This window comes from Phenylobacterium sp., from assembly GCF_030651185.1.
In the GTDB taxonomy this organism is placed as follows: domain Bacteria; phylum Pseudomonadota; class Alphaproteobacteria; order Caulobacterales; family Caulobacteraceae; genus Phenylobacterium.
Genome location: NZ_JAUSCJ010000001.1, coordinates 1 through 56,851, shown reverse-complemented (window position 1 = coordinate 56,851; position 56,851 = coordinate 1). Strand labels below are relative to the sequence as shown.

General features: G+C 68.3%; 48 protein-coding genes and 3 tRNA genes (1 of these 51 cut by a window edge). 30 read left to right on the top strand and 21 right to left on the bottom strand.

Annotation, left to right across the window (positions count from 1 at the left end; all coding sequences use genetic code 11):
• The 6 genes from glpX to Q7J39_RS00230 all read left to right on the top strand — a co-directional run.
• On the top strand, positions 1-885 hold the 3' portion of the coding sequence (gene glpX, locus Q7J39_RS00255; protein ID WP_304819272.1) for a class II fructose-bisphosphatase. 69 nt of this gene lie to the left of the window's left edge; 885 of the gene's 954 nt are visible here — the last part of the coding sequence; its start codon lies beyond the left edge, outside the window; it ends in the stop codon at positions 883-885.
• Positions 885-2,690 (top strand): single-stranded-DNA-specific exonuclease RecJ, encoded by a 1,806-nt coding sequence (gene recJ / locus Q7J39_RS00250; RefSeq protein ID WP_304819270.1) that lies wholly within the window; start codon positions 885-887, stop codon positions 2,688-2,690. Before glpX ends, recJ begins: the two co-directional genes overlap by 1 nt.
• Before the next feature lie 92 nt (positions 2,691-2,782).
• A tRNA-Glu gene (locus Q7J39_RS00245) sits at positions 2,783-2,857 on the top strand.
• 185 nt (positions 2,858-3,042) lie between these two features.
• Complete coding sequence (locus tag Q7J39_RS00240) at positions 3,043-3,684, top strand: cold-shock protein (protein WP_304819268.1); 642 nt, start codon at positions 3,043-3,045, stop codon at positions 3,682-3,684.
• A 66-nt stretch (positions 3,685-3,750) separates the two neighbouring features.
• Positions 3,751-4,542, top strand: coding sequence for a glutaminyl-peptide cyclotransferase (locus tag Q7J39_RS00235; protein ID WP_304819266.1), 792 nt, complete (start codon positions 3,751-3,753; stop codon positions 4,540-4,542).
• The gene (locus Q7J39_RS00230) at positions 4,539-4,994 is read left to right on the top strand and encodes a PaaI family thioesterase (protein WP_304819264.1); all 456 of its coding nucleotides are present in this window, start codon (positions 4,539-4,541) and stop codon (positions 4,992-4,994) included. Before Q7J39_RS00235 ends, Q7J39_RS00230 begins: the two co-directional genes overlap by 4 nt.
• Here the strand turns inward: Q7J39_RS00230 and Q7J39_RS00225 are convergent.
• Complete coding sequence (locus Q7J39_RS00225) at positions 4,986-5,144, bottom strand: hypothetical protein (RefSeq protein WP_304819262.1); 159 nt, start codon at positions 5,142-5,144, stop codon at positions 4,986-4,988. The two genes, Q7J39_RS00230 and Q7J39_RS00225, sit on opposite strands and share 9 nt — an antisense overlap.
• Before the next feature lie 124 nt (positions 5,145-5,268).
• Between Q7J39_RS00225 and Q7J39_RS00220 the strand changes: the two genes are divergently transcribed.
• Positions 5,269-5,345: transfer RNA gene (locus Q7J39_RS00220), tRNA-Pro, on the top strand.
• 36 nt (positions 5,346-5,381) lie between these two features.
• Positions 5,382-5,687, top strand: coding sequence for an ETC complex I subunit (locus Q7J39_RS00215; protein ID WP_304819260.1), 306 nt, complete (start codon positions 5,382-5,384; stop codon positions 5,685-5,687).
• Between the two features lie 16 nt (positions 5,688-5,703).
• Here Q7J39_RS00215 and Q7J39_RS00210 read toward each other — a convergent pair whose 3' ends face one another.
• Entirely contained in the window at positions 5,704-6,201 is a 498-nt protein-coding gene (locus Q7J39_RS00210; protein ID WP_304819258.1) for a hypothetical protein, read from the bottom strand.
• A gap of 274 nt (positions 6,202-6,475) precedes the next feature.
• Between Q7J39_RS00210 and Q7J39_RS00205 the strand changes: the two genes are divergently transcribed.
• A tRNA-Arg gene (locus Q7J39_RS00205) sits at positions 6,476-6,552 on the top strand.
• 75 nt (positions 6,553-6,627) lie between these two features.
• Here the strand turns inward: Q7J39_RS00205 and Q7J39_RS00200 are convergent.
• Both Q7J39_RS00200 and metC read right to left on the bottom strand, forming a co-directional pair.
• On the bottom strand, positions 6,628-7,218 hold the full coding sequence (locus Q7J39_RS00200; protein ID WP_370689968.1) for a hypothetical protein: 591 nt from the start codon (positions 7,216-7,218) through the stop codon (positions 6,628-6,630).
• A 207-nt stretch (positions 7,219-7,425) separates the two neighbouring features.
• A complete protein-coding gene (gene metC, locus Q7J39_RS00195; RefSeq protein ID WP_304819256.1) occupies positions 7,426-8,589 on the bottom strand; it encodes a cystathionine beta-lyase in 1,164 nt (387 codons plus the stop codon).
• 59 nt (positions 8,590-8,648) lie between these two features.
• Between metC and Q7J39_RS00190 the strand changes: the two genes are divergently transcribed.
• Both Q7J39_RS00190 and Q7J39_RS00185 read left to right on the top strand, forming a co-directional pair.
• Entirely contained in the window at positions 8,649-9,758 is a 1,110-nt protein-coding gene (locus Q7J39_RS00190; RefSeq protein ID WP_304819254.1) for an amino acid ABC transporter substrate-binding protein, read from the top strand.
• Between the two features lie 105 nt (positions 9,759-9,863).
• Complete coding sequence (locus tag Q7J39_RS00185; protein WP_304819252.1) at positions 9,864-11,138, top strand: cytochrome P450; 1,275 nt, start codon at positions 9,864-9,866, stop codon at positions 11,136-11,138.
• Here Q7J39_RS00185 and Q7J39_RS00180 read toward each other — a convergent pair.
• Genes Q7J39_RS00180 through Q7J39_RS00165 form a run of 4 tightly spaced genes read right to left on the bottom strand, consistent with a single transcriptional unit; the run spans position 11,135 to position 14,760 of the window.
• Positions 11,135-11,635, bottom strand: a complete 501-nt coding sequence (locus Q7J39_RS00180) for a GNAT family N-acetyltransferase (RefSeq protein ID WP_304819250.1) — start codon at positions 11,633-11,635, stop codon at positions 11,135-11,137. The two genes, Q7J39_RS00185 and Q7J39_RS00180, sit on opposite strands and share 4 nt — an antisense overlap.
• Positions 11,632-12,468, bottom strand: a complete 837-nt coding sequence (sseA, locus tag Q7J39_RS00175) for a 3-mercaptopyruvate sulfurtransferase (protein ID WP_304819247.1) — start codon at positions 12,466-12,468, stop codon at positions 11,632-11,634. The genes Q7J39_RS00180 and sseA overlap by 4 nt, the downstream gene beginning before the upstream one ends.
• Complete coding sequence (locus Q7J39_RS00170; RefSeq protein WP_304819245.1) at positions 12,465-13,463, bottom strand: cysteine synthase A; 999 nt, start codon at positions 13,461-13,463, stop codon at positions 12,465-12,467. The genes sseA and Q7J39_RS00170 overlap by 4 nt, the downstream gene beginning before the upstream one ends.
• Before the next feature lie 43 nt (positions 13,464-13,506).
• A complete protein-coding gene (locus Q7J39_RS00165) occupies positions 13,507-14,760 on the bottom strand; it encodes a cyclopropane-fatty-acyl-phospholipid synthase family protein (RefSeq protein ID WP_304819243.1) in 1,254 nt (417 codons plus the stop codon).
• 187 nt (positions 14,761-14,947) lie between these two features.
• Here Q7J39_RS00165 and kdsA point away from each other — a divergent pair, with 187 nt between their 5' ends.
• The 4 genes from kdsA to Q7J39_RS00145 are packed head-to-tail and all read left to right on the top strand — an operon-like array spanning position 14,948 to position 19,455.
• Positions 14,948-15,799 carry a 3-deoxy-8-phosphooctulonate synthase gene (gene kdsA, locus Q7J39_RS00160; RefSeq protein WP_304819241.1) on the top strand — a complete coding sequence of 284 codons (852 nt, stop codon included), beginning with the start codon at positions 14,948-14,950 and terminating at the stop codon, positions 15,797-15,799.
• A 15-nt stretch (positions 15,800-15,814) separates the two neighbouring features.
• A complete protein-coding gene (gene rfaE2, locus Q7J39_RS00155; protein ID WP_304819239.1) occupies positions 15,815-17,275 on the top strand; it encodes a D-glycero-beta-D-manno-heptose 1-phosphate adenylyltransferase in 1,461 nt (486 codons plus the stop codon).
• On the top strand, positions 17,272-18,270 hold the full coding sequence (gene rfaD, locus Q7J39_RS00150; protein WP_304819237.1) for an ADP-glyceromanno-heptose 6-epimerase: 999 nt from the start codon (positions 17,272-17,274) through the stop codon (positions 18,268-18,270). The genes rfaE2 and rfaD overlap by 4 nt, the downstream gene beginning before the upstream one ends.
• A gap of 3 nt (positions 18,271-18,273) precedes the next feature.
• Positions 18,274-19,455: a DUF3089 domain-containing protein gene (locus tag Q7J39_RS00145; protein WP_304819236.1), complete on the top strand. Its 1,182-nt coding sequence runs from the start codon at positions 18,274-18,276 to the stop codon at positions 19,453-19,455.
• A gap of 1 nt (position 19,456) precedes the next feature.
• Here the strand turns inward: Q7J39_RS00145 and recG are convergent, their stop codons facing one another.
• Entirely contained in the window at positions 19,457-21,532 is a 2,076-nt protein-coding gene (recG, locus tag Q7J39_RS00140) for an ATP-dependent DNA helicase RecG (RefSeq protein WP_304819234.1), read from the bottom strand.
• Positions 21,533-21,609: 77 nt separating this feature from the next.
• Between recG and Q7J39_RS00135 the strand changes: the two genes are divergently transcribed.
• From Q7J39_RS00135 to mfd, 3 genes are read left to right on the top strand one after another with little or no spacing between them, the layout of a single operon-like run.
• Complete coding sequence (locus Q7J39_RS00135; RefSeq protein ID WP_304819232.1) at positions 21,610-22,230, top strand: hypothetical protein; 621 nt, start codon at positions 21,610-21,612, stop codon at positions 22,228-22,230.
• Positions 22,231-22,281: 51 nt separating this feature from the next.
• Complete coding sequence (locus tag Q7J39_RS00130; RefSeq protein ID WP_304819230.1) at positions 22,282-22,572, top strand: succinate dehydrogenase assembly factor 2; 291 nt, start codon at positions 22,282-22,284, stop codon at positions 22,570-22,572.
• Positions 22,562-26,068 (top strand): transcription-repair coupling factor, encoded by a 3,507-nt coding sequence (mfd, locus tag Q7J39_RS00125; RefSeq protein ID WP_304819228.1) that lies wholly within the window; start codon positions 22,562-22,564, stop codon positions 26,066-26,068. The genes Q7J39_RS00130 and mfd overlap by 11 nt, the downstream gene beginning before the upstream one ends.
• A 148-nt stretch (positions 26,069-26,216) precedes the next feature.
• On the opposite strand, the gene Q7J39_RS00120 is transcribed toward mfd, so the two are convergent.
• On the bottom strand, positions 26,217-27,539 hold the full coding sequence (locus Q7J39_RS00120; protein WP_304819334.1) for a diguanylate cyclase domain-containing protein: 1,323 nt from the start codon (positions 27,537-27,539) through the stop codon (positions 26,217-26,219).
• A gap of 135 nt (positions 27,540-27,674) precedes the next feature.
• Between Q7J39_RS00120 and Q7J39_RS00115 the strand changes: the two genes are divergently transcribed.
• Both Q7J39_RS00115 and Q7J39_RS00110 read left to right on the top strand, forming a co-directional pair.
• Positions 27,675-28,451: an SDR family NAD(P)-dependent oxidoreductase gene (locus Q7J39_RS00115; protein ID WP_304819226.1), complete on the top strand. Its 777-nt coding sequence runs from the start codon at positions 27,675-27,677 to the stop codon at positions 28,449-28,451.
• A 253-nt stretch (positions 28,452-28,704) separates the two neighbouring features.
• On the top strand, positions 28,705-29,838 hold the full coding sequence (locus Q7J39_RS00110; RefSeq protein ID WP_304819223.1) for a CaiB/BaiF CoA-transferase family protein: 1,134 nt from the start codon (positions 28,705-28,707) through the stop codon (positions 29,836-29,838).
• 57 nt (positions 29,839-29,895) lie between these two features.
• On the opposite strand, the gene Q7J39_RS00105 is transcribed toward Q7J39_RS00110, so the two are convergent.
• Positions 29,896-30,966 (bottom strand): substrate-binding domain-containing protein, encoded by a 1,071-nt coding sequence (locus Q7J39_RS00105; RefSeq protein WP_304819221.1) that lies wholly within the window; start codon positions 30,964-30,966, stop codon positions 29,896-29,898.
• A 345-nt stretch (positions 30,967-31,311) separates the two neighbouring features.
• Here Q7J39_RS00105 and Q7J39_RS00100 point away from each other — a divergent pair, with 345 nt between their 5' ends.
• The gene (locus tag Q7J39_RS00100; protein WP_304819332.1) at positions 31,312-32,274 is read left to right on the top strand and encodes a YihY/virulence factor BrkB family protein; all 963 of its coding nucleotides are present in this window, start codon (positions 31,312-31,314) and stop codon (positions 32,272-32,274) included.
• Here the strand turns inward: Q7J39_RS00100 and Q7J39_RS00095 are convergent.
• Positions 32,246-32,476, bottom strand: coding sequence for a sulfurtransferase TusA family protein (locus Q7J39_RS00095; protein WP_304819218.1), 231 nt, complete (start codon positions 32,474-32,476; stop codon positions 32,246-32,248). The genes Q7J39_RS00100 and Q7J39_RS00095 overlap by 29 nt on opposite strands.
• A 348-nt stretch (positions 32,477-32,824) precedes the next feature.
• On the opposite strand from Q7J39_RS00095, the gene Q7J39_RS00090 reads away from it, so the two are divergent.
• The 4 genes from Q7J39_RS00090 (at position 32,825) to Q7J39_RS00075 (ending at position 38,468) form a co-directional block, all read left to right on the top strand.
• Positions 32,825-33,139 (top strand): MFS transporter, encoded by a 315-nt coding sequence (locus tag Q7J39_RS00090; RefSeq protein ID WP_304819216.1) that lies wholly within the window; start codon positions 32,825-32,827, stop codon positions 33,137-33,139.
• A 110-nt stretch (positions 33,140-33,249) separates the two neighbouring features.
• Complete coding sequence (locus Q7J39_RS00085) at positions 33,250-33,753, top strand: hypothetical protein (protein ID WP_304819214.1); 504 nt, start codon at positions 33,250-33,252, stop codon at positions 33,751-33,753.
• Between the two features lie 252 nt (positions 33,754-34,005).
• Entirely contained in the window at positions 34,006-36,435 is a 2,430-nt protein-coding gene (locus Q7J39_RS00080; RefSeq protein WP_304819212.1) for an ATP-binding protein, read from the top strand.
• A gap of 125 nt (positions 36,436-36,560) precedes the next feature.
• Positions 36,561-38,468 (top strand): potassium transporter Kup, encoded by a 1,908-nt coding sequence (locus tag Q7J39_RS00075; RefSeq protein ID WP_304819209.1) that lies wholly within the window; start codon positions 36,561-36,563, stop codon positions 38,466-38,468.
• Here Q7J39_RS00075 and Q7J39_RS00070 read toward each other — a convergent pair.
• Positions 38,465-39,154: a winged helix-turn-helix domain-containing protein gene (locus Q7J39_RS00070; protein WP_304819207.1), complete on the bottom strand. Its 690-nt coding sequence runs from the start codon at positions 39,152-39,154 to the stop codon at positions 38,465-38,467. The two genes, Q7J39_RS00075 and Q7J39_RS00070, sit on opposite strands and share 4 nt — an antisense overlap.
• Positions 39,151-40,695: a DUF4118 domain-containing protein gene (locus Q7J39_RS00065; RefSeq protein WP_304819205.1), complete on the bottom strand. Its 1,545-nt coding sequence runs from the start codon at positions 40,693-40,695 to the stop codon at positions 39,151-39,153. The genes Q7J39_RS00070 and Q7J39_RS00065 overlap by 4 nt, the downstream gene beginning before the upstream one ends.
• Before the next feature lie 181 nt (positions 40,696-40,876).
• Here Q7J39_RS00065 and Q7J39_RS00060 point away from each other — a divergent pair, with 181 nt between their 5' ends.
• Complete coding sequence (locus tag Q7J39_RS00060) at positions 40,877-42,454, top strand: metallophosphoesterase (protein ID WP_304819203.1); 1,578 nt, start codon at positions 40,877-40,879, stop codon at positions 42,452-42,454.
• A 13-nt stretch (positions 42,455-42,467) separates the two neighbouring features.
• Here Q7J39_RS00060 and Q7J39_RS00055 read toward each other — a convergent pair whose 3' ends face one another.
• From Q7J39_RS00055 to Q7J39_RS00045, 3 genes are all read right to left on the bottom strand, one after another.
• A complete protein-coding gene (locus tag Q7J39_RS00055) occupies positions 42,468-43,199 on the bottom strand; it encodes a GNAT family N-acetyltransferase (protein WP_304819201.1) in 732 nt (243 codons plus the stop codon).
• A 2-nt stretch (positions 43,200-43,201) separates the two neighbouring features.
• Complete coding sequence (locus Q7J39_RS00050; protein ID WP_304819199.1) at positions 43,202-45,127, bottom strand: M61 family metallopeptidase; 1,926 nt, start codon at positions 45,125-45,127, stop codon at positions 43,202-43,204.
• A 78-nt stretch (positions 45,128-45,205) separates the two neighbouring features.
• Positions 45,206-45,568 (bottom strand): hypothetical protein, encoded by a 363-nt coding sequence (locus tag Q7J39_RS00045; protein ID WP_304819197.1) that lies wholly within the window; start codon positions 45,566-45,568, stop codon positions 45,206-45,208.
• A 179-nt stretch (positions 45,569-45,747) separates the two neighbouring features.
• On the opposite strand from Q7J39_RS00045, the gene Q7J39_RS00040 reads away from it, so the two are divergent.
• The 3 genes from Q7J39_RS00040 to Q7J39_RS00030 all read left to right on the top strand — a co-directional run bounded on the left by Q7J39_RS00040 (position 45,748) and on the right by Q7J39_RS00030 (position 48,625).
• Positions 45,748-46,719 (top strand): SDR family oxidoreductase, encoded by a 972-nt coding sequence (locus tag Q7J39_RS00040; RefSeq protein ID WP_304819195.1) that lies wholly within the window; start codon positions 45,748-45,750, stop codon positions 46,717-46,719.
• 336 nt (positions 46,720-47,055) lie between these two features.
• Positions 47,056-48,117 carry a histidinol-phosphate transaminase gene (gene hisC / locus Q7J39_RS00035; RefSeq protein ID WP_304819192.1) on the top strand — a complete coding sequence of 354 codons (1,062 nt, stop codon included), beginning with the start codon at positions 47,056-47,058 and terminating at the stop codon, positions 48,115-48,117.
• A 100-nt stretch (positions 48,118-48,217) separates the two neighbouring features.
• The gene (locus tag Q7J39_RS00030) at positions 48,218-48,625 is read left to right on the top strand and encodes a hypothetical protein (RefSeq protein WP_304819190.1); all 408 of its coding nucleotides are present in this window, start codon (positions 48,218-48,220) and stop codon (positions 48,623-48,625) included.
• Positions 48,626-48,630: 5 nt separating this feature from the next.
• On the opposite strand, the gene Q7J39_RS00025 is transcribed toward Q7J39_RS00030, so the two are convergent.
• Positions 48,631-49,788 (bottom strand): Gfo/Idh/MocA family protein, encoded by a 1,158-nt coding sequence (locus tag Q7J39_RS00025; RefSeq protein ID WP_304819188.1) that lies wholly within the window; start codon positions 49,786-49,788, stop codon positions 48,631-48,633.
• Between the two features lie 92 nt (positions 49,789-49,880).
• On the opposite strand from Q7J39_RS00025, the gene Q7J39_RS00020 reads away from it, so the two are divergent.
• Entirely contained in the window at positions 49,881-51,581 is a 1,701-nt protein-coding gene (locus tag Q7J39_RS00020) for a class I adenylate-forming enzyme family protein (protein WP_304819185.1), read from the top strand.
• A 257-nt stretch (positions 51,582-51,838) separates the two neighbouring features.
• Here Q7J39_RS00020 and Q7J39_RS00015 read toward each other — a convergent pair whose 3' ends face one another.
• The 3 genes from Q7J39_RS00015 to Q7J39_RS00005 form a co-directional block, all read right to left on the bottom strand.
• A complete protein-coding gene (locus Q7J39_RS00015) occupies positions 51,839-54,976 on the bottom strand; it encodes an efflux RND transporter permease subunit (protein WP_304819330.1) in 3,138 nt (1,045 codons plus the stop codon).
• Positions 54,977-55,001: 25 nt separating this feature from the next.
• On the bottom strand, positions 55,002-56,252 hold the full coding sequence (locus Q7J39_RS00010; protein WP_304819183.1) for an efflux RND transporter periplasmic adaptor subunit: 1,251 nt from the start codon (positions 56,250-56,252) through the stop codon (positions 55,002-55,004).
• The coding region (locus tag Q7J39_RS00005; protein WP_304819180.1) for a TolC family protein at positions 56,252-56,851 on the bottom strand (600 nt) is incomplete at its 5' end. The genes Q7J39_RS00010 and Q7J39_RS00005, both read right to left, overlap by 1 nt.

Genomic DNA, 56,851 nt, shown 5'->3' with positions numbered 1-56,851 from the left:
GCCGCCTGGAAACTGGTGGGCCGGGGTGACGAGATGGCGGCGGACCAGGCGGCTGTGGACGCCATGCGCACGGCCCTCAACGACCTGGACATCGACGGCGAGATCGTGATCGGCGAGGGCGAGCGCGACGAAGCGCCCATGCTCTACATCGGCGAGAAGGTCGGCCGCGGCAAAGGCCCGAAGATCGACATCGCCCTCGACCCGCTCGAGGGCACGACCCTCACCGCCAAGGCGATGGCCAATGCGCTGGCCGTCATGGCCTGGGCGCCCAAGGGCACGCTGCTGAACGCCCCTGACACCTATATGGACAAGATCGCCTGCGGCCCCGGCTATCCCCCCGGCATCATCGACCTGGACAAGACCCCGGCCCAGAACGTCGAGGACCTGGCGCAGGCCAAGGGGGTCGACCCCAGCGAGATCACCGTCTGCATCCTCGACCGTCCCCGGCATGCCGAGATCATCGCCAGCGTCCGCTCGGTGGGCGCGCGCATCTACCTGATCACCGACGGCGACGTGGCGGGCGTGATGAACACCGCCGACCCCTCCACCGGCGTCGATCTCTATCTCGGCCAGGGCGGGGCGCCAGAGGGCGTGCTGGCCTGTGCGGCGCTGAAGTGCGTCGGCGGCCAGTTCCAGGGCCGCCTGGTGTTCCGCAACGCCGACGAGAAGGCCCGCGCCAAGCGGATCGGCATCACCGACTTCGACCGCAAGTACGACCTGCACGAGATGGTCCGCGCCGACGCGATCTTCGCCGCCACCGGTGTCACCAACGGGGCCCTCCTGGACGGCGTCCACTATGAGGACGGCTTTGTTCACACCCACACCATCGTCATGAACTCCGCCACCCAGACGGTGCGCGAAGTGCGGATGAAACGGCCGGTGTGATGGCTGACGGCGCCACCCCGGCGGGCTATCTGGGCGTCACCAAGTCGCTCAGCGGCCGGCTGTGGCGCCAGCGGGCCGCTGACCCTGAGACCGTTCGCCGCCACGAGATGACGCTGGGCCTGCCCGAGCCCCTGGCCCGGGCCCTGGCCTCGCGGGGCGTCGAGGACGGCCAGGGCGAGCACTATCTGAACCCGACGCTGAAGGCCCTGTTCCCCGATCCGTCCAGCTTCATGGACATGGACAAGGCCGCCCAGATCCTGGTGGACGCCGTGGCCAAGGGCCGGCCCATGGCGGTGTTCGCCGACTATGACGTGGACGGCGCCTCCAGCGCCGCCCAGTTGGTGCGCTGGACCCGGGCCATGGGCGCGCCGCTGCGCATCTACGTCCCCGACCGCATCACCGAGGGCTATGGCCCGTCTCCGGCCGCCTTCCGCCGCCTGAAGGACGAGGGCGTCGAGCTGGTGATCACCGTCGACTGCGGCGCCGCGGCCATGGAAGCGGTCACCTATGCCGTCGAGATCGGGCTGGAGGTGGTGGTGATCGACCACCACCTGATGCGCGGTGACGAGGTTCCGCCCGCCACCGCCCTGGTGAACCCCAACCGCCCCGGCTGCGGGTCGGGGCAGGGGGTGCTGGCCGCCGCCGGGGTCACCTTCGTCCTGCTGGCGGCCCTGAACCGTGAGGCGCGTAAGCAGGGCCTGTTCACGGAGGAACGCCCCGAGCCCGATATCCGCCAATGGCTGGACCTGGCCTGCATGGGCGCCATCTGCGATGTGACCCAGCTGGTGGGCTTCAATCGCGCCCTGGCGTCCCAGGGCCTGAAGGTGATGTCCGGCTGGCGCAATCCGGGCCTGAAGGCCCTGCTGGACGTCGCCAAGAGCCAGGGACCGGCCACCGCCTTCCATGTGGGCTTCGTGCTGGGCCCGCGCATCAACGCCGGCGGTCGCATCGGCCGGGCCGATCTGGGCGCGCGCCTGCTTTCCACTGACGATCCCCGCGAGGCCGCCGACCTGGCCGCCGAGCTCGACGCCCTCAACGCGTCGCGCAAGGAGGTGGAGCGCGAGGTGCTGGAGCAGGCCGTGCAGATCATCGAGCGGGAGAGCAACCAGGGCGACCTGCCTGTGCTGCTGGTGGCCGCCGATGACTGGCATCCCGGGGTGATCGGCATCGTGGCCGGCCGGCTGCGGGAGCGCTACCGCAAGCCGGTGATGGTGATCGGCGTCGATCGCGCGGCCAACATCGGCAAGGGCTCGGGCCGCTCCCAGCCGGGAGTGAACCTCGGCCGCGCCGTGCAGGCCGCCTACGAGGCGGGCCTGCTGATCGCCGGCGGCGGCCACGCCATGGCCGCGGGCCTGAGCGTCAAGCCCGACACCATTCCCGAATTGCGCGCCTTTCTCTGCGAGCGCCTGGCCGACGAGAGTGAAGTCGCCGCGGCCGAGGACGGCCTGGACATCGACGCCCTGATCACCACCGGCGGCGCCGACCGCGCGCTGTACGACAGCTTCCAGCGGATGGCGCCCTTCGGACCGGGCAACCCCGAGCCGGTCTTCGCGCTTTCCGACGTCCGCGTGGAGCGGGCCATGGCGCTCAAGGGCGGCCATGTGCGGGTCACCTTGACCGATCGCACCGGCGGCAAGCTGAAGGCCGTGGCGTGGCGTTCGGAGGGTACGGAGACCGGCGCCCGCCTGCTGGCCGAGGGCGGCGGATTGCATATCGTCGGTCGCCTGAAGCCCGATGACTGGCAGGGCCGATCCAGTGTCGAGTTGGAGATCGAGGACGTCGCCGACCTCCGCCGGGTCGGCTGAACCGCGAGCTTTGCAGGGAAGTGCGACATGTGGTGGTGAGTGCGCTTGCACACCCCCAGGAACGCAGATATAGAGCCGCCCTTCGCCGCTGCGGTCCCTTCGTCTATCGGTTAGGACGCCAGGTTTTCAACCTGGAGAGAGGGGTTCGACTCCCCTAGGGACTGCCACGCGAATCCGCCCTTAGGCGGGCAGCCGACATAGGTTCGGCGCCAATCAATCGCGCAAAGCGCGAGAAACACACCAGATGCGTGCATTTGGGTGAAAAACCCCCATTGACGGCTCTCCTGTTACGAGAACAGTGTTATGACTGGCCAGTATCCGTAGGGATTTGGAGATCGGGCCAGAGGGGCAAATGTCTGGTTACGAATTTGAGGGTGTAGATTCGCACGAAGATGCTGTGCGGATCAGTGGGCGGATCAAGTGGTTCGACGCGGGCAAGGGCTATGGCTTCATTGTCCCAGACGATCCGGGCCAGACCGACCTGAAAGATGTTCTGCTGCATGTGACGTCGTTGAGGAACTCCGGGCGCGAGAACGCCCTGGAGGGGGCCATCATCGTGTGTGATGTGATCCGCCGGCCCAAGGGCTGGCAGGTCTCCGAGGTGGTGGACCTGGACGAAAGCTCAGCGCCCCCTCCGGCCGAGCGGCGCAGCCGTGATGAGGGCCATTTCCGTCGAGATCGGGACGGCTTTGATCGCAACGGCGGCGGCTTCGACCGGCAGGCCGGGGCCGGCGGCTTCCCCGCCCGCGCCGCCCGGCCGGCCCCCCAGGCGCGCGGACCGCTGGAACGGGCCAAGGTGAAGTGGTTCAACCGCGCGAAGGGCTACGGCTTCGTGGTCCGCGATGGCGAGCCGGGCGACATCTTCGTCCATATCGAGACGCTGCGCCGGTCGGGAATCGAGGATCTGCAGCCCGGCGACGACGTCATGGTCCGCTTCGCCGAAGGGCCCAAGGGCCTGGTGGTGGCGGAACTCGAATCCATCGGGATGGCCTGACAGCTCCGCCTTGCCTCCGCCGCAACCCTCCCGCAAAGGATAGGCTCTCGTCCGGGGAGCTTGGGCTTGCTGATCTCCATTTTCCGCGCCGCACGCCTGGCCTTGATGGCCGCAGTCCTGGTGGCCTGCGGGCCGGTCCAGGCCGAACTGCCGGTCCAGGGCTTTGAGGTCCAGGCGGCCTATCCGCACGACACCAGCGCCTTCACCCAGGGACTGTTCTATCTCGACGGCGTGATCTTCGAGAGCACCGGGCTGGAGGGCGCCTCTTCGATCCGCAAGGTTCGTCTGGCCGATGGCGTCGTCCTGCAGTCGCGGGCCACCGACCCCACCATGTTCGGCGAGGGCATCGTCAACTGGGACGGCGACCTGCTCAGCCTGACCTGGCGCGACAGGGTGGGCTTCCGCTGGGACCTGAAGACCTTCGCCCCCAAGGGCTCGTTCCAGTACGACGGGGAGGGCTGGGCCCTTACCCAGGACGGTCGGTCGATCATCATGAGCGACGGCACCCCCAGCCTGCGCTTCCTGGATCCCAAGACCCTGAAGGTGACACGCACCGTGACGGTCACCGCCGACGGCCGGCCGGTGCGCAATCTCAACGAGATCGAATGGGTGAAGGGCGAAATCCTGGCCAATATCTGGATGACCAGCCGCATCGCCCGCATCGACCCGAGGACCGGCGCCGTGAAGGGCTGGATCGACCTGACCGGCCTGCCCGAAACCCTGTCGCAGCGGGACCCTGACGCCGTGCTGAATGGAATCGCCTATGACAGGGCTGGCGACCGCCTCTTCGTCACCGGCAAGCGCTGGCCGCAGATCTACGAGATCACCCTCAAACCCGCGAAGAACCCCGTCCCATGACGCCTGCCGCCACGCCCGAGATCATCGCGCCGGAGGGCTTCATCAAGTCCCAGGGCCGCGGTGACTTCTCCACGATCAACGGGCCCTACTATCACCGCGCCGAGCAGCGCGAGGGGATGACCGAGCAGGCCTTCTTCGCCGAGCAGCGTCACGCCAATGGCCTGGGGCTGGTGCACGGCGGCATGCTTACCGCCTTCCTCGACGGCCTTCTGGCGGCGGCGGTGTGGCGCGAGACCCAGACGCGATCGGTGACCATCCACCTGTCGGTGGACTTCCTGCACATGGCCCGGATCGGAGAATGGGTGATGGGGGACGCCCGCGTCACCCGCGCCACCCGTGACGTCGCCTTTGTGGAAGGCCGCGCCTATGTCGGCGGCCACGACGTGGTGCGCGCCTCCGGTGTGTTCAAGTTGATGCACCGCCGGGCGCCGGCCACGGCGGGCTCAGCCTAGAGCGATCTTCGCCACGAGACTGGCCACGAGGATCGCCCCGCCGCCGATCAGGGCAAGCCGGATGTGTTCGGCGTGGCGGTCGAGGAACTGGGCGCGCCGGCGTTTCTCCATTCGGCGCGTGCGCTTGGACTTCGATTTTAACGGCTGCATTCTTCGCTCCCCCGCTGAAGACCTACCAGACGGGGGCCGCAAAGGTCGAGGGAACGCGCCCTGCGGCCTCCTATCGTTTGCGGGAACGGCCAAAGCCTTATATCCCACGCCCGCCGGTGCTTCTCGGGGTGTAGCGCAGCCTGGTAGCGCATCTGGTTTGGGACCAGAGGGTCGGAGGTTCGAATCCTCTCGCCCCGACCAGCACCGGCCAAAACGACTTACCGCCAGGGATCCGTTATGCTCGCGCGCATCTATCGTCCGGCCAAGAACGCCATGCAGTCCGGCAAGGCCAAGACCAAGGACTGGTTGCTGGAATTCGCGCCGCAGGACGCCAGGGCGTCGGACCCCCTGATGGGCTGGACCCAGACCCGCGACACCGACGGCCAGATCCGCCTGTCCTTTGACACCCCTGGGGACGCGGTGGCCTACGCAGAGGCCCACGCCATCCCGTTCCAGCTCTTCGACCCCAAGCCGGCCAAGCGAATCGTCAAGGCCTATGCCGACAACTTCGCGTTCAATCGCAAGCAGCCCTGGACCCACTAGCCCAGGGCGCTCGAGGTCAGGAATTCGCGTCGAGCCGCTGGGCTTCGGCATCTGATATGCGACCGGTTCGCGTCCCGACCGTCGCCGAAGCAGGTGTGCCGGCCTCTTCAGCGGACCGCGGCGTCGCGATGGCGCGCCGAACCGCATAGCTTTTTTGGATCAGGTCGAGGCGGGCTTTCGCTTCATCCGCCACATTGAACCGGCGGAGAGGCGCGCTGGGGCCAGCCAGGATCGATCGGCCGTTCAGGTAAGCGTACTGCCCGTCCTGCGCGAGGCCACGATAAATCTCCGCGGCTTCCTGACGACGGAACGTCCTCTCATAAGCCACGGCGAGGTTGAACCGATTTCGCATAGAGGGGCGGGCGTCGACCGCCCGTTCAAAGAGATTTGTCGCGGTGTAACGGTCGCCGTGTTCAAGCGAGGTCAAGCCGGTAATCATGCTGGCGTTCTGCGGGACATTCGGCGCGGCGGACAACGTTTCCGTAGCATCGATGCGCGCAGTTTGCTTGGTCACGCACCCGGTCGCCAGTGTACCAAGCCCGAGGATCGCAATTAGATGAATAGAGATTCTCACGTCATAGCTCCACATTTTAAGAGGTAGTGAGTTTCCACGGCGTGTGGCGATGTGAGAGCTACAATCGCAACGTCTTGTACTCACGCTAATTTCTTAATACGGATTAGCCATGTTTGGTTCCTGAGTTTTGATCGTTTTGCCTGAAAAACGTTGGCCGCAAGGTTGCCTGCCCCGCTTGCGAAGCCCCGCGCAACACCCTATCCGCATCAGCGAAGCGCCCTTAGCTCAACTGGATAGAGCACCTGCCTTCTAAGCAGGCGGTTGCAGGTTCGAGTCCTGCAGGGCGCGCCAGCGCCGCGCGCGCAGCAAAAACCCCCGCATGCCAGGGCCCACGGGGGTTCTTTTCAACGCAATGGTTCGAGGCGCCTAGAACTGCAGGTTGGCGGCCAGGAAGATCGTGCGGCCGCTGGTGGTGTAGTTCCACAGGCGGGTGGCGCCGGTCCTGCCGAAGCCGTTGTTGAAGCTGTTGGTCTGCTCCTCACGCTCGTCGGAGAGATTGACGGCGTCGAGCGACAGCCGGATCCTCGGCGTGATCTGATAGAAGGCCGCGGCGTCGATGTACTGGGTGGCGTTGAAGCCGCCTGTGTCGATCAGATAGTCCGAGCGGTAGTTCGAAGAAATTCGCGCGCCCCACTTCTCCGTCTCATAGTAGAGGGTGACGTTGTGGTTCAGGTCCGACATCCCATAGATCTGGGATTGCACGACCTGGCCGTTGACCTGGACGTTCTGACCATTGACCACCTTCGGCGTCTCGGAGTCGATGAAGGTGACATTGGCCACCATGCCCATGTTGTTGAACGGCGCCGGCAGGAAGAAGAAATCGCTCTGCGCGCTGTGCTCGAATCCGGACAGCTTGGCCTCGTTGAGATTGACCGAGCGCGTATATTCGCTGACGTTCGTCGTGGCCGTGACGCCGGGATACAGGCCCTCCTCAAGGCCGGTGCTCGAATAGGGCACGTTGATGAATTTCTGGCTGCTGATCTACTCCAACCGCCGCTGGGGGAGGAATCTGAGGAGGCGTCCGGCGGGCTGGAGTGGGCGTTAGGCAGGGTTTGTGAAACCGGCTTGCCGGTTCGGTAAAGGCTCGATGACAACCCCAGGTGGTCTATCCGAGCCGGCCGTATTTATGGTCAAGCTTGTATTCTGGCCACAGCCTCCCCTGGGTTAGCCGCCGGCGGTGCGGAAGGCTCCGAGACCCTTCTTGAGGTCCCCCACGAGATCATCGGCGTTCTCCAGGCCGATGTGCAGACGCATCAGCGGGCCGCCGTAGTCGGGGCGGAACTTCCGCGTGCCGAGCTGGGGATCGCAGGAGATGGCCAAGCTCTCGAAGCCGCCCCAGGAGAAGCCCAGGCCAAACAGGTCGAGGGCGTCCAGGAAGGCGTTCACGGCCACCTCGGAAGCTGGCCTGAACACAAAGCCGAACAGGCCGCAGGAGCCTGTGTAGTCGCGGGCCCATAGCTCGTGGTCGGGGCAGCCGGGCAGGGCGGGGTGCAGGACGCTCGCCACCTCCGGCTGGTCGCGCAGCCAGGCGGCGATGGCGAGACTGCTGACGCCTTGCCGGGCCAGCCGGGTGGGCAGGGTGCGCAGGCCCCGCAGCATCTGGTAGGCGTCCTCTGGGGCGACGGCCCACCCCAGGTGGGTGACGCCGTTCTCCAGCTGCCCGACCAGGGTTGGGTCGGTCGCCGCCGCCGACCCCATGAAGACGTCGGAGTGGCCGCCGACATACTTGGTCAGGGCCTGGACGCTGATGTCCACGCCCTGGGCCAGGGGCTTGATCAGGTAGCCGGCGCCCCAGGTGTTGTCCGCCAGGGTCAGGATGCCTCGGGGGCGGGCCAGCCGGGCGATGGCAGCCAGGTCCTGCATTTCGAAGGACAGGGAGCCGGGGCTTTCCAGGACGATCAACCGGACCGCCTCACCGGCCGCGCCCACCAGGTCTCCCGGACTCTGGCGGGGATCGAAATAGCGAACGCCGACGCCGAAACGTTTCAGGACGTGGTCACAGAACCGCCTTGTGGGTTTGTAGATATTGTCGACGACCAGCACGTCGTCGCCGGCCTTCAGGACGGCCAGCATGGCGCCGGTCAGGGCAGCGAGGCCCGAGGGGTAGAGGCAGACCCCCTTGGCGCCCTCCATCTCGCACAGGGCGTCGCGCAGGGCGTCGTGGGCCGCCAAGCCTTGGCGGCCATAGGTGATGAAGTTGTCGTCGTCGTAAAGCGACTCGGCGCTGGGCAGGAGGACGGTGGAGCCCTTCTGGATCGGCGGCCCCACAGTCTTGGCCAGCGACTTTGGCGTGGCGCCGGCGCGGATCAATCGGGTTTCTTCGGCCATGCGGCTTGACGGCTCGGAACGAACAGGGGCGACAATGCCCGCACCCCCTTAGAGCTCTGGTGAGGTCTGTGATCAAGGCGCTACGCCGAACCGCCGCTGTTGGATTTCTGCTGTTGCTGGCCGCCTGTGGCCGTGGCGAGCAGACACCCGCGCCACCTGCCGGAGAGACGGCGGCATCCGACCCCGCCACCCAGGTGCTGCAGGCCAAGGCCAGCCCGACGCTCGCCGCCGTGCGGGCGCGCGGCTACCTGTCCTGCGGCGTCCACCCCGGCCTCGCGGGCTTCGCGTTCCCCGACGACAAGGGCGGCTGGCGCGGCTTTGATGTCGACATGTGTCGCGCCGTGGCCGCCGCCGTCCTGGGGGACGCCAAGGCTGTTCGGTTCACCGCCACACAGGCTCAGGACCGGTTCGCGGCGCTGTCGGGCGGCAAGATCGACCTCCTGTCACGCAACACCTCCTGGACCTTCGCCCGCGACGCCGGCAGCCTGGACTTTCCGGCGGTGGCCTATTTCGACGGCCAGGGCTTCCTGGCCACCCGGGCGCTGGCGCTGGCGACCGCCGACGAGCTGAACGGCGCGCGGATCTGCGTCCAGGCGGGGACCGACAGCGAGGACAATCTGGCCGCCTACTTCAAGAGCCGGGGTTTGAAGTACAGCGCCGTGGTCTCAGGCTCGGAGGCGGAGGCGCGCGAAACCTACCAGAGCGGCGGCTGCGACGCCTTCACCGCCGACGTCTCGGCCCTGGCCTCGGCCCGGTCGCTGATGAACAACCCCAACGCCCACGTGATCCTGCCCACGGTGATCTCCAAGGAGCCGCTGGGGCCTGTGGTGCGTCAGGACGATCCGGCCTGGACTGACATCGTCCGCTGGAGCGTCTACGCACTTATGCTGGGGGAGGAGCTCAAACTGACCTCGGAGACTGTCGCCAAGGCTCGCGACGACTCGCAGGATCCCCGGGTGCGCCGCCTGCTCGGCGTCGAGGGGAATCTGGGGCCGCTGCTGGGGCTGAAGGCCGACTGGGGATTTCAGGTGATCCGCCAGGTGGGCGCCTATGACGAGGTGTTCCGCCGCAATCTGGGGCAAGGCTCCCCGCTGAAGCTGGAGCGGGGCCTCAACGCTCTGTGGAGCGCGCCGCAACCAGGCCTGCACTATCCGCCGCCGGTGCGCTGAGCCAGCGGAAGATGGCCCTTGCAATACAGCGTTCGGTTCGGCGTCATTGACGCCACGACATTTGAGCGAGCTCTGCAGAAGCCCGCCCGTCAGGGAGAGACGACCATGAGCGACGGTTCCGTCGATATCCGCCACGAAGCCCGTCAGCAGGCCAACGCCCTGCCGCTGGACAAGCTCAATCCAGCCCAGGCTGAACTGTTCACTCAAGATGTGATGTGGGCCCAGTTCGAGCGCCTGCGCCGCGAAAGCCCCGTCCACTACACCGCCGAGAGCGACTACGGCCCCTACTGGTCGGTCACCAAGTACAACGACATCATGGCCATCGACACCAATCATCAGGTGTTTTCCTCGGCCGACGGCATCGTCCTGCAGAGCCTGGAATCCAAGGCCGAATCAGCCGGCCGTCCGACCCGTCCCAGCTTCATCGGTATGGACCCGCCCAAACACGACGTGCAGCGCAAGGCGGTCAGCCCGGCCGTGGCGCCGCACAACCTGGCCCAGATGGCGCCGGTGATCCGCGAGCGGGCTGGCAAGATTCTGGACAACCTGCCGATCGGCGAGACCTTCGACTGGGTGGACCTGGTGTCCAAGGAGCTGACGGCCATGACCCTGGCCACCCTCTTTGACTTCCCCTTCGAGCGGCGGCGCGACCTGACCTACTGGTCGGACATGATGACCAACCCGCCCGGCCACGGCGTCTGCGACAGCTGGGAGCAGAAGCGCGAAGTGCTTGGCCAGTGCTTCGACGCCTTCGATGACATGTGGAACGCGCGCAAGAGCGCCGCCGATCCGCAGTTCGACATGATCTCCATGCTGGCCCACAACCCGGCCACCCGGGACATGGACGCCCACGAATACCACGGCAACGTCACCCTGCTGATCATCGGCGGCAACGACACGACCCGGAACACCATCTCCGGCTCGATCTACGCCCTGAACCAGAACCCGGCCCAGTACCGCAAGCTGCGGGAGAACCCGTCGCTGATCCCGTCCATGGTGTCGGAGACCATCCGCTGGCAGACTCCGTTGGCCCACATGGCCCGGACCGCCACCGAGGACTACGAGATCGGCGGCAAGACCATCCGCAAGGGCGACCGGGTCGCCATGTGGTATGTTTCGGGCAACCGGGACGACGAGGTCATCGCCAATCCCGACAACTACATCATCGACCGCGAACGGCCCCGGCAGCACCTGTCCTTCGGCTTCGGCGTCCACCGCTGCGTGGGCAACCGCCTGGCCGAGCTGCAGCTGCAGATCATCTGGGAGGAAATCCTGGCCCGCTTCCCCACCGTCGAGGTGGTCGGCGAACCCCAGCGGACCCACTCGGTCTTTGTGAAGGGCTACGAGACCCTGCCGGTGATCATCCCGACGCGGAACTAGAGGGCGAGGCGCATGGCGCAGCGTTCCTCGAGGTTGCGCGCTCGCTCGGCCTTGAGGGTCTCGGCCAGATGCGGGGGCATGTCGGCGTCGGAGATTTCGGCGAAGCCCAGCTTGGCGTAGAAGGGGCCGTTCCAGGCGATGCTGCGGAACGTCGTCAGGGTCAGCTCCGACAGGCCTTCGGCGCGCGCCCAGGCGATGACGTGGTTCAGTAGCAGACGGCCTAGCCCCTTGCCCTGATGGCCGGCTTCGACGTCGAACTCCAGGATATGCAGCTCGCCGCCGTCCCGGTGCGCGCCCAGGAAGCCGATCGGCGTCCATTGTTCATCATCGACCACCCAGAGCGTCCCGTGCTCGAGGGCGTCGCGCCATCCCTCGGCGGGAGTCGCCGTGGACAACGGCCCTGGCGGGATCGAGGTGTTCAGGAAGGCGTCCACGGCCGAGAGTTCGATCTCGGGTAGCCGGGGCAGGTCCGCCTCTATGGCCAGCCGAACCCTCAAGGACCGGTGACCACGGCTGTGTCGCTGCGGCCGCCCCACTCGGTCCAGGAGCCGTCATAGACCGCGACATCCTCGCGCCCCAGGCGGGCCAGGGCCAGGGCCACCACGGAGGCTGTGACGCCCGAGCCGCAGGTGGTGACGATGGGCGCGCCGAGATCGACCCTGGCGGCAGCGAATATCGGCCGCATCTCGCCGGCGGACTTCATCGTGCCGTCGGCGTTCAGCAGGCCGTCGAAGGGCGTGTTGCGGGCGCCGGGCATGTGGCCCGAGCGCAGACCCGCGCGGGGTTCTGGAACCTCACCTCGGAAACGGGCCGCGCCGCGGGCGTCCACCAGCTGGGCGGCCTTGGAGTCCAGCAGATTGCGCACCGCGCCGATGTCGCGCACCAGCTTGGCGTCCAGGCTGGGGGTCAGCTTTGTCGGGGGCAGGGCGCCTTGACCCGCCTCGGTCTCACGGTCCTCGGCCAGCCACTTCTTGAATCCGCCATCCAGCACGAAGACCTTGGCGAACCCCATCACCCGAAGGGTCCACCAGACCCGCGCCGCCGAACGGATGCCGAAGCTGTCATAGGTCACGATCGTGGCGTCCCGCGACAGGCCGAGCTGGCCAGCCGCCTCGACGAAGGCCTCAGCCGTCGGCAGCATGTGCGGCAGGTCGATGGTCTTGTCGGCGATGGCGTCGATGTCAAAGAAGACCGCGCCGGGGATGTGGGCGGCCAGGTAGTCGGCGTGGCCCTCGCGACCCTCATTGGGCATGAACCAGGTGGCATCCACTATCTGGACCTCGCCCAGATGCGCGGCCAGCCACTCTGTGGAAACCAGGGGATCGGTCATAGCCAGCCCGGGACAGGCAAGCCCCGCTCTCTCAGGAAGTCCGGATTGTAGATCTTGCTCTGATAGCGCGAGCCCTGGTCGCAGAGGATGGTCACGATGGTGTGCCCAGGGCCCAGGTCCTTGGCCATGCGGATGGCGCCGGCCACGTTGATGCCGGTGGAGCCGCCCATCACCAGGCCCTCGTGCTCGACCATGTCATAGATGGCCAGCAGCATCTCCTCGTCGCCAATGCGATAGGCGTGGTCGATCTTCAGCCCCTCGAGGTTGGCGGTGATGCGCCCCTGGCCGATGCCCTCGCTGATAGAGGTCCCCTCGGCCTTCAGCTCGCCGCCGGTGAAGTAGCTGTAGAGCGAGGCGCCGTGTGGGTCGGCCAGGCCGATGGCGACCTTGGGGTTGCGGGCGCGCAGGGCCTCGGCGATGCCGGCCAGCGTGCCGCCGGAGCCCACGGCGCAGATGAAACCGTCCACCTTGCCGTCTGTCTGGTTCCAGATCTCCGGGCCCGTGGTCTCGATGTGGGCCTGGCGGTTGGCGACGTTGTCGAACTGGTTGGCCCAGACCGCGCCGGCCGGCTCCTTGGCATTGAGTTCTTCGGCTAGGCGGCCGGAAAAGCGAACATAATTCTCCGGATTGGAATAGGGGACGGCGTCCACCTCCACCAGCTCGGCGCCCAGCAGGCGGATGGCGTCCTTCTTTTCCTGGCTCTGGGTGCGCGGGATGACGATGGTGGTCTTGTAGCCGCTGGCCGAGGCGACCATGGCCAAGCCAATGCCGGTATTACCGGCCGTACCCTCGACGATCCGTCCACCGGGTTTCAGCAGGCCCCGCCGTTCGGCGTCGCGCATGATGTAGAGCGCCGCCCGATCCTTCACGGACTGGCCGGGGTTCATGAACTCGGCCTTGCCGAGAATTTCGCAGCCCGTGGCCTCGCTGGCGCGGGCCAGGCGGATGAGCGGCGTGTTTCCGATGGCGTCCAGGACGCTGTGTGCGACGGTCATCCTCGCTACTTAAGGGGCGTTGGCGCCTCCGAACAGGGGGCGATCAGGCCTTTGAGAGCCCAAGCTGCACAACATCGGTGCGGCCGGTGCGGAAACCTGCGTCGCAGTAGCTGAGATAAAACCGCCAGATCTTGCGGAACTTCTCGTCGAAGCCGAAGCCCTTGATGTCGTCCCAGCGGCCGTCGAACCGCTCGGCCCATTGGGCCAGGGTGTCGGCATAGTCCTGTCCGAAGCGCGAAATCCCGGTCCAGGCCAGGCCCGCCCGGTCGGTCTCGGCCTTCAGCTTGCACTCCGAGGGCAGCATCCCGCCCGGGAAGATGTACTTCTGGATGAAGTCGGCGCGCCGACGATAGTCCTCGAAGAGTTCTTCCTGAATGGTGATGATCTGCAGGCCTGCCCGGCCACCGGGCGCCAGCACCTGGCGGATCTTGTTGAAATAGGTGGGCCAGTAGCGCTCGCCGACCGCTTCGAACATCTCGATGGAGGCGACCCGGTCGAAGGTCCCCTCGACGTCGCGATAGTCGATCAGCTTGATCGCCACCTTGTCGGACAGACCCTGGTCGAACATCCGCTTGATCGCGAAATCGTACTGCTCTTTGGAGATCGTGATGCCCGTGACCGTGGCGCCCACCTCCTTTGCCGCGAACTCGGCGAACCCGCCCCAGCCGCAGCCGATCTCCAGCACGCTGTGGCCGGCTTTCAGGTCCATCTGCTGGGCCAGCGTCCGGTACTTGTTGGCCTGGGCGGCCTCGAGGCTTTGGCCGGCGTGGGCGAACCTCGCCGAGGAGTAGGTCATGCTGGAGTCCAGCCAGCGGGAATAGAAGTCGTTCCCCAGGTCGTAGTGGGCGTGGATGTTACGCTTGGAACCGGCCTTGGTGTTGCTGTGCAGGGCGTGGCTGAGGAAATTGAACACTCCCACCACGGGATTGCCCAGGGTCACCCGGCGCAGGTTCTCGAAATTCAGGGAAAAGACGCTGAGCACCGCGGTCAGATCCGGGGTGTCCCATTCGCCGGCCGCATAGCCCTCGGCGAAGCCGATGTCGCCGGCCGCGAGGGCCCGGCGGATAAAGCGGAAATCGCGGACGATAATCCGGGCCTTGGGTCCCGGCTCGCCCTCCAGCCGCAACTCATGGCCCTTGGGGGTGACGAAGGTGAGGTCCCCCGCCATCCAGTTGCGCGCCATCATACGCAGGGCGTTGCGGAAGATGATGGGGACGTCGGCCAGGGCAGGCAAACGCCGGAAGGCGCGCGGCGAGGCCGCCAGGGCGGTCAGGGACGATTCATGCGCCAGGGTCATGGCTGCAACTCCCGATCTCTAACTGGATACTAACACTGGTTTGACGTCGGGAAAATTCGAGAACCCTTGCTGGACCTACGGCCACGTTCCGGCCCCGGATGCAGCCGACGAATTCAGGCTTGTGAAGACAACGCCCGCGCGCCACTTAGGCGCCATCCCAAAGCCCTGACCGATCCGGAGTCCGTCCATGGCCGTCCTGACCCTGAAGAAGTGGAACATCTCGATCGGCGACGGCCAGCCGCTGTTCGTGATCGCCGGCCTGAACGTGCTGGAGGATCTGGAACTGGCGCGGGTCACCGCCCGGGAGCTGAAGCGCATCTGCCGCGAGCTGGGCCTGCCCTATGTGTTCAAGGCCAGCTTCGACAAGGCCAACCGGTCCTCGATCCACAGCTACCGCGGGCCGGGCATGGAGAAGGGCTTGGAAATCCTGCAGGCCATCAAGGACGAATTCGACGTGCCGATCTGCACCGACCTGCACGAGGTCAGCCAGGCCGAACCGGTGGCCGCGGTGGCCGATATCGTCCAGATGCCAGCCTTCCTCGGCCGCCAGACCGATCTGGTCGCCGCCGCCGCTCGGGCCACCCACGCCCGGGGCGGCTGGCTGCACCAGAAGAAGTCACAGAACATGGCGCCCTGGGACACCAAACAGATGGTGGACAAGGTCCGCGAAGTGCTGGGCGGCGCCCAGATCAGCGTGCTGTGCGAGCGCGGCACGACCTTCGGTTACAACAACCTCGTCGTCGACATGCTGGGCATCGGCGAGATGCAGAAGCTCGGCGTGCCGGTGACCATTGACGCCACCCACGCTGTCCAGCTTCCGGGCGCCGATCCGCGCACCCAGGGCGCCTCGACCGGCGGCCGGCGCGAAGGCGTGCCGATTATCGCCAAGGCGGCGATCGCAGCCGGCGCCGACGGCGTCTTCCTGGAATTCCACCCTAAACCTGACGAAGCGCTATGCGATGGACCCAGCACCCTGCCGCTGGACAGCGCCGAAGGCCTGCTGCGCAGCCTGAAAGCCATTCATACGGCCCGCTCCTAGTGTCATAACCGACCGATGGATCTCTCGACTCTTCAGCAACTGCTGACCCGCCTCTCCGGCGCCCGCATCGTCTGCGTCGGCGATCTGATGGTGGACCGTTTCGTCTATGGCGAGGTGACCCGCGTCTCTCCGGAGGCGCCCATCCCGGTTCTGGCCCGCGAGCGTGAGCTGGTGATGCTGGGCGGGGCCGGCAATGTGGCGCGCAACGTCGCGGCCCTGGGCGGCGATGTCGCCCTGGTGGGCCTGGTGGGCGGAGACAGCGAGGGGCACGAGGCCCTGCGGTTGATCGGCGAGCAGACCGGCATCGAGGGCTTCCTGGTCACCGATCCGGCGCGTCCCACGACGCTCAAGACCCGCTTCGTCTCCGGCGGTCAGCAACTGCTGCGCGTGGATCTCGAGGCCAGCATCCCGGCGGTGGGCGACGTCGAGCGGCGTCTGGTGCGCACCGTCCGCGACGTGGCCAAGGGCGCGGGCGTGGTTCTGATCTCCGACTACGGCAAAGGTGTCGTCACCGACGCGGTGATCAGCGCCTGCCGGGAGGCCGGCGGCATGGTCATCGTCGACTCCAAGGCCCGTAGCTTCCTGCGCTATGGCGAGGTCGACGTGATCAAGCCCAACGCAGGCGAGCTGGCCTACGCCACGGGCCTGCCCACCAGCACCAATCCCGAAATCGAGGCGGCCCTGGCCCATGCCCTCTCGCTCTGCGAGGCCAAGGCCATCCTGGTGACACGAGCCGCCAAGGGCATCTCACTGGCCGTGCGCGGCGAGGCGGTCCGTCACTTCCCCGGCGTGCCTCGCGATGTGTTCGACGCCTCGGGCGCCGGCGACACCACCATCGCAGCGCTTGGCCTGGCGCTCGCGGCCGGGACGCCGGTGGAGCAGGCCATCGAGTTCGCCATGCTGGCCTCCGGCGTCGCCGTCGGTAAGGCCGGCACGGCCACGGTCCTGCCCGAGGAACTGATCGAGGCCTCGCTGACCGCCCACATGGCGCCCGCCGAGGGCAAGATCGTCACGCCGCAGCGGATGACCGACGAGATCGCCCGCTGGCGCGCCAAGGGCCTGCGGATCGGCTTCACCAACGGCTGCTTCGACATCCTGCACCGCGGTCACGTGACCTATCTCAACCAGGCCCGGTCCTGGTGTGACCGCTTGGTGGTGGGCCTGAACTCCGACCGCTCGGTGTCCGCGCTGAAGGGGGAGGGGCGGCCGGTCAACGACCTGGAGGGCCGCGCCATGGTGCTGGCCGGCCTGGGCGCCGTCGACCTGGTGGTCCCCTTCGACGAAGACACCCCCATCAAGCTGATCGAGGCCGCGCGGCCTGAGATCCTGATCAAGGGCGCCGACTATTCCGAGGACCAGGTTGTGGGCGGCGACCTGGTGAAGGCCTGGGGCGGTGAAGTGCGCCTGGCCCAGATCGTCGACGGCTATTCCACCACCGCGGCCATCGCCCGCATGACCGCCAAGGAGCCGACATGACCCGTCGTATCGCGTTCGTCACCGGCGGGGCTGGATTCATCGGCTCCAACATCGTCGCCAAGCTGACGGAAGACCCGAGCCTCGACGTCGTGGTCTGCGACTGGCTGCAGGAGGCCGAGCTCGGCAAGTGGCGCAACATCGCCAAGCATCCGATCGGCGACTTCGTGGCGCCGGAGGCCATGTTCGAGTGGCTGGAGAAGCGTTGGCGCGACATCGAGATCGTCGTCCACATGGGCGCCATCTCGTCGACCACCGAGCCGGACGCCGACAAGATCATCCATGCCAACTTCACGCTGAGCCGCGACCTGTTCCGCTGGTGCGCCGACCGCCAGCGGCGCTTCATCTACGCCTCCTCGGCGGCGACCTACGGCGACACCACCGACTTCGACGACAAGGACGATCTGGCCTGGCTCGCGGCCCTGCGCCCGCTGAACACCTATGGCTGGTCCAAGGCCCTGTTTGACCTGTTCGCCGCCCGCCAGGCGGCCCGTGACTACGCCCCGCCCCAGTGGGTCGGCCTGAAGTTCTTCAACGTCTACGGCCCCAACGAGGAGCATAAGCACTCGATGAAGTCCGTGGCTTCGCAGATCTGGCCCAAGGTCGCGGGCGGCCAGGCCGTGCAGCTCTTCAAGTCCTATCGCGAGGGCGTCGCCGACGGCGGCCAGACCCGCGACTTCGTCTATGTCCGCGATGTCGCCGACGTCGTGGCCTGGCTGGCCAGCGCCGAGCAGGTGAACGGGGTTTACAACCTGGGCTCCGGCAAGGCGCGGACCTTCGAGGACATGGCCAAGGCGGTCTTCACCGCCGCCGGAAGGCCCGCCCAGATCGAATACACGCCCATGCCGCCGGCCATCCGCGACAAGTACCAGTACTTTACCGAGGCTAGGATGGACCGGCTGAAAGCCGCCGGCTTCAACCAGCCGATGACGTCGCTGGAGGACGGGATCACCGACTATATCCAGTCCTATCTGTCGCAACCTGATCCCTACAGATAGGCGATGGCGCAGCGTCCGAAGGGCTTCAAGCGTCTGGTCACCGCCGCCGCCCTGGGCCTCGTGGCGCTGGTGGTGACGGCCGCCTTCTGGTGGCGCGATGACATCGCCAGCAATGCGCTGGACCCTAAGGTGCCGTTCCAGACCTACCGGCCGCCGGCCGCCCCGGATTATACCCAACGCGCCGCCTGGGCCCTGCTGCCCGCCAAGCCCGAGGTCTGGACCACGGCCGATCCGCCGGCCGACATCTTCTTCGTCGGCCCCACCAGCTATGATGGCGGCGGCGACTGGGTCAGCCCCATCGATGATGTGCCGTCGGACAAGTTCTTCCGGCGGGTCGTGGCCCCCAACTATGCAGGCCCCTTCCTGCGCGTCGGCCGGCTGTTCGCCCCGCGCTACCGCCAGGCCAGCCTCTACACCCTGCTGACCCTGCGCGAGGACGCCCGGGACGCGCGGCGCTTCGCCTATGCCGATGTGCTCGCGGCCTTCCGGGAATACATGGCCGCCGACAACAAGGGCCGCCCCTTCGTCATCGTCGGCGTGGAGCAGGGCGGGACGCTCGCCTCACGCCTGATCGCCGACGAGATCGCCCGCGACCCCGCCGTGCGCGCCCGCCTGGCGGCGGCTTACCTGATCGAGACCGTGGTTCCCGCCGACGCCCCGCCGCTCACGCCCTGCGCGCGCCCGAATGAGCCAGGGTGCCTCGCCGCCTGGGCCTCGGCCTTCGAGCACGACATCGAACGTGTCCAGGCGCTCAAGGATCGATCCCTGGTTTGGGACGCCAATGGCGAACTGGAGAACATCTCGGGCCGCGCACCCCTGTGTTTCAATCCGCTGCTGGGGGCGACCACCAACGCCGCGGCGCCCGCCAAGCTGAACCAGGGCGCAGCCAACGCCACCGGCCTCGAATGGGGCGCGCGGCCCGCCTTCCTGACCCGCCAGGTCTCGGCCAAGTGCGAGGAGGGGATCCTGCGGGTCTCGCGACCCAAGCCCAAGATGCTGAAGAGCGCCGGCTCCTGGGCCGATAGGCGCAAGGTCCCCGGCTACAACCTGTTCTATGGCGACCTCGAGGCCGACGCGAAGGGGCGGGTGGTGGCGCTGACGTCGAGCCCCGGGTTCGCCCGGCCTGCGCCGCCGATCACCGAGGTGCGGGCCGTCAAACCGCATCCTGTGCATCGGATCAACTGAGCTACCCGGCATCCTTCAACGGCGAACTCGCGCGCCAGTCGAACAGCTCCTGCAGAACCTGGAGCGCCTTGCCTCGCTCGCTCGTCAGCTCCGGATCGCGGGCGATGATCAGTCGCGCGTCGTCGCCCGCGGCGGCGATCAGGTCCCGGTGCGCGAAGGGATCGGCGAAGACATAGTCGGGGAACCCGCTCTGGCGCAGGCCCAGCGCGTCGCCGCCGCCGCGCAGCTCCAGGTCGGTTTCGGCGATCTGGAACCCGTCGTCGGTGCGCCGCAGGATATCTAGCCGCTTCTGGGCGGTCTCCGACAGCGGCGGGTCGTAAAGCAGGACGCAGGAACTCTCCCGCCGCCCGCGGCCGACCCGACCGCGCAGCTGGTGCAGCTGGGCCAGGCCGAAGCGTTCGGCCTGCTCAATCACCATGATCGTGGCGTTGGGGACGTTGACGCCCACCTCCACGACCGTCGTGGCCACCAGCACCTTGATCCGGTTGTCGGCGAAGTCGGCCATCACGGCGTCCTTCTCCGGGCCGGTCATCTTGCCGTGCACCAGGCCGACGCCGTCGCCGATCGTGGCGCGCAGCTCGATGGCCCGCTGTTCGGCGGCCTTCAGGTCCACCAGCTCGGACTCCGAAACGAGCGGGCAGATCCAGAAGGCCTGGGCGCCGCCGGCCACGGCTTCGCGCAGGCGGGCTTCCACCTCGTCGACCCGGGTCATGGGCGCGGCGCGGGTGGCGACCGGCGTGCGGCCCGGCGGCTTCTCGTCGATCTTGCTGACGTCGAGGTCGCCGTAGACGGTGAGCTCCAGGGTCCGGGGGATCGGGGTCGCCGACATGGCCAGCAGGTGGACCGATCGGCCCTTGGCCTGCAGCAACTGGCGCTGGGCCACGCCAAACCGGTGTTGCTCGTCGACGACCGCCAGTTGCAGGTTCTGGAAATGAACCTCGTTCTGGAAGAGCGCGTGGGTGCCCACGGCCACCTGGGCCGCCCCGCTGGCGATGGCCCGCAGCTTCTCGGCCCGCGCCGCGCCCTTGTCGCGGCCGGTGAGCAGCACGCAGGTGATCCCATGGGCGGCGAGGGGGCCTGACAGGGTCTCATAGTGCTGGCGGGCCAGGATCTCGGTGGGCGCCATCAGGGCGCTTTGGGCGCCGGCAGCGGCCACATCGGCCATGGCCAGCATGGCCACGACGGTCTTGCCCGAGCCGACATCCCCCTGCAGCAGCCGGCTCATCCGCTCTCCGGCGGCGAAGTCGCGGCGAACGTCGGCCATGGCGCGCTCCTGCGCCCCGGTCAGCTTGAAGGGCAGGTCGGCGACGATGGCGGCGGCCGTGGGGCCCGGCGCGATCTTCTCGGCGGGTTCGGCGCGGCGGTCAGCCTTGCGCTGGGCCATGGCCAGTTGGTGGGCCAGCAGTTCGTCATAGGCCAGGCGGCGGATGTGGGCGGCCATCGGCAACAGGTCGCCCTCGCTGGCCGGGGCATGCAGGCGCTCCAGCGCCGCCTTCCATGTCGGAAAACCGCCCTTGGCCAGCCAGGCGGGGTCCTGCCACTCCGGCAGGTCGGCGGCGTGGGTGAGGGCCTGCAGGGCCAGCTTGCGCACCGTGCGTGCCGGCAGGCCGGCGGTGGCCGGATAGACGGTCTCCACCTCCGGGATCTCATCGGCCTTGTCGGGGGCCACCAGGTAGTCGGGATGACTGATCTGCCATTCCGAACCGAACCGCTCGACCTTGCCCGAGACGATCCGCTTGGCCCCTACCGGGTTCTTCTCGGCGACCGCGTGCCCGAAGCTGCCGAAATAGACCAGGGTCAGGAAGCCGGAGCCGTCGAAGGTGCGGATCTTCCAGGGCTGCTGCGGGCTGCGCGGCTTCTGATGCTCGTCAATCTCGACGGTGAAGGTCTGCACCTCGCCCTCGAGGGCGGTGTTCACCGTGGCGGGTCTGCGGCGCACCAGGGAATGGGGCGCCAGGAACAGCACGTCGCGCACGATCGGGCCGGCCAGCTTCTCCAGCAAGGGCGCCACCCGCGAGCCCACGCCCTTCAGCGTGGTCACCGGGGCGTAGAGAGGAAACAGAATCTCGGGCCGCATGGCGCGATCATAGCGCGAAGCTGGACGCCTGGCGCCGCCCATGATGATCTGCCGCCGACCTTTGGGGAAAGAATCCTATGCGCAACCTGTTGACCGCCACGGCCTTGGCCACCTTGCTGGCAGGCTGCAACCAGCAATCCGGCGGCCAGACCGAGGCCTCCAGCTCGGGCTTCCAGCCGCCCGCGGCCCCCGCCGCGGCCCCCGCCGCGGCGCCCGCCGTCCCGGCCCCGGCGGCGGGCGGCTTCAGCCACGTGAAGGGCGAGGACGTCTTCGGCTATTACATCCCCGATACCGAGGTGAAGGTCGGGAACTGGCGCCTGGAGAACATCAGCTTCGGCCTGGAGGAGGACTTCACGGCCTGGGAAGGCGGCGCCCAAGACGGCCCCGCCGGCCCCATCATGTTCGACTTCGTCGATGTCACCAGCGCCAATGGCGAGAACGAAATGGGCCAGACGACCTATGCCAAGACCATCCGGGTCCTGCCCACCAGCTACAAGATCGGCGGCGGCGATCTGAAGTTCACTGGCAAGGACGCCACCCTCGGCGTGGTCCAGCTGGACGGGACCATCGACATGGCGGCCTTGAAGCGCGCTCGCGCGGCGGGCCCCGGCGCCCAGGAAACGGTCCTGCGGACCGGCCTCTTGATCGGCCAGACCCCCTTCAAGAACCTGTCCTTCAACTGGTTTGGCGGCGACTGACACCTAGACGCTGGCGTCGGGGGACGGGCGGCCCTATATCGGCCCGTCCACATGTCGATTGATGACACCCGCCTGCGAAAACTGAAGTTCCGTGCGTGGCACAGGGGCTTCAGGGAAGCGGACCTCATTCTGGGGCCGTTCGCGGACAGCCATGCCCATGAGCTGTCGCCGCAGGACCTCGACCTCTTCGAAGAGCTGCTCGAACAACCCGACCATGATCTCTACGAATGGATCATGGAGCGGACGGACGTGCCGCCGGAATTCGACGGGTCGCTGCTGAACCAGATCAAGGCGTTCCGGTTCAAGGTCTATGAGATCCGGGGCGACAGACATGGCGGCTGACGGTTCGCGTGCGCCCAGCGCTGCGGATCACCGCCGCATCGCCACCGACCCCGGCCGCCTCGACCTGATCGGCGCGCCCGAGGGGTTCGACGCCCTGGTTATGGCCGACATCGTCCGCGCCCGCGGCGGGTTGTCGGTGTTCGTGGCCCGCGACGGCTCGCGGCTCTCGGCCTTTATCGACGCCTTCAAGTTCTTCGCCCAGGGCATCGAGGTGCTGCAGTTTCCGTCCTGGGATTGCCTGCCCTATGACCGCACCGGCCCCTCGCCGGGCGTCGCCGCCCAGCGGATGACCACGCTCGCGCGCCTGGCCCAGGGCCTGGACGCCAAGAAGCCGACCCTGCTGGTCACCACCACGCCGGCCCTCATGCAGCGCGTGCCGCCCAAGGACGTGGTCCAGGGCGCGGCCTACTCAGCCCGCACCGGCAATGTGGTCGAGATCGCCGACCTGGAGCGCTATTTCGCCGTCAACGGCTATGCGCGGGCCTCCACCGTCTCGGAGCGGGGCGAATTCGCAATCCGCGGCGGCGTCATCGACGTCTTCCCGCCCAACGCCGAGGAGCCGGTGCGCCTGGACCTGTTCGGCGACACCCTGGAGTCCATCCGCGGCTTCGACCCCGACACCCAGCGCTCCACCCGCCAGCTGAAGGAGGTCAGCCTCCTGCCGGTGAGCGAGGCCCTGCTGGACAAGGAGTCCATCTCCCGGTTCCGCCGTGGCTATGTGGAGGCCTTCGGCGCCCCCGGCGGCGATCCGCTCTATGAGACGGTCAGCGGCGGCGGTCGACGGGCGGGCATGGAGCACTGGCTCCCCCTGTTCTACCCGTCGATGGCGACCCTGTTCGACTACCTGCCGGGCTCGGCTCTGATCGGCGTCGACCACCTGGCCAGCCAGGCCCGCGACGAGCGCCTGGCGATGATCGCTGACGCCTATGACGCCCGCGCCCAGGCCGACCGCAAGGTCCACTACCATCCGCTGGAACCCGACCGCCTCTACCTGACCGCTGAGGAATGGCGCGCCCGCCTGGCCGAACGCGCCACCCGCCAGTTCTCCGCCTTCCAGGAGGCCGAGGGCGAGCTGGTGGTGGACATGGGCGCGCGGCAGGGTCGCACCTTCATCGCCGAGCGCCAGCAGGACTCGGTAAACCTGTTCCAGGCCACCGCCGATCACGCCATGCGCCTGGCCGCGGCGGGAAAACGCGTGCTGTTCGCCTCCTGGTCCGAGGGTTCCTCGGAACGCCTCGGGGTCATGCTGGCTGACCACGGCCTGACGAACGTGACGCAAGCGCCCTATTGGGACGCCGCCAAGGCCGCCAATCCCAAGTTCCCGCAGCGGGTTGTCCTGCCGCTGGAGTCCGGGTTCGAGACTGACACCCTGGCGGTGATCTCTGAGACCGACATCCTCGGCGATCGCCTGGCCCGACCGCGCCGCAAGCGCCGGGCGTCCAACTTCCTGGCCGAGGCCTCGTCTCTCAGCCCCGGCGACCTGGTGGTCCACATCGACCACGGGATCGGCCGCTATGAGGGACTGAAGACCCTGGAGGTCCAGGGCGCGCCGCACGATTGCCTGGAACTGCAGTACGGCGCCGAGGCCAAGCTCTACCTGCCCGTCGAGAACATCGACCTGCTGACGCGCTATGGCTCCGAGGGCGACGGCGTCCAGCTGGACCGCCTGGGCGGCGCGGCCTGGCAGGCGCGCAAGGCGAAAGCGAAAGAACGCCTTCGGGACATGGCCATCGGCCTGATCCAGATCGCCGCGGCCCGCGCCACGCGGACGACCGATCCTGTCGATCCGCCGCACGGGGTGTTCGACGAGTTCTGCGCCCGCTTCCCCTACGAGGAGACCGACGACCAGCTGTCGGCCATCGGCGACATTCTCGAAGATCTGGGGGCTGGAAAGCCCATGGACCGTCTGATCTGCGGCGACGTCGGCTTCGGCAAGACTGAGGTGGCCCTGCGCGCGGCCTTCGTGGTGGCGATGAGCGGCCAGCAGGTGGCCATCGTCGCGCCCACCACCCTGCTGGCCCGCCAGCACTACAAGACCTTCACCGAGCGCTTCCAGGGCTGGCCGATCAAGGTCACCCGCCTGTCGCGCCTGGTGCCGCCCAAGGAAGCCGCCGAGACCCGCGAGGCGCTGAAGAACGGCGAGGTGGAGATCATCGTCGGCACCCACGCGGTGCTGTCCAAGCAGGTGGGCTTCAAGAACCTCGGCCTGGTGATCGTCGACGAGGAGCAGCACTTCGGGGTCAAGCACAAGGAGAAGCTCAAGGAGCTTCGCGCCGACGTGCACATGCTGACCCTGACCGCCACGCCGATCCCGCGCACCCTGCAGATGTCGCTGTCGGGCATCCGGGAGATGTCGATCATCGCCACCCCGCCGGTGGACCGCCTGGCGGTGCGCACCTACGTCACCCCCTTCGACCCCATCGTCATCCGCGAAGCCCTGCTGCGGGAGAAGTACCGTGGCGGCCAGGCCTATTACGTGGTGCCGCGCATCTCCGACCTCACCGAGCTGGAGCGGTTCCTGCGCGAGCAGGTGCCGGAGGTCCGCTACGTCGTCGGCCACGGCCAGATGGCTCCGACCCAGCTGGAAGACGTGATGAGCGCCTTCTACGAGGGCCAGTACGACGTGCTGCTGTCGACCACGATCGTCGAGAGCGGCCTGGACATCCCCACGGCCAACACCCTGATCATCCACCGCGCCGACATGTTCGGCCTGGCCCAGCTCTACCAGCTGCGCGGCCGGGTCGGCCGGGCCAAGGCGCGCGCCTATGCCTACATGACCACGCCCGCCGAGAAGCAGATCACCATCTCGGCCGAGCGCCGCCTGAAGGTGCTGCAGTCCCTCGACAGCCTGGGCGCCGGCTTCCAGCTGGCCAGCCACGACCTGGACCAGCGCGGCGGCGGCAACCTGCTGGGCGAGGAACAGTCGGGCCACATCCGCGAGATCGGCGTCGAGCTGTACCAGCAGATGCTGGAGGACGCGGTCAACGACCTGAAGGAACTGGCCGGCAAGGGTGAGGGCGCCGCCGACCGGGGCTGGTCGCCGCAGATCAATACCGGCGCCGCCGTGCTGATTCCCGAGGACTACGTCCCCGACCTGCACGTGCGCCTGTCGCTCTATCGCCGCCTGTCCGACGCCGAGAAGTCCGGCGACCGCGAGGCCCTGGCCGCCGAGATGATCGACCGCTTCGGCCCCCTTCCGCCGGAAGCCGGCCAGCTGCTGAAGGTCGTGGCCATCAAGGGTCTGTGCCGTGAGGCCAATGTCGCCAAGATCGACGTGGGGCCGAAGGGCGCCGTGGTCACCTTCCGCAACGAGGACTTCCCCAATCCCATGGGGCTCATGCAGTTCGTGACCAAGAACCAGGTCGCCTGGAAGGTCCGCCCGGACAACAAGGTCGTGGTGCGCGGCGAATGGGAAACCCCGGAACAGCGGCTCAATGCGGCGGAGCGGGTGCTGTCGGAACTGGCCAAGTTGGCCGGGGCGGCGGTGGCGGCCTGATTCCTTCCCCCTCGATGGGGCAAGGGTAGGGTTGGGGGTGAGTGCAGAGTCGCGCAGGTGGCCCCAGGTTGGCGCCCACCTAAGATTTCGCCGAAGCCAGCGGACACACCCCCATCCAACCTTCCCCCATCGAGGGGGAAGGCTTAGGTCAGCCCGCCCGCTCCACGGCCCTTGCTGCGGCTTCCTCCAGCGCCTTGCCCACACCCGCCGCCAGGCTGACCTCGGCGACGCCGATGTCGAATTCCACCACGAAGGGCGCCTTGCCCTCGCCGGCCTCGAAGGCGGTGCAGCCGATCACGGCGGCGATGCGCTCACCCGCCGCCCGGGCCGAGGCCTGGGGGGTGGCGGGCAGGGCGAGGGCGAAGACCTCGGGACCTAGGCGGGCGGCCGTATCCTCGACCCGCACCAGGCGGCCGATCATCGAGCCGATCTGCGGGATAGCGCGGTCCAGCCAGCCGCCATGGCGGGCGTTGTCGACGTCCGGTCGGTTGGAGACCTTGAGCACACAGACCGACAGCGGCCGATTGCGCAGTCGTGAGGCCTGGGCGAGGCGCCCTAGGTGGGTGGCGAACAGGTCCCGGGTGAAGAGGCCGGTCGCCGGGTCCATCAGGCCCGAGGCGCGAGCCTTTTCCAGGGCCTTGCGGATCGCGGTCTGCCGGCGATAGCTGCGCGCCAACTCGATCACCCGCTTGGCGGTCTCGGTCTCCGGCGTTTCCGGAGAGGCCACGTCGGAGATGCCCCGGTGATAGGCCTCAGACATGGTCACGTAGCTTTCCTGCTTCATGTAGAGCAGGGCGGGCGTGTGATAGAGCCGGGTGTTGCGGCGCATGCCCGCCGCGATGGACAGCGCCTCCTGGCTGTTGTCCCCGGCCCACAGCACCACGGCGTCGAAGGGCCGCTCGTGCAGATAGTCGAAGGCCGTATAGGCCGTGAAGGCGCCCACGACCTCCGCGCCCGACCCCGTCAGGGCGTTGGAGAGCGCCAGGAACTGCGGCGCGGGCTCGCCGATGGCCAGCACCTTGAAGGGGCTGGGATCGGGATCGGGCATTTCCAGCCGCCGGCCGCGCTCGCTGAAGGTCTCCAGCCGCAGCTCGAACTCCTCCTCGGCGATAGCCATCCGCACCAGGGTCTCCAGGCGCAGCACCACCTGGGCCGGATGCACCGGGGCCGTCAGGGTGAGGTCGAAGTTCAGGCCGTCCAGTTCCGGACCCGGCGCGCCGATGGCGATGACGGGCAGGCGGCGGGGCGCGCAGGCGGCCTTAAGGCGCTTGGCCAGGGTCAGAGCCTCGTGGCCGCCGCTGGCGAGGTCGACGATGGCGGCCTCGACCTGCAGGTCGCTCAGCGCTGCGATGGCGGCATAGGGGCCGCGCGCCGTGACGGTGCGCCAGCCGAGCCGGTCCAGACCCTCGGCGAGGGGACCCGCCAGGGCGTCGTCGCGCGCGACGATCAGAACCCGCGCATGGACGCCCAGAGCCATTCCTCAAACCCTTGAAACAACAAGATTGCCGACCCTGCTGCTTATAGGCGGGAATCGGCCACAAGGCAGAATATACAGAGGTGCGCGACCGCGACAGGGACGCGCAGGTCATGGGTGTGGAGCATTGCCATGGACAAGCCGCTTTCGGGCCAGACGGCCATCATCACCGGGGCCTCCGGGGGCCTGGGAACCCACTTCGCCAGGCTGCTGGCCGGGGCTGGCGCGGCGGTGGCCCTGACCGCCCGTCGGCTGGACATGGTGGAGGCCCTGGCCGGTGAGATCGCCGGCTCAGGCGGCCGCGCCATGGCCATGCGCCTGGACGTCGCCGACGCTTCCACCATCGCGCCCGCCTTCGCCGAGATCGAGGCGGGGCTGGGACCGGTGTCCATCCTGGTGGACAACGCCGGTGTCGGCGGGGAGGGGCTGGCGCTGGACCTCTCCATCGAGGATTGGGATCGCACCTTCGACGTCAATGTGCGCGGGGTGTTCTTCGCGGCCCAGGCGGCCGCCAGGTTGATGTTCGCCAACGGGACGGCCGACGGCGGCCAGGCCCGGATCGTCAACATCGCCTCCATCGCCAGCCATACGGTGCTGCCGGGTCTGGCGGCCTACAATGCGTCGAAGGCCTCGGTCGCCATGCTGACCAAGAGTCTGGCCCGCGAATGGTCGCGGCGCGGGATCGCCGTCAACGCGCTCGCGCCCGGCTATATCGACACCGACATCAACAGCTTCTGGTGGGGCACCGAGGGCGGCCAGAAGCAGCTCAAGGGCTTCCCTCGTCGACGCCTGATGGAAGCCAGCGACCTCGACGCGGCCTTCATGATGCTGTGCGGCCCCGCCGCGCGGGCCATCGCCGGGACCCTGATCACCATCGACGACGGTCAGTCGCTGCCGGGTGGGGGATAGGGGCCGCGACATTCCACCGCCTCCGTCATCCTAGGCCTTGTGCCTAGGCCCCCTCGCGCCGCTGCTAAGATGCCGGGCGTCACGCGGCGCCTCACCGCTACATCCTGCCGCTCAGCAACGCTGACAAAGGGGTCCTAGGCACAAGGCCTAGGATGACGGGTTTTGTGATGACGGAGCGGCGTGATCACGTCCCCTTGGCTGACCGCACGTCATTGGCGCTAAGCTGCCGCAAAATCGATTGGGAGTTGAGACGATGCGCCAGGGACCGCTGACCGGACTGAAGATCATCGAGTTCGCCGGAATCGGGCCCGGCCCCTTCTGCGGCATGCTGCTGTCGGACCTGGGCGCCGATGTGGTGCGTATCGACCGCAAGGGGTCCGGGGGCGCCTCGCCGGCCAATGTCAGCGCCCGCGGCCGTCGCTCCGTCGGCCTGGACCTCAAGAACCCCCAGGCCATCGAGACCTGCCTGAAGTTGATGGAGGGCGCCGACGCGGTGTTCGAGGGCTTCCGCCCCGGCGTCATGGAGCGCCTGGGCCTGGGTCCCGAGGTGGCGCTGAAACGCAATCCCAAGCTGGTCTACGGCCGCATGACCGGCTGGGGCCAGACCGGCCCCTACGCCAACGCCGCCGGCCATGACATGAACTACATCGCCATCAGCGGCGCGCTCCACGCGATCGGAACCAAGGACAAGCCGGTGCCGCCGCTGAACCTGGTGGGGGATTTCGGAGGCGGAGCGCTCTACCTCGCCTTCGGCTTGATGGCGGGAATCATCAGCGCGCGCGAGACCGGCACGGGCCAGGTGATCGACGCCGCCATGAGCGACGGCGCGGCCTCCCTGATGGCCATGTTCTATGGAATGAAGGCCAGCGGCATCTGGAGCAACGACCGCCGCGCCAACATGCTCGACGGTGGCGCCCACTTCTACGACACCTACCAATGCTCGGACGGCAAGTGGATTTCCATCGGCTCCATTGAGCCGCAGTTCTACGCGCTACTGCTTGAAAAGACGGGCATTACTGACCCCGCATTCGCGGCCCAGATGAACCGCGGCGAATGGGACAGCCTGCGCGACAAGCTGGCCGAGGTGATCGGCAAGAAGACCCAGGACGAATGGTCGGCGATCATGGGCGGCACCGATGTCTGCTTCGCCCCGGTCCTGGATCTGGATGAGGCGCCCAGGCACGCGCACAATGTGGCCCGGCAGACCTTCGTGGAGGTGGCGGGGGTCACCCAGCCGGCCCCCGCGCCGCGCTTCTCGGCCACGCCCGGCGCCATCCAGGGGCCGCCCCCCGCCATCGGCGCCCACGACACTGAGGCGCTCACGGACTGGGGCTTCTCCGGCGCGGAGATCGACGCGCTGAAGGCGGCGGGGGCGTTGAACGGCTAGACCCCAGACGTCATCCCGGATCGGCCGCTCGGCCGTCCGGGATGACGAGGCGTTGGCTTACGACGCCGGCGCCGACATCACGTTCAGGGCCTTTACGGAGGCCTGTTGGGCCTTGTGCTCGGCTTCCGGCAGCGGGATCAGTCCGCGGGACTGCAGGTAGCCGCCCTTGCCGGTGGCGGCGTCGGAGACGAAGCCGTCGAGGAATTCACGCAGGCCTGGGGTCACGCCGACATTGGCCTTCTTCACGTAGATGAAGAGCGACCGCGAGAGCGGGTAGGCTCCGCTGGAGATGGTGTCGAAGGTGGGAGCGACGCCTTCGATCTTGGCGGCCTTCACCTTGTCCATGTTGTTCTCAAGGAACGAGTAGCCGAACACGCCGATCGAGTGAGGCGTCTTCTCCAGGGTCTGGACGATGGCGTTGTCGTTTTCGCCGGAATCGACCCAGGCGCCGTCGGAGCGGATGGTGTGGCTCTTGGCCTTGAAGGCCTCCTCGTCGGACTTCTTCAGGGCCGCCATGGTCGGGTCCTTCTCGGCGCCCTTTTCCATGGCCAATTCGATGAAGGCGTCGCGGGTGCCCGAGGTGGGCGGCGGGCCATAGACCAGGATCTGTTCGGCGGGCAGGCCCGGCGCGACCTGGGCCCAGGTCTTGGTGGTGTTGGGGGCGAAGGCGCCGCCCGCGGGAAGTTCGGCGGCGAGCGCCTTGTAGAGCTGCTCGCGGTGCAGGTCGAAGCTCGGACCCTTCTTGTCATTGGCCACGACGATGCCGTCAAAGCCGATCTTGATCTCGATGATGTCGGTGACGCCGGCCGCCACGCATTTCTCAAATTCGGATTTCTTGATCGGCCGTGAGGCCGTGGCGACGTCGGGATACTGCGAGCTGGCTCCGCCGCAGAACAGCTTGAAGCCGCCGCCGGTGCCCAGCGATTCGACCCGGGCGGGCTTGCCGCCGGTGCTGCGGGCGACGTTCTCGGCCACGCGGGTGGCGAAGGGGAAGACGGTGGAGGAGCCTGCGGCCCAGACCTGGGCGCGGTTGCCGCCGCCGCCGGACGGCGGCTTGGTGGCGGTCGTCTCACCGCAGGCGCTGAGGACGAGGGCCGCGCCGGCGGCGAGGTAGAGGGCGCTCTTCATGAGTTGGATCCTGTGCTTCGAGGGGCGGGGCGGCCGCTGGACGGCGCCGTTCGAGCTCAGTCGCGGAGCTACCACTGGTTCTTGAAGGTTCTGCGACAGTCGCGTGACGGTTTCCAGGTGAACGCGTTCCATGAGCGGTGTTCAGTCTGGGTTCAGCCGCCGATTCGTAATCTACCCCCAGGTTGGTCGCTGTCCATTCCCGTCCCTCGGGCGGCGGCCCGCCCCGATGGTACGACACGCCCATCGACGGCGCGCCACCCCTCCCGGTGGCGCGCCGTTTTCGGTTTCCGCTTACGGCAAGATCGCGGCTTGCCTAATCGCCCCGCCTTCATCACCTTCCGCCCGATGTCGATCAGGGGCCAGATTCAGCGTTTGCGAGACGTCGATTGGGATCCGCTGCACTGGGTGCGGCGAACCCTGGCGGTCAATGCCAAGGCGCTCACGAGGCTCTGGGGCCGCGATGTGATGCTTTATGTCGGCGGTGTTTCCTTCTTCGTCCTGCTGGCGGTGTTCCCGGGCCTCGCCATCATGGTCGGGATCTACAGCTTCTTCGCCGACGCCAGCCAGGCGGCCAGCCAGGCGGAGGCCTTGGCCCATCTGATGCCGCCGGTGGCGCGCAGCCTGTTCGAAAACGAGCTGACCCGCCTGGCCCATGCGCCCCTCGAGGCGGTCTCGGCCCAGAGCGGCGTGGCCCTGGTCATCGGGTCCTATGCCGCGCACCGGGGATTCAAGGCCCTGTTGGCGGGGCTCTCCTTCATCCACGATGACGACACGCCACGCGGGTTCGTGGGTTTCAACATCATGGCCCTGCTGGTGCTGATCGCCGCCTTCGTGCTGCTGGGCTTCCTGTCGGCGATCTTCTTTTATCTGCGCTTCGTCGCCGCCGTCCTGGATCTGAAACCATTGGCCGGCGCGCCCTGGCTGTTCAGCGAATGGACCTGGGCCAGCTTTGGCATCACGCTGGCCATGAGCCTGATTTATCGCTTCGCCATGTCCAGCCGCCCGGTGGCCTGGAAGGCGTCGATCACCGGCGGCATGGCCGCGGCCCTGCTGTGCCTGTTCATGTCCTGGGCCAGCGCCTTCTATGTGGAGCAGATCGTCCACCTGGGCGCGACCTACGGCTCCGTGGCCGCCGTCGTGGTGTTCCTCATCTGGCTTTCCTGGACGGTGAACGCGATCTTCTTCGGCGGGGCCTTGGCCACCGAGATCGAACTGGCCATGGTGGAGCACCGGCTGGCGCGGCAGCCGAACCTGCTGGCCGATCTTCGCGGCGAGAAGGCTAAGCTGGTTTCCGGATCAGAAAGCTGAGGACGCCGCCGTCCTCGGCCCGTTCCACGACCTCGAAACCGCCTTGGGCCGCGAAGTGCGGCACGTCGATCCGCGCCATGGGGTCGTCGGCATAGAGCCGCACCTGAGCCCCCGGCGCGGCGTCCTCCAACGCTCGGCGCAGCCGGAGGGTGGGAACCGGGCAGTGGTGTCCGCGCGCGTCGACGATGATCTCGCTGGCCATGGGTGAGGCATAGCCCAGTCAAGGCCAGGGAACCAAGGTCGGCCGTAGCGCGTTGGGCTCCGATACGCCGGGGAAGAGCTCCAATTTGACAACCACCTTTAGCACCAACGTGCCCGCACGCCTGGACCGGCTGCCCTGGAGCCGGTTCCACTGGCTGGTGGTCTTCGCGCTGGGGGTCACCTGGATCCTGGATGGGCTGGAGGTCACCCTGGTGGGCCGGCTTTCGCCTGCCATCGCCAGCCCCTCCGGACTGGGATTCACCGCCAGCCAGGTCGGCCTGACCGGCAGCGCCTACATTCTCGGCGCGGTGCTGGGCGCGCCGCCCTTGGCGCCGTCGGTTCGAACATCGTGCTCGATCCGAACCTGGTCCCGCAGGAATGGGGCTGGCGGGCGGCCTTCATCATCGGCGGCCTTCTGGCCCTCATCATCATCTGGGTCCGTCGCTATATCCCCGAGAGCCCCCGTTGGCTGATGACCCATGGCCGCCCGGAGGAGGCCGAGGCGATCATCGAGGAGATCGAGACCCGCGTGGCCCGCGACACCGGCCAGCCCCTGCCGCCGGTCCCCGATGCGCCGCACCTGCGTCTGCTGAGCGGCCACCGCACGTCCTGGCTCGACATCGGCCGCATGCTGTTCCGCCGCTATCCCAAGGGACGGCGCTAGGGGTCGTGCTGATGGCCACCCAGGCCTTCTGCTACAACGCCATCTTCTTCACCTAAGCCCTGATCCTCACCCGCTTCTACGGCATTGCTCCGGCCTCCATCGGCTGGTTCATGTTGCCCTTCGCGGCGGGCAACTTCATGGGGCCGCTGCTGCTGGGGCACCTGTTCGACAGCCTGGGCCGCAAGGTGATGATCAGCGCCACCTACGGCCTGGCCGGCGTGCTGATGTGCATCACGGGCTGGATGTTCGCCCAGGGGATGCTGTCGGCGGTCCAGCAGACAGCGGCCTGGACCGTGATCTTCTTCTTCGCCTCCGCCGGCGCCAGCGCGGCCTATCTCACGGTCGGAGAGAGCTTCCCCCTGGAGGTGCGGGCGGTGACCATCTCGCTGTTCTACGCCTTCGGCACCCTGCTGGGCGGGGTCGGCGGGCCGGCTCTGTTCGGCGCCCTGATCGACAGCGGCGAGCGTCACCAGATTCTCTGGGGCTACCTGCTGGGGGGCGGCCTGATGATCTTCGCCGCCATCGTCGAGCAGTTCCTGGGCATCAATGCCGAGCGAAAGTCCCTGGAGGAGGTGGCCCCGCCGCTATCTCTGGCCCTGGATGATGCGCCCTGACGCTACCGCTCTGGTTGCGGACGCGCGCCGTCGCGCCCTACGGAATGCCGCCTCTGGCCGGCGCAACATCAGCGTTACCACGTCCCAAAGGTTGAATTTCGTAAACCTGCGCGCAAGGACTCGCCGCCTAGGGTCGCGCTTTCCGTGGGGGCGGCGATTCCGGGCGATGAACTCACTTTCGCGCAGGTTCCTGATCAGCGTCGGGCTGATGTCGCTGGTGGTCACTATCCTGGGGTCCATCGGGCCTTTGTCGTGTTTCAGCGGGAACTGACCAACCGCCAGATCACCTACCTGTCGGACTATGTGCGCGAGCGCAGCTCCAACATCGACAGACGCTTCACCAACCTCACCAACCTGCACAAGGCCGCCGGCGTCGAGCTTGAGCGCCGTATGAGCCACCTGTCGGACGCCGACGTGAACCGGCTGACCGAAGACTATTTCCCGGCCAAGGGCGACGGCACCCGCCGGAGCCGTGATGCGCTGTTCGACGGCCACCTGACGGCGTCGGGGCGCTGGATCTACGGCATGGGCGGTTTCATCGGACAGGCCGACTCGGCCTCGATGGCCGACCGCCGAACGCTCGCGGCCGCCTTCTCCGTGGTCTCCGACTTCGGCCAGGCCGCCCGCAGCGAGTATGACAACTTCTACTTCTTCCAGCCCGAGCCGACCCGGCTGGTGATGTTTGGCCCCGACCGCCCCGACCGGCTGATGTTCTACCGCCAGGACGCGCCGGCCAGCCTGGACGTCTCCAAGGAGGAGATGGCCCAGATCACCCTGCCGCGGAACGACCCGACCCGGGTGACCCGCTGCACCAACCTGCAGCGCCTGATCCAGGACGACAAGGGCGAGCGCCTGGCTACCGGCTGCCTGACCCCGGCCTATGTGGACGGCCGCTATGTCGGCTCCTTCGGCTCCTCCATCGAACTCACCGGCTTCTTCCTCAACGCCATCAAGAACACCCTGCCGGGCGCCTCCAACCTGGTGGTGACAGGGAAGGGCGAACTGATCGCCTATCCGGGCTTCGGCACGCCCGGCCGGGCGTCGGCGGACGCCGTTTCAGACTATGAGCGCAAACTCAGCCTCAAGACGCTGGTGAAGGCGATCCGCAAGGACGGCCGGATGTACGGGGTGATCAACAGCCCCGACGGCCGCCAGGTGGTGGCCTATGGCCGCCTCACCGGTCCGGACTGGTATCTGGTGCTCACCTACCCGAAGTCGGCGATCGCGCTGTCGGCGGCCCGGTCGGCCTCGTGGGTTCTGGCCCTGGGGGCCATGGCCTCCCTGATCCAGACCCTGCTCGTGGTGGCTCTGGCGCGGCGAACCATCGTCCAGCCCCTGCGCCAGTTGGCCGGAACCTGCGAGCCGGAAACCTTCGGCGTGCGCGACCGCCGCCCGGAACTCAGCAATGTCGAGGACCGCACCGACGAGATCGGCGTCCTGGCCAAGGCCCTGCGCGGCGAGCGCGAGAAGGTCGAGGAGGTCCTGGCCAATCTGGAGGATCGGGTCCGCGACCGGACCGCCGAGCTGGAGCGCGCCAACGCCGAGAAGTCCCGCTTCCTGGCCAATATGAGCCACGAGCTGCGCACGCCGCTCAACGGCGTCATCGCCATCTCCGAGACCCTGGCGGCGCAGCAGAAGACCCAGCAGAGCCGCGAACTGGCCGAACTCATCGTCTCCTCCGGCCGCCTGCTGGAGCAGGTGCTGACCGACATCCTCGACTTTTCCAAGATCGAGGCAGGGGAGATCCAGCTCTCCCACGAGACCTTCGACATGCAGGCCATCGTGCGCCGCATCGCCGAACTGCATCGCGCCTCGGCGGAGTCCAAGGGGCTGGACCTCGGCTGGACGGTCTCCGAGGCCGCCCGTGGCGCCTTCGTGGGCGACCAGGTCCGCCTGACCCAGGTGCTGTCCAACCTGCTTTCCAACGCAGTGAAGTTCACCCCCGCCGGCTCCGTGCGCCTGGCCGTGACGGCGGAGGAGGGCGGGCAGGTCCGCTTCACCGTCACCGATAGCGGGATCGGCTTCGACGACGCCGTTAAGGCCCGGCTGTTCGGCCGCTTCCAGCAGGCCGACGGCTCCATAACCCGCCGGTTCGGCGGCACCGGCCTGGGCCTGGCCATCAGCCGATCTCTTGTCGAACTCATGGGCGGGGCCATCAGCGTCGAGTCGACGCCGGGGGTCGGCTCGGTCTTCACCTTCCGCCTGCCCCTGGAGGCCGTCCAGACGGCTGTGGCCGACGACGCGGTGGAAGCCGAGGCCGGCTTTGATCTCTCCGGCTGCCGCATCCTGCTGGCCGAGGATCACCCCACCAACCAGAAGGTGGTCCAGCTCATCCTGCAGTCGGTGAATGTCGAACTCGAGATCGTCGAGAACGGCCAGCTGGCCCTCGACCGCCTGACGGCCGAACGCTTCGACATCGTGCTGATGGACATGCAGATGCCGGAGCTGGACGGCCTGTCGGCCACCCGCCGGCTGCGGGCGCTCGAGGCCGCCGAGGGCCTGGCCCGCACCCCGGTGATCATGCTGACCGCCAACGCCATGGACGACCACATCCGCGCCGGCCGCGAGGCGGGCGCCGACCAGCACCTGTCCAAGCCGATCCGCGCCACCGCCCTGATAGAGACGATCATCCGCTGCCTGATCGCCGCGGAGCAGGAGCCCGGCGACCGCGAAGTGGCCTAGGGCCGCCGGCCGATCTTTACGCGGCCCTTACGTCCTGGCCCCTGATCCCGCATCGAACCGCAACGCCGCTCGGCGCTACCTCCTGCGCCGTCCCCTCGTAGGGACGGTGAGTAGTGGAGGTCGGTATGGTGTCGCGGCAGGGAGCAGGCCAGGCGGCCCCAGGGGACGCAGGCGCGGCGCGGCGGCGCTTCTGGGCGCTGACCCTCGGCTCCGTCGGGGTGGTTTTCGGGGACATCGGCACCAGCCCGCTCTACGCCATGAAGGAGGCGCTGGCCCATGCCAACGGCGCCACGGACCAGGCGGTGTTCGGGGTGGTGTCCCTGATTTTCTGGGCCCTGCTGCTGATCGTCACCATCAAGTACACCGGTCTGGTCATGCGCGCCGACAACAAGGGGGAGGGCGGCACCTTGGCCCTCATGGCGCTGGCTCAGAACGCCCTGGGACGGCGATCGCGCCTGGTGCTGATCCTGGGCGTCTGCGGGGCGGCCCTATTCTACGGCGACGCCCTGATCACCCCGGCCATCTCCGTGCTCTCGGCCACCGAAGGCCTGGCCCTGGCCCCAGGGGTGGGGCCGCTGTTCGCCCCCTACGCCTTGCCGGCCGCGGGGGTTATCCTCACGGGCCTCTTCCTCGTGCAGTCGCGGGGGACCGCCGCCGTGGGCCGCTTCTTCGGCCCCATCACCCTGGTCTGGTTCCTGGTCCTGGCGGGCCTGGGCCTGATCTACATCGTCCAGGCGCCGCAAATCCTGCTGGCGCTCAGCCCCCTCTATGCTGTTCGCCTGCTGGCGGAGAATGGACTGCTGGGCCTGGCTATCCTGGGCAGCGTCTTCCTGGTGGTGACCGGCGCCGAGGCGCTCTATGCGGACATGGGCCACTTCGGAAAGGGGCCGATCCGCGCGGGCTGGCTGCTGGTGGCCTTCCCCTGCCTGATGCTCAACTATCTCGGCCAGGGCGCCCTGGTGCTGACCGACCCGTCGGCCGCCGAGAGCCCGTTCTTCCGGATGATCCCCCAGGCGGTCTATTGGCCGGTGATGATCCTGGTGACCGCGGCCACGGTGATCGCCAGCCAAGCGGTGATCACCGGCGCCTTCTCCATGACCCAACAGGCCACCCAGCTGGGTCTGCTGCCCCGCATCAATATTCGGCGCACGAGCGAGACCGTCGCGGGGCAGATCTATGTCCCGGCCGTCAACGGCTTCCTGATGGTGGGAGTGCTCTGGCTTCTCGTGATGTTCCGCAATTCCTCGAACCTCGCCTCGGCCTACGGCATCGCTGTCACCGCCACCATGGTGGTCACCGTCCTGCTGCTGTTCGTCATCGCGCGCAGGCGGTGGAATTGGTCCCTGGCCGGCAGCCTGGCCCTGGTCGTTCCCTTCCTGTGCATCGACCTGGTCTTTCTGGGCTCCAACGTCCTGCGCATCGTCCAAGGGGGATGGTTCCCCGTGGTGGTCGGCGCCGCCATCGTCCTGGTGATCTGGACCTGGCTGAAGGGGGTGCGGATCCTGGCCGCCAAGACTCAGAGCGAGTCCATTCCGCTCGCCGACCTGTTGGAGACCCTGCATGCCCGCCCGCCCTTCCGGATCGGGGGCACGGCCATCTTCCTCACGTCCCAGCCCGACGTCGCGCCGGTGGCCCTGATGCACAACCTCAAGCACAACAAGGTACTGCACGAGAAGAACATCATCCTCACGGTGGAAACCGCCGACCGACCCCGCGTCCCCGAGGACGAGCGCGTGCAGGTCGAGCCGCTCGCCCCCGACTTCAGCCGGGTGACGGTGCAGTGCGGCTTCATGGAGCAGCCCAACCTGCCCAAGGCGCTGGGCGCGGCCCGCCGGCAGGGATTGAAGTTCGACATCATGGCGACGTCGTTCTTCCTCGGCCGCCGCTCAGTCCTGCCGGGCCGGGGGCCGGGTATGCCGCTGTGGCAGGACAAGCTCTTCATCTATCTGGTGAGAAATGCCGCCAATCCCACGGATTTCTTCCAGATTCCTCCGGGGCGCGTGGTCGAGATGGGCGCCCAGGTGACCGTCTAGTCGGCCAGGAACCGATACCCCACCCCCGGCTCTGTCACGATGTGCCGGGGCCGGGCCGGGTCGGGCTCCAGCTTCTGGCGCAATTGGCCGATGAAGACCCGCAGGTACTGGGTGTCGGCCACATGGGCGGGGCCCCAGACGGCGGTCAGCAACTGGCGGTGGGTGATCACCTTGCCGACGCCCTCCACCAGTCGGGCCAGCAGGTCGAACTCCTTGGGCGACAGCCGGACCGCCGCCCCGTCCCGGCGCACCGCGTGCATGGCGAGGTCGACCTCCAGGGCCGCGGCGCGCACCACGCGCGGGGCTGCGTCCCCCGGCTGTCCGCGCCGCAGCGCCACCCGCAGGCGGGCCAGCAATTCGCCCACGCCGAAGGGTTTCTCCACATAGTCATCGGCGCCCAGGTCCAGGGCGTCGATCTTCTCCACCTCCCGATCGCGGGCCGACAGGATGAGGATCGGACCGGCATAGAAGGCCCGCGCCTTGCTGAGCGCGACCTTGCCGTCCATGTCCGGCAGGCCGAGGTCCAGGATCACCGCGTCCGGCGCGCGCCGGGCGATCTCCTGCAGACCGGCGGCGGCGGTGTCGGCGCGGATCGGCTCGAACCCCGCCGCTTCCAGGGCCGGGGTCAGGAACCGGTGGATCTGAGGCTCGTCGTCGATAACCAGGATGCGCGGCCGCAGGCTCACAGCAGCTCCCTCGGCGTGGGGTGGGGCTTGGGCAGGGCGATCAGGATGCGGGTTCCCTTTCCCCCGGCGACGGGGCTGGTGGCGGCGATCCGGCCGCCCATGGCCTCGACGAAGCCCTTGGCGATGGACAGACCCAGGCCCAGACCGCGCCCGCGGTCGCTGGGCTGTTCGAGACGGCGGAACCGGTCGAACACGCGGTCCAGAGCCTCGGGCGGAATACCGGCGCCCTGGTCCTCGATGGAGATCAGCACATGGCCCAGATCCTCCTGGACGGCCAGTTCGATGGCGGCGCCTTCGGGACTGTAGGCGGCCGCGTTTTCGATGACGTTCAACACCGCCTGTTCCAGCAGCACGGGATCGGCGCTCACCCGGGAGAGCTGGGCGGCGAAGTCGCGCCGGATCGACCGTCCTTCGAGCCGGTCGCCCAAGCGCTCCAGCGCCGAGGCCAGGACCGCGCGCACGTCGACGAGCTCGCGCTTCGGCGACAGGGCGCCACCCTCCAGCCGGCTCATGTCCAGCAGGTCGCCGACATAGCGGTTCAAGCGGCGCGCCGCCTGCGCGATGCTCTGCAGCAGGTCACGCCGAACCGCGGGCTTCAGGTTGGCCTCGTAGTCGAGCAGCGTGGTGGAGGCGCCCAGGACCGTGGCCAGGGGCGTTCGGAAGTCATGGCTGATGGAATTCAGCAGGGCCGAGCGCAGGTGGTCGGCCTTGCGCAGGGCGTCCACCTCCGCGGCGGCGGTGGCCAGGTTGGCGCGTTCGAGGGCCACGGCGCCCTGGTGCAGCAGGGCGTTGAGAAGCCCCGACTGCTCGGGGCTCAAGCGCGAGGCGCCGCGCAGGCCGATCACCCCGACCCGGCCGCGCAGCCCCTGAAGGGGCCGCAGGCTCCAGCCGGCCGGATCGACGCTGTCGGCCCCCGTCCGCCAGGCCTGAAGGGCGGCCGCCCGCGTGGTGTCGGCCAACTCCACCAGACCCTCCGGGCCGGCGGCCAACCGCACCGTGTCCGTCTCGGGCAGCAGCACGATGGCCGCGCGGCCGGCGGCAAGCCCCGCCTGTTTCGCCAGGACGCGGGCCGCCTCGTCGGGGGTGGCGGCCGCCGACAAGCCGCCGCTGGCCTCCAGCAACGCGCCCAGCTCGCTCGCCCGGCGCGCGGCGCTGCGGGCCTGGTCGCGGACCCGGGCCGCCAGCCAGCCTGTGGAGATCGCCACGCCGAAGAACACCACGAAGGTCAGTAGGTCAGCCGGCCGCTCGATATGGAAGGTCAGGCGCGGAACCAGGAAGAAGAAATTGTAGCTCAGGGCCGCGGCGCACGCCGAGGCCAGGGCGGGGCCTACCCCGAACCAGAAGGCGCTCAGCAGCACGCTCACCAGGAACAACATCGCCAGATTGGCGCCGCTGAGCTGGGACGCCCCCAGGTGACCGATGAGGTTCGCCGCCGCCACCAGGGTCGCCGACGCGGCATAGCCCGCGACCTCAACCCGCCAAGCGCGCCGTCCGGGCGTGGCCGCCGATCGGACATCCGTCAGGTTCGAGTCAGTCGTCATCCCGCCGCCGATCACTGCCGTCCGCGATCTTACCGGCCCTCGGGGGCGGGGAACACCTGTTTGCCGCCCGGCGCCTTGGCCGCGCGCGTCCTGACGCACGAATCTCACCCCACTTTTCGCCAGGTGCACGCTCAAGCTTCCCCGTGATCTAATCGGCCCCGCACACGGGGGACTTGCACGAATGGCTCGCATCAACCGCCGCGCGGTCGTCGCAGGCGTCGGGGCCAGCGCCCTGGCCGGATCCGCCGCCGCCGCCCTGCCGCCCATCGCGCCCAGCCGCACCAAGGTCGTCTTCCTCAGCGACGTCCACATCGGCGATAACTCGCCCACCGTCTGGTATCAGAAGGACTTCCACGAGCCGTTCCTGGTCGCCCTGCTGGACCATGTGATCGCGCAGGCCGATCAGGTCCGCGAGCTGATCATCCTGGGCGACTTCATCGACTACTGGACCTATCCGCCCAACCGCCGGCCACCAGGGTTCCGGGAGATCGCGGCCGCCAATCCGGCGATCTTCGGGCCGAGGGCCAAGCTCGCTCAGGTGCTCTCGGCCCTGAAGGGCAGGGTGACCTATATCCCCGGCAACCATGACATGGGGGTCACTCAGCGCGACGTGGACTTCCTTGTCAGCCGCGAGGGCTACAAAATCCAGGTGCGCGACGATGAGGCCTATTTCCCGCTGGCCCCCGACCGTCGCCTGGCCTGTTCCCACGGTCACCGCTGGACCATGTTCAATGCGCCCGACCTCTCAACCCCGCTGGCCCCTCTGCCGCTCGGCCATTTCGTCACCCGCTCGGTGGCCTACATGCTGGCCCGCGACCTGCCGCCGGGCCGCAGTGTCGCCGACCTGCCCGACCAGGGCGCTCCCAACGGCATCGAGCTCACCAAGCTGGCCGGCTCCATCAACGGCTCGCTGATCGAGTCGGCCGTGAACTACGCGGTCAAGACCACCGGCATCAGCGAGGCCGAGCCGATCCTGCTGCCCGATGGCCGCACCACCAATCTCGGGGAGGTGAAGCTGAACTATCAGGGCCTCTGGGCCCGCTGGGCCACCGCCGTGGGGGGCGACCTCTCGGCCGCCAAGGCCGCCGCCGCCGACGTCAACGGCCGCTACCTGGCCTGGTTCGCCCAGCGCCTGGCCCTGCAAAACGGCGCCGAGTTGGTGGTCTTCGGCCACACCCACGCGCCGAAGTCGGGCCTGAAGGACGGCTTCATCAACTATGTGAACACCGGCTTCGACTGCCCCAGCCGCCCCGACATCGGGACCAAGCACCCCACCTTCATCGAGGTGGACACCACCACCCTGACGCCGCGCCTGCGCCAGGTGACCGCGCGGGCCGACGGGACCTATGCCATTGAGGACCACGCGGCGCCGGCCGACACCCTGGTCTATGCGCCGAACTTCGACTTCTCGACCTATGTCACGGTGGATAACACCCAGGGGACCAGCGACCTGGTGCGTCGCGCCGCGACCGAGGTCCATGGGCGCTATGTCGTCGGCCCGCCCACGGTGATCCCCAAGGGCCACGTCACCCGCTTCTGGCTGCAGGACAATGCTGGAGCCCGCGGTTCGGAGGGCGTGGCGACCTACGACCGGGCCGGCGGGCCGCCCGTCGAGTTGCGCTTCGGGTGCCCCACGGGGACGGTCTCGAACTTCGCCGGCGGCGCGGCGTTCCAGGCCCGCGTCGGCGGCCAGGACTGGGCGGCCCCCAATGTCGCGCCGAGGCGGGGGCATCCGCTGTTCGTGCGGTTCAGGATCTAGCGCGCGCCTGGGTTCAGCTCACCCGCACACTGGCCCCGAACGCCGGCAGGCCGAGCCGCGCCGCCACCCGTTGCGACGACAGATTGGTGGTCAGGGTCGTGTAGAACAGCGGTCGATCGGCGAGCTCGGGCAGGCTTGACCAGGCCGCGGTCACCGCCACCGCCAGGCCACGGCCTCGGAAGCCGGGAAACGTGTAGACCCCGATATCCGCCGCGCAGGACGCGATCCGCGCGGCGAAGCCCATGGCGGCGATGGTCTCGCCCTCCAGGGCCACACACCAGGGCGTCCAGAAGTCGCCGGCCCCCAGAAAGCCCGCCTCCAGCAGATGCTGCGGCATCCCGGCCTGGGCCAGGTTCGCCAGCCAATCCAGCCCCTCGGCCGTGTCGCTGCGCAGGAGCCTTGTCTCGGAGGCGAAGGTCAGGCCGTGGGGCAGGCGATAGATCATCGAGCGGCTGACGTTCTCCGCCGGCGTGTCGCGCGCCATCAGCGCGATCAGCTCGCCGAGGCAGGCGGGATCGGACGCGGCGTCGAACCACGGCGGCTCGTTGGCCACCAGGTCCTCCACGGCCCGGGCGGTCCGGGCGCCGACATCGTGGCGCAGGACGACCTGATTGCCCGCCCGGCATCCGCTCAGGAACAGGCGCGGTCCGGGCAGGGGTGTCGGCTCGTTCTCGAAGGCGATGCGGCCGTCCGCCGGGATCACGAACGTCGAACCGACATTGGCCTTCAAAAGGTCCAGCGACACGCCTACTTCCGCGCCGCCAGGATCTCGTCCAGCCGCGCCGGGGTTCCGGCGATCCGCTCGAAGCGCGGGTAACGCAGGCCGTCGTGGTAGGCGATCGGCACGGTGCGATAGCGCTCGCCGGCCTTGACCAGCAGCTCGATGGGCTGCTTGCCGCCCTTGGCCGCCTTCACGGCGTCTTTCAGCCGGTCGGCGTCATAGGCCAGGCCGCCCACCGCGATCAGCTTCACCCCGTCGGCCAGCCCCGCCTTGAAGGCCGGGCCATCCCATTGCACCGCCGTGAACTCGCCGTCCTTGTTCAGGACGAGACCCAGGGAATAGGTCAGGTCGGTGATCTTGCGCCGCGCCTCCTCGCTCTTGGCGTAGTCGGTGGGGGTATCGGTGTAGATCAGGCGATAGCCGCCCCGCGTGACGCCATCCAGGGGCGCGCCAGGGCCGTTGCCGTCCAGGCGCGTGCGCAGGAAGGTCGCCCAGTCATGGTGATGGACGGCGTTCAGCGTCCGCACCACCTCGTCGAAGTCGTAGGTGAGGGCGTTCTGCCAGTCGCCGTCATTCATCCCGAAGAAGACCTTTGCGAAGTCGTCCAGCGACTTCTTCCCCTTGGACTGCTCGCGGATCAGGGTGTCGGCGTCGAGCCAGATCAGCTGGCCCTCCGAGTAATAGTCCTCGCTGCGCTGCCAGCTGGTCCAGGCCTGGGGCCGGCGGGCGGAGATAATCGGGTCGTTGGTGGTGTCCTGCAGGGCCCGCCAGGCGCGGCCGACCCGGGTGTCATAAGCCGCCGCGGTCATGGCCATGGCGTCCAGGGTCTGCTGCTTGGTGACCAGGCCCGCGCGCGCGCCCAGCACGAAGCCCCAATACTGATCCTGGCCCTCATAGACCCACAGCAGGCTGTTGCGCATGGGGGTGTTGAAGTTGGGGGTCCACAGGTCGGCGGGCCGCCGGTACTTGCCGTTCCAACTGTGGCTGTACTCGTGGGGCAGCAGGTTGCGGGTCGCCGGCAGCTTGTCCCAGTCGAGGAAATAGCGCGGAGCCGTGCCATTCTCGCTGGAGCGATGGTGCTCCACTCCGATGCCGCCCATCCGGTCGCTGAGCGCAAACAGGAAGTCGTAGTGGTCGAAGTGGCGCGCGCCGAACAGCTTGTCGGCCTGGGTGACCATGGCCCGGTGCGCGGCCAGTTGCGACGGCGTGACCTCCAGCAGCGACGCATCGTCGGCCACGATGTTCAGCGACACCCGCGAACGTCCGCCGGGATCGAGGTCGAGCTTCTTGAAGTAACGCCCTGCGAACATTGGAGAATCCATCAGCGTCTCGAAGCTGACTGGCTTGAAGGTGGTGACCTCGCCGCTGGCCTGGGTCTCCAGCGCCGTGCCGAACGACCAACCGGCCGGCAGGCGGATGCTCGGCTCGATCTGGATCTGCCGGGTGAAGTGGCCGGCCGGATAGAGGGCCAGGGCGAACCACTGGACGTTCATCATCTCCTGGGTGACCACCACCCGGCCCTGATCGGGGGCGGTGGGCGAGAGGTACTGGAACGTCAGGTCCAGGGCGCCGGCGCCGGCTGGCACGTCGACGTGGAAGGCCGAGATGTCGACGGTGTCCCGCGTCCAGGCCACGGGCTTGCCGTCCGCAGTGATGGTCAGGCCCGCCAGTTTGTCGATGGGGCCGCGGGGCGCGTGGTTGCCGGGGATCCAGCTGGGATAGAGCAGGGTCATCGGCCCGGGCTTGGCCACGGGGATCGTCTGCTTCACCCGGAAGATGCGGCGGTCGAGGTCGGTGGCGTCCACCGAGAGCTTCAGGACGCCCGGATAGGGCGTGTCCTGCGGCGCGGCGATGGCCGGCGGCAGGACGAGCGGTTGCGGGGCGCCGGTCTGGGCGAGGGCGCCGCCGGCGCTGAGCAACAGGGCGGAGGCGGCGAGGAGCAGGCGTTTCAAGAGCGGCGGCCTTCTGAATCAGGGCGGATTTGCCCCCATCCTGCGGCCGCGGGGCCCTGACGCAACCCCCGGTGTCGATCAGCCGGTCTGGGCGGAGCTCAGATAGGCGCCGTAGCCCAGGGCCTCCAGCGCCAGGCGCAGGCCGTCCTGGTCCACCGATCCCTTGGCGCTGTTGGCCGCCGATCCCTGGTCCTGCAGGCGATAGACCGTCCAGTCGGGGCCATCGGGCGGGCAGGCGCCGGGCGCCAGCAGCATGTGGCGCCAGCCCACCAGGGGCGGCTCACGCCCCGGCGCGATGTCGAATTCACTGTCGTGGAAGGCCAGGTCCATGCTCGCGGCACGGGCTTCGGCCACCCGTTGGCTCAGCCAGACATCGAAGGCGTCAAGGATTTCGCGGGCCGACAGGGCCCCGGCGTTGGCGATTTTGCTGATCTGATCCAAGGGAATAGGCCCGCTTCTGTTCAGCGTCAGAGTGCCGCGCCCCCGTGAAGGCCGGGCCAAGAAATCCAGTGAATAGGGGTTAAGCACGCCGCCGCTCTGGGGCCGCCGCGCCTGACGCCGGGTCACGCTTCCGCACGCGCCCGCTTGGGTCCAAGCTCCCGGCAAAAGGGAGAGACGCGATGAAGGACTTCACCGGCAAACTGGCAGTGATCACCGGTGGCGGCACCGGCATGGGCCGCGAACTCGCCCGCCAGTTGGTGGCCCAGGGCTGCCACGTAGCCATGTGCGACGTCTCGGCGGCGAACATGGCTCAGACCATCAGCCTCTGCCAGGGCGACCGCATCCCCCAGGGCGTGCGCATCACCGCCCATGTCGCCGACGTCTCCGACGAGGCCGCCCTGCAGCGCTTCCGCGACGAGATCGCCGACCAGCACCAGACCGATCACATCCATCTGCTGTTCAACAACGCCGGCATCGCCGGCGGCGGCAGCATGGTCACCGACAGCCGCGCGGCCTGGGAGCGGACCTTCAATGTCTGCTGGGGCGGGGTCTATCTGGGCTGCCGCACCTTCCTGCCGATGCTGATCGCCGCCGAGGAGGGCCACATCATCAACACCTCCAGCGTGAACGGCTTCTGGGCCACCATCGGCCCCAACACCTCCCACACCTCCTATGCGGCGGCCAAGTTCGCGGTGAAGGGCTTCACCGAGGCCCTGGTCACCGACCTGCGGCTGACCGCCCCCCACGTGAAGGCCAGCGTGGTCATGCCCGGCCACATCGGCACCGCCATCGTCGCCAACTCCCGCAAGGTCCAGGGCAATACCGAGAGCGACGAACTCAGCGCGGAAGAACTTGCCGCCGCCCGCGAGCGCATGACGGCGGCGGGCATGGACACCAGCCAGGTCCCCGACGCCGCCATCCAGGCCATGGTGGCCGAGGGCGCGCGGCGCTTCGAGCAGGACGCCCCGATGACCGCCGCGGCCGCGGCCACGGTGATCCTCGACGGGGTGAAGGCCGAACGCTGGCGCATCCTGGTGGGCGATGACGCCCACCTGCTGGACGAATGGGTCCGCAAGGACCCGGAAGTCGCCTACGAACCGGCCTTCTACGAGGCCTTCGTCAAGAAGGTCGGGTGGAAGCTGGGGGGGTGAGGCGCGGCGGCTCGCGCTTGCGAGCCGCATGCGATCGACAACCATTTGTCGATCGCCGCGACGAACGCACGCGTCGCCGGACGCGGGCCGGAGGTTAGGGGACGCCAATCCTTCTCCCCTTGCGGGAGAAGGTGGCCCTGCGGAGCAGGGTCGGATGAGGGGTCGATAGGCCTCTCGGGTCAGGGCGGTTGGATGATGCGCGGAGAGGGTGGGGCGACCCCTCATCCGACCGGTCTCCGACCGGCCACCTTCTCCCGCAAGGGGAGAAGGAGCGCGGGTGCGGAATGGCTCGTTCCGTGGCACAGACCTCGGCGCAATGCCAAATCGAGGACCCGCATGAGCCGCCTCTGGAGCGACCTGACCCACACGCTCTCGCCCTATGTACCGGGCGAGCAGCCGCGCATTCCGGGCCTGATCAAGCTCAACACCAATGAGAGCCCGCTTGGCCCCTCGCCCAAGGCGCTCGCCGCCATCGCCGGCCAGGCCACCGGCGACCTGCGCCTATATCCCGACCCCGAGGCTACCGAACTGCGCCAAGTCCTGGCCGCCTATCACGGCCTCGACCCAGCTTGCGTCTTCGTCGGCAACGGCTCCGACGAGGTCCTGGCCCACGCCTTCGCCGCCCTGTTGAAGCACGACGCGCCCCTGCTGTTCCCCGACATCAGCTACAGCTTCTATCCGGTCTACTGCCGCCTCTACGGCATCGAGGCGCAGACCATCCCCCTGGACGAGGCCTTCAGCGTCCGCGTCGCCGACTACCGCCGCAGGGCCGGGGCCATCATCCTGCCCAACCCCAACGCGCCGACCGGCGTGGCCCTGCCGCTGGCGGACATCGAGACCCTGCTGGCCGACCACCCGAACGCCCCCGTGGTCATCGACGAGGCCTATGTCGACTTCGGCGCCGACACCGCCATCCCCCTGATCGCCGCCCACGACAATCTGCTGGTGGTCCGCACCTTCTCCAAGAGCCGGGCGCTCGCCGGCCTCCGCGTCGGCTACGCCCTGGGCCACCCCAGCCTCATCGCGGCCCTGACCCGCGTGAAGGACAGCTTCAACTCCTACCCCCTCGGCCGCCCCGCCCAGGCCGGCGCCATCGCCTCGGTGCAGGACGAGGCCTGGTTCCGCGAGACCCTGGCCACCATCACCGCCACCCGCGCGCGCATGGTCGAAGACCTCACCGCCCTGGGCTTCGAGACCCTCCCATCCCGCGCCAACTTCGTCTTCACCCGCCACCTGCAGCACAGTGGCGCAGCCCTGGCCGCGGCCCTGCGCGAGCGCGCCATCCTGGTGCGCCGCTGGGATGCGCCGAGGATCGGGGACTATCTGCGGATCACGGTGGGGACGGGGGAGCAGACGGACAGCCTGCTCGCGGCGCTCTCCGAAATCCTCAACGCCTGAAGGCTCCCACCTCCTCGCCCCCTTCAGGGGGGGAGGGTAGGGTGAGGGGGCCTCCGCACAGCGGAGGTCTTGCGGGTTATGGGTTTGCAGGAGGTTCGAGATGAAGTTCGGTGAACTGAAGTCGATTGCACACAACATCTCCGCCTCGCTCGCCAGCGGTTTAGGCTTCCTGATCGGCCACCATCAGACCGACATCTTCGGTGACGCGTCGGCCGCGCCGGAGGGCTTCATCGAAGTGGACTTCCTCGCTGGAAAGGTGGTCGGCGGCACGGCCCCTTACAACTTGGCGGCCGCCATCGAGGCATATCGGCTAGGCCTGACGGAGTTGTGCTCGAAGCACGGAGTCGATCCTTCTGCGTTTCGTGAACTGACGACACGATACGAGAGCCATGTCGCCTACGGTCCAAGGTTCACGGTAACTGTCGAAGACCCAGCGGGGCGTCGGTCAATCGATCGCTACTTGGGGTACACCGGAGCCCGCCGGGACGCTCACCTCGGCAAAGAATAGGCGTCTCACCCCCGCGCCTCATCCAACCCCGCCCACATCTCCCCGCAGTCCAGCATGACCCCGGCCGCCATCGCCTGATCGATGGCCATCACCGTCAACCCCGCCTCCATGGCGTCATAGGGCGTCACGGGGAACACCGCCCCGGTCTCCAGCGTCGCCAGCAGGTCCCGCGCCATGGCCTGGTCCGCCCCGTTGTGGCTGTCGGCGGTGACGCCGCCGTAGTCGATCCGCTCCGGCTTCTGGCGGTTCAAGGTCGGGCGGATCATCAGCCTGTTGCGCACCAGGTCCGCGATCATCGTGGCGTCCGTGCCGGCGATGTACCAGCGCCGCTCGGGCAGGCTGACGTGGCTGTTGGCGTGGAAGGACAGCCGCACGCCGTTGGCATATTCCACCATGGCGGTCTGGTGGTCGGTGACGTCCATGTCGCTCTCGAAGGCGTCATTGGCGCCCATCCAGCCGGGGTTGGTGGCGACATAGGCGGGCGAGCCGTCGTCATAGGTCCGGGGCGCCCCGGCCCGCTCTGAGGTGAACACGCGCCGCCCGCCGAAGCTCGCCACCTTGGCGGGCCGCGCGCCCGCGATCCGCCCGAAGATATCGAAGTCGTGGCAGACCTTGTCCAGCAGGTAGCTCCCGCCCCACTCGGCCTTGCGCCGCCAGTTGCGGGCCAGATAGGCGCCGTGCTCGACGTTCAGGTGTTCAGTGGCGTCGATGGAGATGATCTCCCCCAGAGCGCCCGAATCCACGCGCTTGATCACCTCGCGCACGATGGGCATGGAGCGCATCACCAGGCCGATGAACAGCGGCGGGCGGCCGGGCTCGGCCAGGGCGCGGGCCAGGGCATAGGTCTCCTCCACCGTGCGCACGATCGGCTTCTCAGCGAAGATCGGATAGCCCGCCGCCAGGGCCAGGCCGAGGTGGCGCATGTGCAGGTGGTTGGGGGTGCCGATCATCACGAGGTCATAGGGCCCGTCGTGCAGCAGGGCGCCGGGGGAGGGGTAGCTGGTCCCCAGCGGGATCCCCGCCTCGGCCAGGATCGAGGCCCCCACCGGCCCCGGATCGACGTAAGACGCCACGTCCAGGCTCCAGCCGACCTCCTTCATGGCGGCCAGCACGTGGGCGATCCGCTGGCCCAGGCCAATGACGCCGATGCGATAGGTCTTCATCTGGCCGTTCCCCCGTTTCCCGCTTGGCGCACGTCGCGGAATGCCGACACTATGGAGCCACAACCAAAAATCAAAAAACACCGGGACGGAACATGCACTACGCGGAACTCAAGCAGGCCTGGGGCGAACTCACCTCGCCGGGCGCGCCCTTCGAGATCGAGGAGATCGAGGTCCGCGGCAATTCGATCCGCACCTTCAAGCACGCCCCGCCCAACATCCGCGCCATCTGGCTGTCCACCGCGGCCTTCGCCGACCGCACCTACATGGTCTACGAGGGTGAGCGGATAACCTATGGCGAGGCCCACAAACGGGTGAACGCCATCGCCGCCTGGCTGTGGGCCGAGGGCGTGCGGCCTGGCGACCGGGTGGCCATCGCCATGCGCAACTATCCCGAATGGATGCTGCTCTACTGGGCCTGCGTCTGCATCGGTGTCGCCGCCGTGGGCATGAACGCCTGGTGGGTCACCGAAGAGCTGGAATACGCCCTGAAGGATAGCGCCCCCAAGGTGGTGTTCTGCGACGAGGAGCGTCTGGCCCGCATCCTGGAGCGCCCGGAGATGGCGGCCGGGACCCGGCTGATCGTCACCCGCATGGAGAGCCCCCCGGCCGGCGTCCTGCCGTTCGCCGAGGTGCTGTCGCGCGGCGGCGACATGCCCGACGTGCAGATCGACCCCGACGCCGACGCCTGCATCTTCTACACCTCCGGCACCACGGGCTTCCCCAAGGGGGCCCAGCTCACCCACCGGGGCTGTGTCTCCAACCTGATGAACATGGGCTTCTCCGGCCAGGTCCAGGGCCTGGCGACCATGCGCGCCAATGGGATCGACCCGGCCAGCGTGCCGGTCCCCAACCCGCCGGTCGGCCTGATCGTCACCCCGCTGTTCCACGTCACCGCCAACAACTGCGCCGCCTACGCCATCACCGCGGCCGGCGGGACCATGGTGCTGATGTACAAGTGGGACGCGGGCGAGGCCCTGCGCCTGATCGAACGCGAGAAGGTCACCGCGCTGAGCGGCGTGCCGGTGATGGCGCGCGAGGTGATCACCCACCCCGACTTCGCCAAGACCGACACCTCCAGCCTGCTGTCGCTTGGCGGCGGCGGCGCCCAGCTGCAGCCCGACCTGGTGGCCAAGATCGACTCCGCCGTCGCCACGGCCCGGCCCAACACCGGCTACGGCATGACCGAGACCTGCGGGATCATCACCTCGGTCTCCGCCGACTTCTTCGTCGACAAGCCCGACAGCTGCGGCCCGGCCATGCCCACCTTCGAGGCCCGCTGCGTGGACGACGACGGCCAGACCGTGCCGCCCGGCCATGTGGGCGAGCTGTGGGTCAAGGGCGCGCCGGTGATCAAGGGCTACCTCAACCGCCCCGACGCCACCGCCGAGAGCATCACCAACGGCTGGCTGCACACCGGCGACGTGGCCCGCATCGACGAGGATGGTTTCATCTTCATCGTCGACCGCAAGAAGGACATGGTCCTGCGCGGCGGCGAGAACGTCTACTGCGCCGAGGTCGAGGCCGCCGCCTATCGCCACCCCGCCGTCGCCGAGGCCTGCGTGTTCGGCGTCCCCGACGACCGCCTGGGCGAGGAGGTCGGCGCCGCTATCCTCCTGCGTCCCGGCCACACGCTCACGGCTGACGAACTTCGCGCCCACTGCCTGACCGTCATGGCCAAGCACAAGGCCCCCCGCTACGTCTGGTTCCTCGATGAGGCGATCCCGAGGAACGCGTCCGGCAAGTTCCTCAAGCGGGCCCTGCGCGAGAGTTTGAAGGTGGAGGCCGCTGGGTAGACGTCCTCCACATGATCGTCATCCCCGGGCTTGTTCGGGGGACCCATGATCTGCGCCTCGCCGCAGGTCGCTCGGCAAGACCGACCAGTTCTTCCTGAAGTTCCGCAAGCCGTAGAAATTTTCCGCCCCTGTGAAGCGGAGCGGAACGGGGGAGGGGGACCGCCCGAAGGGGGGGCGAGCCTCAAGCTCAGAGCCCGGTCGCGCCCCCTTCCACCGCTACGCGGTCCCCCTCCCCCGTAAACAGGGGCGGAAAGACTCTATCCGCCACCCCGCGCCGCGCCGCGTCCATGCACCATCCGGTAGAGCGCCGGCAGCACCAGCAGGGTGAGGATCGTCGAGGAGATGATCCCCCCGATCACCACGCTGGCCAGCGGACGCTGCACCTCCGCGCCCGCCCCCACATTGAAGGCCATGGGCACGAACCCCAGGCTGGCCACCAGGGCGGTCATCAGCACCGGCCGCAGCCGGGTGAGCGCGCCCTCGGAGATCGCCGCGTCGAGGGGGCGGCCCTCCGCCACCAGGTTGCGGATGAAGCTGACCATCACCACCCCGTTCAGCACCGCCACGCCGGACAGCGCGATGAAGCCCACCGCCGCCGAGATCGACAGCGGCATCCCCCGCAGCAGCAGGGCCGCCACCCCACCGGTCAGGGCCAGGGGCACGCCGGAGAACACGATCGCCGCATCCCTGGCGGAGCGGAACAGGGCGTAGAGCAGGCCGAAGATCAGCAGCAGCACCGCGGGCGCCACGATCTGCAACCGTTTGGTGGCCGAGATCAGCTGCTCGAAGGTTCCGCCATAGGTCACCCAATAGCCGCTGGGGATCTCCACCTCCGCGCCGACCTTGCGCTCCAGGTCCTCGACGAATGAGCCCAGGTCGCGGCCGCGCACATTGGCGGTGACCACCACGCGGCGCTTGCCGTTCTCGCGGCTGATCTGGTTGGGGCCGATCTCCACCTCCACCTTGGCCACGTCGGCCAGCGGCACGAAGCCGCGAGGTCCGTCGCCGGACGCTGTGAGCGGAATCCGCAACCGGCCGACGGCGTCGACATTGCTGCGCAGCGCCTCCGGCAGCCGAACGACAATGTCGAACCGCCGATCGCCCTCGAACACCTGCCCCGCCACCGTGCCGCCGATCGAGGTGGCCACCACGTCCTGGATGTCCTGCACGTTCAGGCCCAGTCGGGCCAGGGCCGCCCGGTCGGGCGTGATCTGCAGCACCGGCAGGCCCGTGGTTTGCTCGACGCCGACGTCCTGGGCGCCCGGCGTGGCCTCGATCACGTCCTTCACCTGCTCGCCGATTGTGGCCAACTTCGCCAGGTCGTCGCCGAACACCTTGACCGCCACGTCGGCGCGGACGCCTGACAGCAGCTCGTTGAACCGCATCTGGATCGGTTGGGTGAACTCGTAGTTGTTCCCCGGAATCTCGGCCACCGCCGCCTCCAGTTCAGCCAGCAGTTGGGTGCGGGGCTTGCGCGGGTCCGGCCAGTCCTTGCGGTCCTTCAGCAGGATGAAGGTGTCGGCCACCGAGGGCGGCATGGGGTCGGTGGCCACCTCCGCCGTCCCCAGCTTGGCCACCACGCGCTCGACCTCCGGGAACCGCTTGATGCGGGCCTCCAGGGTCGACTGCATGCTGATCGCCTGGCTCAGGCTGGTGCCGGGAATGCGCAGGGCGTGCAGGGCGATGTCACCCTCGTCGAGATTCGGAATGAACTCCGAGCCCATGCGGCTGGCCGCGAAGCCGGCCGCCAGGACCAGAAGGACGGCTCCGGCGACGAAGGCGACTCGCAGCCGCAGGGCGAAGGCCAGGGCCGGCTCATAGACCCTGCGCGCACCCCGCATCACCGGGCTCTCCGTCTCCTCGACCTTGCCGGTGACGAACAGGGCCACGGCGGCGGGAACGAAGGTCAGCGACAGCACCATGGCGGCGCTAAGGGCCATGACCACGGTGATCGCCATGGGGTGGAACATCTTCCCCTCCACACCGGTCAGGGCGAAGATCGGCACATAGACGAGCGTGATGATCATCACCCCGAACAGCGACGGGCCGATCACCTCGTCGGTGGCGGTGGCCGCTAGGCCAAAGCGTTCGTCAGAGGTCAACGCCCGGCCCAGGCGGTGCTGCGCCTGGCCGAACCGCCGCAGGCAGTTCTCGACGATGATCACCGCGCCGTCGACGATCAGGCCGAAGTCCAGGGCCCCCAGGCTCATCAGATTGCCGGAGACCTTGCCCTGCACCATGCCGGTGATGGTCAGCAGCATCGAGAAGGGGATGATCGCCGCGGTGATCACCGCGGCGCGGATGTTCCCCAGCAGCAGGAATAGCACCACGATCACCAGCAGGGCGCCCTCCACCAGGTTGGTGGCCACCGTCTTGATCGTGCGGTCCACCAGGTCGGTGCGGTCGTAGATCGGCACGGCCATGACGCCGGGCGGCAGGGCCTTGGCGGCCTCCTCCAGCCGGGCGGCCGCGGCCCGGGCCACGGTGCGGCTGTTCTCGCCCACCAGCATCATCACCGTGCCCAGCACCACCTCGCGGCCGTTCTCCGTCGCCGCCCCGGTGCGCAGTTCCTCGCCCATGCCCACGTCGGCCACATCGGCGATACGGATCGGCACGCCGTTGCGATGGCTGACGATGACGCCCTTCAGGTCGTCGATGCCCGTGGCCTGACCCGGAACCCGCACCAGGTATTGCTCACCGAACCGCTCGACATAGCCCGCGCCGATGTTGGCGTTGTTGCGCTCCAGGGCGGAGATCACCTCGGCCAGGGTCAGGCCATAGGCCGAAAGCCGCTCGGGCAAGGGGGCCACATGGTACTGGCGCTCGAAGCCCCCAACGGTGTTGACCTCGACGACGCCCGGCGTGGTGCGGAGTTGCGGCCGGATCACCCAGTCCTGCAAGGTGCGCAGGTCCTCCGGGCTGTAGGCCTGGCCGTCGGGCTTGCGGGCGCCGGGCTTGGCTTCGACCGTGTACATGAAGATCTCGCCCAGCCCCGTCGAGATCGGCCCCATCTCTGGGGTGACCCCGGCCGGAAGCTGGCCGCGCGCGCCCTGCAGCCGCTCATTGATCAGCTGGCGGGCGAAATAGATGTCGGTTCCGTCCTTGAAGACCGCGGTCACCTGGCTCAGGCCGTAGCGTGAGATCGAGCGGGTGTGCTCCAGCCCCGGCACGCCGGCGATGGCCGTCTCCACCGGGAAGGTGATGCGCTGTTCAGACTCCAGCGGCGAGAAGCCGGCGGCCTCGGTGTTGATCTGGACCTGGACATTGGTGATGTCGGGCGTCGCGTCGATCGGCAGCCGCTGGAAGCTCCAGACGCCCACCGCCGCAGTGACGAAGACCAAGGCCAGCACCGCCCAACGGAAGCGGATCGACAGGGTGACGATGCGCTTCAGCAGGCTGTCGCGCCGGGGGGCGAGGGTGTCAGTGGTCATGGCTGGCCCCTGACTTCTCGATGTCGGCCCGGATCAGGAAGGCGCCGTCGACCACATACTCGGTTCCGGGGTCCAGGCCGCCCAGGACCTCGGTCCATTCCGGCGTCCGGCGACCCAGTTCCAGCATCCGCACCTCATAGGTGTTCCCCACCTTGGCGAAGACCACGGTGAAGTCCCGGAACGTCTGCAAGGCCTTGGTCCTGACCGCCAGCGGCGCCTGTTGGGAGCCCACCGCGAACGATCCTTCGACCCCCATGCCGGGCCGGAAGCTCTGCGCCGCACCTGGTGGGAGATGGGCGTGGGCCATCAGGGTCTGGCTGGCCAGGTCGGCGGTAGGCAGGATAGCCTCCACCTTGGCGATCAGTCGCGCGTCGCCGGACAGCGAGCGCACCTCGACGGGCAGGCCGACGCGGATGCGCTCAGCGTCCCGGGGGAAGACAAAGAACTCGGCGTGAAGCTGGGTGGGATCTGCGATGACGAACAGGGGCTGGTCCCCGGCGACGCCGCCGACATTGGCGTTCTTCTCGATGATCACCCCGCTGATGGGGGCGGGGATCGAATAGGCCTGCAGGCTGTGGCTGGACTCCACCCGTGCCATCGCCTGACCCTTGCGCACGGCTTGGCCCAGTTCGCCCCGCATCGACAGGATACGGCCGGGATACCAGGCCCTGACCTCGGCCTTGCCCTCGGGGGTGATCTCGACGCGGCCCGACAGGTCGACGATCTCGCCGATCAGGGCGGGGCCGGCGATCTCGGTTCGGACGCCTCCGGCCTTGGCCGCATCGGCCGCGATGGTCGTGCGCCCTTCATAGGAGGCATAGATCCATTGGTGGGTGCGGCCGTTCTCCACCGCCCGAACCTTGACGTCGAAGGAGTGAGGCTCAGCCACCACGCCCGCGCCCCGCAGGTAGTCCTCGACGGGGGCGAAGGCGAAGCGGTCCACCTTGCCGCCAAGCCGGGTCAGCTCGACGGTCACCTCCACCGCCTTCGGGTCGGCCGGCTTGTCCTTGCGATAGACGTAGACGTGGAACTCGGGCTCCACCCCGTCCTCGAAGATGGTGAGTTCGGCCGCGAAGTCGCCGTCGCGGAGCATGCGGCCCCGGTGCGGGCCGCGCTCGTACTCACCGGCCGTGGCGTGGGTCTCACCTTCGTCGTGGGCGTCAGGCTTCTGCCCGCAGCCCGCCAGCAGGCCGAGGCTCAAGGCAAGCCCGGTCAGGGCGCGAAAATTCTGGAAGGACATCAGCGGGTCTCCGCATTGGAGAGGAGGGCGGCGTTACGACCGGTCAGCCGGTCGAGGCGCACGCCGTCGAGATGGAAACGTTTCAACAGGTCGATGCGCCGGGACCGGGCCTCGATGACCGCCCTCTGGGCGTCGGCCACCTCAAGATAGGTGAAGGCGCCGCCACCCCGGTTGAAGCCGTCCCGGACCAGGGTGACCGCGCGGGCCGCGCTGGGGGCGACTTCGGCGTCCGTCCGGGCCACCGCGGTCAGGGTCGCCGCGCGCCGTGCGGTCAGGCGCGCGATCTCCCGCTCGTGGTCGAGCCGGGCGGCGGCCATGTCGACCTCGGCCGCCGTGCGCTCGGCCTGGGCGCGCGCGATGCCGCCCTGATTGGTGTCGTAGCGGCCCAGCGGGATCGATCCCCCGATGATCACCGCCACATCGTTGCTCTCCCCGAAGTGCCGCAGTCCGGCCCGCCAGCGGGGATCCTGCACGGCGCGGGCGCGCTCGACCCCGATCCGGGCCTGGCTCAGGTCGCGCTCCATCGCCAGCAGCCGCAGGTCCGGAGTGTCAGCGAGTGTGCCGGCAGGGGCCGCGGCCCGCGGTTCCAGGGCCGAGGC

What these genes read in the sequence shown, in the direction of transcription:
- recJ (WP_304819270.1), top strand. Translation starts at nt 885, where the DNA reads ATGGCTGACGGCGCCACCCCGGCGGGCTATCTGGGCGTCACCAAGTCG.
- Q7J39_RS00240 (WP_304819268.1), top strand. Translation starts at nt 3,043, where the DNA reads ATGTCTGGTTACGAATTTGAGGGTGTAGATTCGCACGAAGATGCTGTG.
- Q7J39_RS00230 (WP_304819264.1), top strand. Translation starts at nt 4,539, where the DNA reads ATGACGCCTGCCGCCACGCCCGAGATCATCGCGCCGGAGGGCTTCATC.
- Q7J39_RS00225 (WP_304819262.1), bottom strand. Translation starts at nt 5,144, where the DNA reads ATGCAGCCGTTAAAATCGAAGTCCAAGCGCACGCGCCGAATGGAGAAA.
- Q7J39_RS00215 (WP_304819260.1), top strand. Translation starts at nt 5,382, where the DNA reads ATGCTCGCGCGCATCTATCGTCCGGCCAAGAACGCCATGCAGTCCGGC.
- metC (WP_304819256.1), bottom strand. Translation starts at nt 8,589, where the DNA reads ATGGCCGAAGAAACCCGATTGATCCGCGCCGGCGCCACGCCAAAGTCG.
- Q7J39_RS00185 (WP_304819252.1), top strand. Translation starts at nt 9,864, where the DNA reads ATGAGCGACGGTTCCGTCGATATCCGCCACGAAGCCCGTCAGCAGGCC.
- sseA (WP_304819247.1), bottom strand. Translation starts at nt 12,468, where the DNA reads ATGACCGATCCCCTGGTTTCCACAGAGTGGCTGGCCGCGCATCTGGGC.
- Q7J39_RS00170 (WP_304819245.1), bottom strand. Translation starts at nt 13,463, where the DNA reads ATGACCGTCGCACACAGCGTCCTGGACGCCATCGGAAACACGCCGCTC.
- Q7J39_RS00165 (WP_304819243.1), bottom strand. Translation starts at nt 14,760, where the DNA reads ATGACCCTGGCGCATGAATCGTCCCTGACCGCCCTGGCGGCCTCGCCG.
- kdsA (WP_304819241.1), top strand. Translation starts at nt 14,948, where the DNA reads ATGGCCGTCCTGACCCTGAAGAAGTGGAACATCTCGATCGGCGACGGC.
- rfaE2 (WP_304819239.1), top strand. Translation starts at nt 15,815, where the DNA reads ATGGATCTCTCGACTCTTCAGCAACTGCTGACCCGCCTCTCCGGCGCC.
- rfaD (WP_304819237.1), top strand. Translation starts at nt 17,272, where the DNA reads ATGACCCGTCGTATCGCGTTCGTCACCGGCGGGGCTGGATTCATCGGC.
- Q7J39_RS00145 (WP_304819236.1), top strand. Translation starts at nt 18,274, where the DNA reads ATGGCGCAGCGTCCGAAGGGCTTCAAGCGTCTGGTCACCGCCGCCGCC.
- recG (WP_304819234.1), bottom strand. Translation starts at nt 21,532, where the DNA reads ATGCGGCCCGAGATTCTGTTTCCTCTCTACGCCCCGGTGACCACGCTG.
- Q7J39_RS00135 (WP_304819232.1), top strand. Translation starts at nt 21,610, where the DNA reads ATGCGCAACCTGTTGACCGCCACGGCCTTGGCCACCTTGCTGGCAGGC.
- Q7J39_RS00130 (WP_304819230.1), top strand. Translation starts at nt 22,282, where the DNA reads ATGTCGATTGATGACACCCGCCTGCGAAAACTGAAGTTCCGTGCGTGG.
- mfd (WP_304819228.1), top strand. Translation starts at nt 22,562, where the DNA reads ATGGCGGCTGACGGTTCGCGTGCGCCCAGCGCTGCGGATCACCGCCGC.
- Q7J39_RS00115 (WP_304819226.1), top strand. Translation starts at nt 27,675, where the DNA reads ATGGACAAGCCGCTTTCGGGCCAGACGGCCATCATCACCGGGGCCTCC.
- Q7J39_RS00110 (WP_304819223.1), top strand. Translation starts at nt 28,705, where the DNA reads ATGCGCCAGGGACCGCTGACCGGACTGAAGATCATCGAGTTCGCCGGA.
- Q7J39_RS00105 (WP_304819221.1), bottom strand. Translation starts at nt 30,966, where the DNA reads ATGAAGAGCGCCCTCTACCTCGCCGCCGGCGCGGCCCTCGTCCTCAGC.
- Q7J39_RS00100 (WP_304819332.1), top strand. Translation starts at nt 31,312, where the DNA reads ATGTCGATCAGGGGCCAGATTCAGCGTTTGCGAGACGTCGATTGGGAT.
- Q7J39_RS00095 (WP_304819218.1), bottom strand. Translation starts at nt 32,476, where the DNA reads ATGGCCAGCGAGATCATCGTCGACGCGCGCGGACACCACTGCCCGGTT.
- Q7J39_RS00085 (WP_304819214.1), top strand. Translation starts at nt 33,250, where the DNA reads ATGTTGCCCTTCGCGGCGGGCAACTTCATGGGGCCGCTGCTGCTGGGG.
- Q7J39_RS00075 (WP_304819209.1), top strand. Translation starts at nt 36,561, where the DNA reads ATGGTGTCGCGGCAGGGAGCAGGCCAGGCGGCCCCAGGGGACGCAGGC.
- Q7J39_RS00065 (WP_304819205.1), bottom strand. Translation starts at nt 40,695, where the DNA reads ATGACGACTGACTCGAACCTGACGGATGTCCGATCGGCGGCCACGCCC.
- Q7J39_RS00060 (WP_304819203.1), top strand. Translation starts at nt 40,877, where the DNA reads ATGGCTCGCATCAACCGCCGCGCGGTCGTCGCAGGCGTCGGGGCCAGC.
- Q7J39_RS00040 (WP_304819195.1), top strand. Translation starts at nt 45,748, where the DNA reads ATGAAGGACTTCACCGGCAAACTGGCAGTGATCACCGGTGGCGGCACC.
- hisC (WP_304819192.1), top strand. Translation starts at nt 47,056, where the DNA reads ATGAGCCGCCTCTGGAGCGACCTGACCCACACGCTCTCGCCCTATGTA.
- Q7J39_RS00030 (WP_304819190.1), top strand. Translation starts at nt 48,218, where the DNA reads ATGAAGTTCGGTGAACTGAAGTCGATTGCACACAACATCTCCGCCTCG.
- Q7J39_RS00025 (WP_304819188.1), bottom strand. Translation starts at nt 49,788, where the DNA reads ATGAAGACCTATCGCATCGGCGTCATTGGCCTGGGCCAGCGGATCGCC.
- Q7J39_RS00020 (WP_304819185.1), top strand. Translation starts at nt 49,881, where the DNA reads ATGCACTACGCGGAACTCAAGCAGGCCTGGGGCGAACTCACCTCGCCG.
- Q7J39_RS00010 (WP_304819183.1), bottom strand. Translation starts at nt 56,252, where the DNA reads ATGTCCTTCCAGAATTTTCGCGCCCTGACCGGGCTTGCCTTGAGCCTC.